Annotated in this window: 52 protein-coding genes and 1 pseudogene (2 of these 53 running past the window's edge); 32 read left to right on the top strand and 21 right to left on the bottom strand. The window is 57.3% G+C overall.

Features of this window, described 5'->3' with window-relative positions; genetic code table 11:
• From rsxC to ydgT, 5 genes are all read right to left on the bottom strand, one after another.
• Positions 1–356, bottom strand: partial view of an electron transport complex subunit RsxC gene (gene rsxC / locus QSK07_RS14910; RefSeq protein ID WP_285721849.1) — the 5' portion only. It extends 2,350 nt beyond the left edge of the window; 356 of the gene's 2,706 nt are visible here — the first part of the coding sequence; it begins with the start codon at positions 354–356; the stop codon falls past the left edge of the window.
• A complete protein-coding gene (gene rsxB / locus QSK07_RS14905; protein ID WP_010245386.1) occupies positions 349–927 on the bottom strand; it encodes an electron transport complex subunit RsxB in 579 nt (192 codons plus the stop codon). Before rsxB ends, rsxC begins: the two co-directional genes overlap by 8 nt.
• Positions 927–1,508, bottom strand: coding sequence for an electron transport complex subunit RsxA (gene rsxA / locus QSK07_RS14900; RefSeq protein WP_003853423.1), 582 nt, complete (start codon positions 1,506–1,508; stop codon positions 927–929). Before rsxA ends, rsxB begins: the two co-directional genes overlap by 1 nt.
• Positions 1,509–1,631: 123 nt before the next feature.
• A complete protein-coding gene (locus QSK07_RS14895) occupies positions 1,632–2,075 on the bottom strand; it encodes a DUF2569 domain-containing protein (protein WP_013357773.1) in 444 nt (147 codons plus the stop codon).
• A 110-nt stretch (positions 2,076–2,185) separates the two neighbouring features.
• Positions 2,186–2,401, bottom strand: a complete 216-nt coding sequence (gene ydgT / locus QSK07_RS14890) for a transcription modulator YdgT (RefSeq protein ID WP_033782999.1) — start codon at positions 2,399–2,401, stop codon at positions 2,186–2,188.
• Between the two features lie 685 nt (positions 2,402–3,086).
• Here ydgT and ytfQ point away from each other — a divergent pair.
• The 4 genes from ytfQ (at position 3,087) to yjfF (ending at position 7,632) form a co-directional block, all read left to right on the top strand.
• Complete coding sequence (gene ytfQ / locus QSK07_RS14885; protein ID WP_013357775.1) at positions 3,087–4,043, top strand: galactofuranose ABC transporter, galactofuranose-binding protein YtfQ; 957 nt, start codon at positions 3,087–3,089, stop codon at positions 4,041–4,043.
• A gap of 76 nt (positions 4,044–4,119) precedes the next feature.
• Positions 4,120–5,640, top strand: a complete 1,521-nt coding sequence (locus QSK07_RS14880) for a sugar ABC transporter ATP-binding protein (protein ID WP_285721848.1) — start codon at positions 4,120–4,122, stop codon at positions 5,638–5,640.
• Positions 5,633–6,649: a galactofuranose ABC transporter, ATP-binding protein YtfT gene (gene ytfT, locus QSK07_RS14875; RefSeq protein ID WP_098050655.1), complete on the top strand. Its 1,017-nt coding sequence runs from the start codon at positions 5,633–5,635 to the stop codon at positions 6,647–6,649. The genes QSK07_RS14880 and ytfT overlap by 8 nt, the downstream gene beginning before the upstream one ends.
• Positions 6,646–7,632 carry a galactofuranose ABC transporter, permease protein YjfF gene (gene yjfF / locus QSK07_RS14870; protein ID WP_098050653.1) on the top strand — a complete coding sequence of 329 codons (987 nt, stop codon included), beginning with the start codon at positions 6,646–6,648 and terminating at the stop codon, positions 7,630–7,632. Before ytfT ends, yjfF begins: the two co-directional genes overlap by 4 nt.
• Before the next feature lie 95 nt (positions 7,633–7,727).
• On the opposite strand, the gene QSK07_RS14865 is transcribed toward yjfF, so the two are convergent.
• The 4 genes from QSK07_RS14865 to QSK07_RS14850 form a co-directional block, all read right to left on the bottom strand.
• Positions 7,728–8,135, bottom strand: a complete 408-nt coding sequence (locus tag QSK07_RS14865) for a GNAT family N-acetyltransferase (RefSeq protein ID WP_502921720.1) — start codon at positions 8,133–8,135, stop codon at positions 7,728–7,730.
• Between the two features lie 147 nt (positions 8,136–8,282).
• Positions 8,283–8,642, bottom strand: coding sequence for a hypothetical protein (locus tag QSK07_RS14860; RefSeq protein ID WP_285721847.1), 360 nt, complete (start codon positions 8,640–8,642; stop codon positions 8,283–8,285).
• 187 nt (positions 8,643–8,829) lie between these two features.
• A complete protein-coding gene (gene araA / locus QSK07_RS14855) occupies positions 8,830–10,329 on the bottom strand; it encodes an L-arabinose isomerase (RefSeq protein WP_285721846.1) in 1,500 nt (499 codons plus the stop codon).
• 138 nt (positions 10,330–10,467) lie between these two features.
• The gene (locus QSK07_RS14850; RefSeq protein ID WP_275219506.1) at positions 10,468–12,171 is read right to left on the bottom strand and encodes a ribulokinase; all 1,704 of its coding nucleotides are present in this window, start codon (positions 12,169–12,171) and stop codon (positions 10,468–10,470) included.
• Between the two features lie 365 nt (positions 12,172–12,536).
• On the opposite strand from QSK07_RS14850, the gene QSK07_RS14845 reads away from it, so the two are divergent.
• The 5 genes from QSK07_RS14845 to QSK07_RS14825 all read left to right on the top strand — a co-directional run bounded on the left by QSK07_RS14845 (position 12,537) and on the right by QSK07_RS14825 (position 18,278).
• On the top strand, positions 12,537–13,520 hold the full coding sequence (locus QSK07_RS14845; protein ID WP_013357782.1) for an arabinose ABC transporter substrate-binding protein: 984 nt from the start codon (positions 12,537–12,539) through the stop codon (positions 13,518–13,520).
• A 99-nt stretch (positions 13,521–13,619) separates the two neighbouring features.
• Positions 13,620–15,140, top strand: coding sequence for an L-arabinose ABC transporter ATP-binding protein AraG (gene araG / locus QSK07_RS14840; protein WP_033783010.1), 1,521 nt, complete (start codon positions 13,620–13,622; stop codon positions 15,138–15,140).
• 12 nt (positions 15,141–15,152) lie between these two features.
• Positions 15,153–16,136 carry an L-arabinose ABC transporter permease AraH gene (gene araH, locus QSK07_RS14835; RefSeq protein ID WP_098050644.1) on the top strand — a complete coding sequence of 328 codons (984 nt, stop codon included), beginning with the start codon at positions 15,153–15,155 and terminating at the stop codon, positions 16,134–16,136.
• 76 nt (positions 16,137–16,212) lie between these two features.
• The gene (gene araC / locus QSK07_RS14830) at positions 16,213–17,130 is read left to right on the top strand and encodes an arabinose operon transcriptional regulator AraC (protein ID WP_275219504.1); all 918 of its coding nucleotides are present in this window, start codon (positions 16,213–16,215) and stop codon (positions 17,128–17,130) included.
• Between the two features lie 101 nt (positions 17,131–17,231).
• Positions 17,232–18,278 carry an oxidoreductase gene (locus QSK07_RS14825; RefSeq protein WP_285721845.1) on the top strand — a complete coding sequence of 349 codons (1,047 nt, stop codon included), beginning with the start codon at positions 17,232–17,234 and terminating at the stop codon, positions 18,276–18,278.
• Positions 18,279–18,578: 300 nt separating this feature from the next.
• On the opposite strand, the gene add is transcribed toward QSK07_RS14825, so the two are convergent.
• From add to manA, 3 genes are all read right to left on the bottom strand, one after another.
• The gene (add, locus tag QSK07_RS14820) at positions 18,579–19,574 is read right to left on the bottom strand and encodes an adenosine deaminase (protein WP_285721844.1); all 996 of its coding nucleotides are present in this window, start codon (positions 19,572–19,574) and stop codon (positions 18,579–18,581) included.
• Between the two features lie 188 nt (positions 19,575–19,762).
• Positions 19,763–21,262 (bottom strand): YdgA family protein, encoded by a 1,500-nt coding sequence (locus tag QSK07_RS14815; protein ID WP_285721843.1) that lies wholly within the window; start codon positions 21,260–21,262, stop codon positions 19,763–19,765.
• A 123-nt stretch (positions 21,263–21,385) separates the two neighbouring features.
• Complete coding sequence (manA, locus tag QSK07_RS14810) at positions 21,386–22,570, bottom strand: mannose-6-phosphate isomerase (protein WP_285721842.1); 1,185 nt, start codon at positions 22,568–22,570, stop codon at positions 21,386–21,388.
• Between the two features lie 195 nt (positions 22,571–22,765).
• On the opposite strand from manA, the gene fumC reads away from it, so the two are divergent.
• Positions 22,766–24,163, top strand: coding sequence for a class II fumarate hydratase (gene fumC / locus QSK07_RS14805; RefSeq protein WP_098050633.1), 1,398 nt, complete (start codon positions 22,766–22,768; stop codon positions 24,161–24,163).
• Between the two features lie 40 nt (positions 24,164–24,203).
• Here fumC and tus read toward each other — a convergent pair whose 3' ends face one another.
• The gene (tus, locus tag QSK07_RS14800) at positions 24,204–25,133 is read right to left on the bottom strand and encodes a DNA replication terminus site-binding protein (RefSeq protein WP_285721841.1); all 930 of its coding nucleotides are present in this window, start codon (positions 25,131–25,133) and stop codon (positions 24,204–24,206) included.
• A gap of 185 nt (positions 25,134–25,318) precedes the next feature.
• On the opposite strand from tus, the gene QSK07_RS14795 reads away from it, so the two are divergent.
• From QSK07_RS14795 to QSK07_RS14775, 6 genes and pseudogenes are all read left to right on the top strand, one after another.
• Entirely contained in the window at positions 25,319–26,518 is a 1,200-nt protein-coding gene (locus tag QSK07_RS14795) for an MFS transporter (RefSeq protein ID WP_285721840.1), read from the top strand.
• A 208-nt stretch (positions 26,519–26,726) separates the two neighbouring features.
• On the top strand, positions 26,727–27,221 hold the full coding sequence (locus QSK07_RS14790) for an RrF2 family transcriptional regulator (RefSeq protein ID WP_013357792.1): 495 nt from the start codon (positions 26,727–26,729) through the stop codon (positions 27,219–27,221).
• Positions 27,222–27,448: 227 nt separating this feature from the next.
• Positions 27,449–27,511, top strand: a pseudogene (locus tag QSK07_RS22955) (type II toxin-antitoxin system HicB family antitoxin); the annotation flags it as partial.
• A gap of 139 nt (positions 27,512–27,650) precedes the next feature.
• Positions 27,651–28,313, top strand: a complete 663-nt coding sequence (locus tag QSK07_RS14785) for an RNase A-like domain-containing protein (RefSeq protein ID WP_352230966.1) — start codon at positions 27,651–27,653, stop codon at positions 28,311–28,313.
• An 8-nt stretch (positions 28,314–28,321) separates the two neighbouring features.
• Positions 28,322–28,615 (top strand): contact-dependent growth inhibition system immunity protein, encoded by a 294-nt coding sequence (locus QSK07_RS14780; RefSeq protein WP_285721839.1) that lies wholly within the window; start codon positions 28,322–28,324, stop codon positions 28,613–28,615.
• Positions 28,616–28,718: 103 nt separating this feature from the next.
• Positions 28,719–29,072 carry a type II toxin-antitoxin system HicB family antitoxin gene (locus tag QSK07_RS14775; RefSeq protein ID WP_285721993.1) on the top strand — a complete coding sequence of 118 codons (354 nt, stop codon included), beginning with the start codon at positions 28,719–28,721 and terminating at the stop codon, positions 29,070–29,072.
• 68 nt (positions 29,073–29,140) lie between these two features.
• Here the strand turns inward: QSK07_RS14775 and oqxB are convergent, their stop codons facing one another.
• Together oqxB and QSK07_RS14765 are read right to left on the bottom strand one after the other, a co-directional pair.
• Entirely contained in the window at positions 29,141–32,293 is a 3,153-nt protein-coding gene (oqxB, locus tag QSK07_RS14770) for a multidrug efflux RND transporter permease subunit OqxB (RefSeq protein ID WP_285721838.1), read from the bottom strand.
• 12 nt (positions 32,294–32,305) lie between these two features.
• A complete protein-coding gene (locus QSK07_RS14765) occupies positions 32,306–33,460 on the bottom strand; it encodes an efflux RND transporter periplasmic adaptor subunit (RefSeq protein ID WP_285721837.1) in 1,155 nt (384 codons plus the stop codon).
• 301 nt (positions 33,461–33,761) lie between these two features.
• Here QSK07_RS14765 and QSK07_RS14760 point away from each other — a divergent pair, with 301 nt between their 5' ends.
• From QSK07_RS14760 to QSK07_RS14750, 3 genes are all read left to right on the top strand, one after another.
• On the top strand, positions 33,762–34,103 hold the full coding sequence (locus tag QSK07_RS14760) for a helix-turn-helix domain-containing protein (protein WP_098050628.1): 342 nt from the start codon (positions 33,762–33,764) through the stop codon (positions 34,101–34,103).
• Positions 34,104–34,189: 86 nt separating this feature from the next.
• Entirely contained in the window at positions 34,190–34,624 is a 435-nt protein-coding gene (locus QSK07_RS14755; RefSeq protein WP_285721836.1) for a ribonuclease domain-containing protein, read from the top strand.
• Positions 34,625–34,626: 2 nt separating this feature from the next.
• Positions 34,627–34,890: a barstar family protein gene (locus tag QSK07_RS14750; RefSeq protein ID WP_013357798.1), complete on the top strand. Its 264-nt coding sequence runs from the start codon at positions 34,627–34,629 to the stop codon at positions 34,888–34,890.
• Here QSK07_RS14750 and QSK07_RS14745 read toward each other — a convergent pair.
• The 4 genes from QSK07_RS14745 to QSK07_RS14730 form a co-directional block, all read right to left on the bottom strand.
• Positions 34,887–37,253: a virulence factor SrfC family protein gene (locus QSK07_RS14745; RefSeq protein WP_285721835.1), complete on the bottom strand. Its 2,367-nt coding sequence runs from the start codon at positions 37,251–37,253 to the stop codon at positions 34,887–34,889. The genes QSK07_RS14750 and QSK07_RS14745 overlap by 4 nt on opposite strands.
• Entirely contained in the window at positions 37,250–40,213 is a 2,964-nt protein-coding gene (locus QSK07_RS14740) for a virulence factor SrfB (protein WP_285721834.1), read from the bottom strand. The genes QSK07_RS14745 and QSK07_RS14740 overlap by 4 nt, the downstream gene beginning before the upstream one ends.
• A gap of 2 nt (positions 40,214–40,215) precedes the next feature.
• Positions 40,216–41,610, bottom strand: coding sequence for an SrfA family protein (locus QSK07_RS14735; RefSeq protein ID WP_285721833.1), 1,395 nt, complete (start codon positions 41,608–41,610; stop codon positions 40,216–40,218).
• A 153-nt stretch (positions 41,611–41,763) separates the two neighbouring features.
• On the bottom strand, positions 41,764–42,954 hold the full coding sequence (locus tag QSK07_RS14730; protein WP_285721832.1) for a benzoate/H(+) symporter BenE family transporter: 1,191 nt from the start codon (positions 42,952–42,954) through the stop codon (positions 41,764–41,766).
• 122 nt (positions 42,955–43,076) lie between these two features.
• Between QSK07_RS14730 and QSK07_RS14725 the strand changes: the two genes are divergently transcribed.
• The 3 genes from QSK07_RS14725 to QSK07_RS14715 all read left to right on the top strand — a co-directional run bounded on the left by QSK07_RS14725 (position 43,077) and on the right by QSK07_RS14715 (position 44,702).
• A complete protein-coding gene (locus tag QSK07_RS14725; protein WP_285721831.1) occupies positions 43,077–43,634 on the top strand; it encodes a helix-turn-helix domain-containing protein in 558 nt (185 codons plus the stop codon).
• 66 nt (positions 43,635–43,700) lie between these two features.
• Entirely contained in the window at positions 43,701–44,126 is a 426-nt protein-coding gene (locus tag QSK07_RS14720) for a MarR family winged helix-turn-helix transcriptional regulator (RefSeq protein WP_013357804.1), read from the top strand.
• 15 nt (positions 44,127–44,141) lie between these two features.
• Complete coding sequence (locus QSK07_RS14715) at positions 44,142–44,702, top strand: isochorismatase family protein (RefSeq protein WP_285721830.1); 561 nt, start codon at positions 44,142–44,144, stop codon at positions 44,700–44,702.
• Positions 44,703–44,743: 41 nt separating this feature from the next.
• Here the strand turns inward: QSK07_RS14715 and pqqU are convergent, their stop codons facing one another.
• The gene (pqqU, locus tag QSK07_RS14710) at positions 44,744–46,864 is read right to left on the bottom strand and encodes a TonB-dependent receptor PqqU (protein WP_275219489.1); all 2,121 of its coding nucleotides are present in this window, start codon (positions 46,862–46,864) and stop codon (positions 44,744–44,746) included.
• A gap of 181 nt (positions 46,865–47,045) precedes the next feature.
• Between pqqU and QSK07_RS14705 the strand changes: the two genes are divergently transcribed.
• Entirely contained in the window at positions 47,046–47,918 is an 873-nt protein-coding gene (locus QSK07_RS14705; RefSeq protein ID WP_098050565.1) for an NAD(P)-dependent oxidoreductase, read from the top strand.
• On the top strand, positions 47,915–48,694 hold the full coding sequence (locus tag QSK07_RS14700; RefSeq protein WP_098050564.1) for an AraC family transcriptional regulator: 780 nt from the start codon (positions 47,915–47,917) through the stop codon (positions 48,692–48,694). Before QSK07_RS14705 ends, QSK07_RS14700 begins: the two co-directional genes overlap by 4 nt.
• Here QSK07_RS14700 and leuA read toward each other — a convergent pair.
• Positions 48,615–50,330 (bottom strand): 2-isopropylmalate synthase, encoded by a 1,716-nt coding sequence (gene leuA, locus QSK07_RS14695; RefSeq protein WP_285721829.1) that lies wholly within the window; start codon positions 50,328–50,330, stop codon positions 48,615–48,617. The genes QSK07_RS14700 and leuA overlap by 80 nt on opposite strands.
• Before the next feature lie 166 nt (positions 50,331–50,496).
• Here leuA and QSK07_RS14690 point away from each other — a divergent pair, with 166 nt between their 5' ends.
• The 8 genes from QSK07_RS14690 to QSK07_RS14655 form a co-directional block, all read left to right on the top strand.
• A complete protein-coding gene (locus QSK07_RS14690) occupies positions 50,497–51,513 on the top strand; it encodes a dipeptidase (protein WP_275219486.1) in 1,017 nt (338 codons plus the stop codon).
• A 143-nt stretch (positions 51,514–51,656) separates the two neighbouring features.
• On the top strand, positions 51,657–51,728 hold the full coding sequence (pqqA, locus tag QSK07_RS14685) for a pyrroloquinoline quinone precursor peptide PqqA (protein WP_010245082.1): 72 nt from the start codon (positions 51,657–51,659) through the stop codon (positions 51,726–51,728).
• A gap of 53 nt (positions 51,729–51,781) precedes the next feature.
• Complete coding sequence (gene pqqB, locus QSK07_RS14680) at positions 51,782–52,699, top strand: pyrroloquinoline quinone biosynthesis protein PqqB (RefSeq protein WP_285721828.1); 918 nt, start codon at positions 51,782–51,784, stop codon at positions 52,697–52,699.
• A gap of 3 nt (positions 52,700–52,702) precedes the next feature.
• On the top strand, positions 52,703–53,458 hold the full coding sequence (gene pqqC / locus QSK07_RS14675) for a pyrroloquinoline-quinone synthase PqqC (RefSeq protein ID WP_061062433.1): 756 nt from the start codon (positions 52,703–52,705) through the stop codon (positions 53,456–53,458).
• Positions 53,459–53,461: 3 nt separating this feature from the next.
• A complete protein-coding gene (gene pqqD, locus QSK07_RS14670) occupies positions 53,462–53,740 on the top strand; it encodes a pyrroloquinoline quinone biosynthesis peptide chaperone PqqD (RefSeq protein ID WP_098050560.1) in 279 nt (92 codons plus the stop codon).
• A complete protein-coding gene (pqqE, locus tag QSK07_RS14665; RefSeq protein ID WP_419721521.1) occupies positions 53,703–54,869 on the top strand; it encodes a pyrroloquinoline quinone biosynthesis protein PqqE in 1,167 nt (388 codons plus the stop codon). The genes pqqD and pqqE overlap by 38 nt, the downstream gene beginning before the upstream one ends.
• On the top strand, positions 54,869–57,142 hold the full coding sequence (gene pqqF, locus QSK07_RS14660) for a pyrroloquinoline quinone biosynthesis protein PqqF (RefSeq protein ID WP_285721827.1): 2,274 nt from the start codon (positions 54,869–54,871) through the stop codon (positions 57,140–57,142). Before pqqE ends, pqqF begins: the two co-directional genes overlap by 1 nt.
• Positions 57,143–57,257: 115 nt before the next feature.
• Positions 57,258–57,285, top strand: the 5' end (the start) of a protein-coding gene (locus QSK07_RS14655; protein ID WP_285721826.1) for a YceI family protein. 557 nt of this gene lie beyond the right edge of the window; the window shows 28 of its 585 coding nt (coding positions 1–28); it begins with the start codon at positions 57,258–57,260; its stop codon lies off the right edge, out of view.

Below are 57,285 nucleotides of genomic sequence, written 5' to 3'. Positions count from 1 at the left end.
ACCCAGCTGTCTTCACCATCGGGCGTCAGGAAGATGCAAAGTTCGGACAGACCAGAAGGGTGCGCGGTCATATGCTGACCGATATCCTCAATCACGCCAGAAGTGGGCGCATGGACCGGCAGCATGCGGCCGGTACCAAAGGTCAGGGGCTGACCGCGCAGCACTTTCTCGCCGGGCGCAACGCAGATCTCACCTTCATGGCCGATATGCTGTTTCAGCGGGATAATAAAACGGTGCGGCAGCGGCAGTTCGCTGAGCGGCGTGCCATTGGACTGTGTTTTCATTTCCGGCGGATGAATACCGCCCTGAAAATCCCAGACCTTCTCTTTTTTCAGGAAGTTAAACAGGTTAAGCATGAGTTTCTACCGGGATCACCCGTACAGGAATGGTATTCAAATCCCACTTCCAGTTAGCTGGCGTGGTGGCGACCGGACGCATTTCAATACAGTCAGTCGGGCAGGGCGCGACACAGAGATCGCAGCCGGTGCAGACATCGCTCAGCACGGTATGCATGGCGCGGGTTGCACCAACAATCGCATCCACCGGACAGGCCTGAATACATTTGGTGCAGCCAATGCAGTTGGCTTCATCGATAAACGCCACGGTGCGCACCGGCTCTTTTGCCGTTTCATCGCCATCAATCGGCTGCGGTTCGACGTTAAGCAGCGCAGCCAGCTTGAGCATGGTCTGTTCACCGCCCGGCGCGCATTTATTGATCGCTTCACCGTTGTTGCCCACCGCATCAGCGTAGGGACGGCAGCCAGGGTAGCCGCACTGGCCACACTGACTCTGCGGCAGAATAGCATCAATCTGCTCAACGATAGGGTCTTCTTCCACCTCAAAACGGCGCGAGGCGTAACCCAGCAGGGCGCCGAACACCAGGCTCAGGGCACTTAATACGGCAACAGCAATCCAGATCGCGGTCATCAGAATTTCACCAGACCGCTGAAGCCCATGAACGCCAGCGCCATCAGGCCCGCGGTAATCAGGGCAATGGAGTTGCCTTTAAACGGGGCAGGCACGTTGGCCAGTACCAGACGCTCACGCATCCCGGCGAACAGCACCATTACCAGCGAGAAGCCGATAGAGGCACTGAAACCATACAGCGCGGCCTGCATAAAGGTGTGGTTGAGGTTAACGCTCAGCAGAGGTACGCCCAGCACCGCACAGTTGGTGGTGATCAGCGGCAGGAAGATACCCAGTAAACGATAGAGTGACGGACTGGTTTTACGCACCACCATTTCGGTGAACTGTACGACGACAGCGATCACCAGGATATAAGCCATGGTGCGCAGATAGACCAGATCCAGCGGCAGCAGGATCAGATGGTTGACCAGCCACGCGCAGATAGAGGCCAGCGTAATCACGAATGTCGTGGCGAGGCCCATACCAATCGCCGTTTCCAGTTTTTTGGAAACGCCCATAAAAGGACAGAGGCCGAGAAACTTCACTAATACGAAGTTATTCACCAGCACGGTGCCAACAAAGAGAAGCAGATAATCGGTCATTTTTTCGCCTGGGAGCCGGAAAGCGGCTTATTATCATTGATAGCGCGGCGTATCTCAACACCCGCGCCTCCCGCAAGGCGGCAGACCGCACTCAGAATTAAATTCCTGACATAACTCACAGCGTTACGGCGCGATAAAGGTGGTTTTTACCCGCTTTGAACGTTTGAAATAGGGCGCAAATATCGCCGCCGCGAGCAGTGACAGCAATAATGTCTGGAGAGCACGGCTATCGGCAACCGGCGTAAAGGCAAAGGTTTTCAGCGCCAGCAGCACGGTTATCAGCAGCCAGAGCAGATAGTGACGCGGCAAACGGCGCGAACGCTTAAAGAAAAGCCAGCTGATCCAGAGGCTGTAGGCCCAGACTGCCACGGCCGTAAGCAGCGAGATGGCCCAGTAAGAGAGCAGGGTACTGCCGTGTGAAAACAGCGCCACACGCCATTCCGGATTAAAAAGGGGGGTCAGATACATCGCCAGCACCAGAACGGTGGTTAACAGGGTCATTATCAGCCAGGCCAGCGGCAGCAAAAGCCAGCCACCAATACGCGGCGCAGCAACCTGTTCATTCATCGTGGTTATTCCTGTCTCGGGAAGTCGAAGCGCAGCAGAATAACATGTCCAGAGGGGCTCGCCCATCCGGACAAGGTCAGAGGTAAAGAGAGCGATTAATCAGCCGGAAATCAGACCACGTAGCGCCACACCGTTTTAGGGACACAGCCAAGATCATATAACCGTCCGCCAGAAACCAGTTCTGCACGACGATGATCGGCAGCCCGATACATATTGATGATTTCCATATCATTTGTAAGGGAGTAGTTAAGGTGATCGAAAAGCTTTTCCAGACTGTCTGAATTATTTACTTTACGGAATTTAAGCAGGTAATCGTGCGCAGTCATCATTGCCATAACAGATAGAAGTACAAAGGAGTGCTCAGTATAGGGGGCAAGCCAGGGCTGTCCAGATCGGGCCGGTTAAAAAAAGCGAAAATCAGACTATGGCACCTTATTAGCCGCTAAAAGTTCAAATCTGTTATTTTCAATAGCTGTCTTTGCCAGCCTGCCCGCACGATGCTTTTAAACAGGTTGTCAGCTTACAGACAACCCTGCCGGAATGCAGCGTTAAATGCGCATCGTAAATATCATTTTCCGTCCCTTCATGCCAGTTGCCACGTCAATGCCCTCTTTGCGACAATTTCAGGGCAGAAAAATTAATTCTTTTAACGCTACACGCATAGAAACGTTTCGCGCCCAATCAGCACGCGAGAACGACTGTGCGGCCAATCACAAAACCTATTTTTTGTTCATCGCATACCGGATAACCCATTTTGTACGCCTGTCTGTAATCGTTTCCAGTGACGTTAAGCATAAGCGATTCTGTTTATTACAATTATTTAACGGACATTGTTTTATTACTCAGCCGTTTTATCCATAACGCTGTGACCAGCACACCCGTCCGGCTGCACGTAACTCCTTTAAATTGCTCTATTTTGTGAAGTGTGTCGCCATTATGCACGCTTTTTTAGTCCAGTCTAAGCAGGCTCTCTACCCTAAACAGCAAACGCCTTTCAGAGGATTAAAAACTATGTGGAAACGTTTACTTCTGACCACGCTGGTCAGCGCCGCGTTAACCGGCCCGGTGCTCGCTGCAGATATGACGGTCGGCTTCTCGCAGGTAGGTTCGGAATCTGGCTGGCGTTCGGCTGAGACCAGCGTGGCGAAAAGCGAAGCCAAAAAACGCGGAATCACCCTGAAAATCGCCGACGGGCAGCAGAAACAAGAGAATCAGATTAAGGCAGTACGTTCATTTATTGCCCAGGGCGTTGATGCCATTTTCATCGCGCCCGTCGTGCAGACCGGCTGGGAGCCGGTGCTGGAAGAAGCCAAAGACGCCAAAATCCCGGTTTACCTGCTGGACCGCGCTATCGTGGTGAAAGACAAATCACTCTATCAGGCCGTGGTGACGGCGGACAATGTACTGGAGGGCAAACTGATTGGCGACTGGCTGGTGAAAACCGTGGGCGACAAGCAGTGTAACGTGGTGGAACTGCAGGGCACCGTCGGGGCCAGCGTGGCAATCGATCGTAAGAAAGGCTTTGCTGAAGCGATCAGCAACCATCCAAACATCAAAGTGATCCGCTCGCAGTCCGGTGACTTTACCCGCAGCAAGGGTAAAGAGGTGATGGAGAGCTTTATCAAGGCTGAGAACAACGGCAAAAACATCTGCATGGTTTACGCACATAACGATGATATGGCGATCGGTGCCATTCAGGCGATTAAAGAAGCTGGCCTGAAACCGGGCAAAGATATTCTGACCGGCTCAATTGATGGTGTGCCGGATATCTACAAAGCGATGCTGGCAGGTGAAGCCAACGCCAACGTGGAGCTGACACCAAACATGGCTGGCCCGGCGTTTGATGCCCTTGAGAAATTCAAAAAAGATGGCACGCTGCCGCCTAAAGTCATCAAGACCGAGTCGAAGCTGTTCCTGCCTGCTGACGCGCAGACGGAGCTGGATAAGAAAAAGGGTATGGGTTACTGATCCACAGACCCGCCCCAGACCTGCCGCAGACCGCCCCTCGGGGCGGTTTTTCATGACGTAAGGCGGAGTGAGCAGAATGACGATACAAAATGAAACACCGCTGTTATCCATCAGCGGCGTCAGCAAAGGGTTTCCCGGCGTTAAAGCGCTGAGCAATGTTTCCTTTGATATCCGCAAAGGGGAGATTATGGCGCTACTGGGGGAAAATGGTGCTGGCAAATCGACCCTGATTAAGGTGCTGACCGGCGTTTACAGCCGTGATGCCGGCACGATTACCCTGAATGGTGCGCCGATTACCCCGCACAACACTGCACAGGCGCAGGAGATGGGTATCGGGACCGTTTATCAGGAAGTGAATATGCTGCCGAACATGTCGGTGGCAGATAACCTCTATATTGGTCGTGAGCCGCGTCGCTTTGGCATGATCGACCGTCGCCGCATGGTGCGTGATGCCGATGCGCTGATGCGGAACTACGGGTTTTCCCTCGACGTGACACGTCCGCTGGGTCACTACTCAGTGGCGATGCAGCAGATTGTTGCCATCTGCCGCGCGGTCGATCTTTCGGCCCAGGTGCTGATCCTCGATGAGCCGACAGCCAGCCTGGATGCCAGCGAAGTCGAAATGCTGTTTACCCTGATGGCGCAGTTGAAAGCCAAAGGGATGAGCCTGATTTTTGTGACCCACTTTCTCGACCAGGTGTACCGCATTACTGACCGGATTACCGTGCTGCGTAACGGGCAGTTTATCGCTACTCGCGATACCGCCACGCTGCCGCAGATTGAACTGATTAAGCTGATGCTGGGTCGTGAACTGCTGGAGACTGCATTACAGCGTCAGGGCAGCACGCTGCGCAGTAATCAGCCAGTGGTGTCGTTTGAAGATTACGGCAGGAAGGGCACCATCGAACCTTTTAACCTTACGGTGCGTCCCGGTGAAGTCGTCGGCCTGGCCGGTCTGCTGGGTTCTGGCCGGACAGAGACCGCTGAAGTGCTGTTTGGTATTCGTCGGGCCGATCGCGGGACCGCAAAAATTAAAGGAAAAGTGCAGAAGATTACCAACCCGGCGAGAGCCTCACAGCTCGGCATGGGGTTTTGCCCGGAGGATCGGAAGACGGATGGGATTATCGGTGCGGCCTCCGTTCGCGAAAATATTATTCTGGCGTTGCAGGCGCAGCGCGGCTGGTTACGGCCAATTAAGAAGCGCGAGCAGCAGGCGATTGCCGATCGTTTTATCAAGAGTCTGGGTATTCGCACGCCGCACGCCGAGCAGCCGGTAGAGCTGTTATCGGGCGGTAACCAGCAGAAGGTGCTGCTGTCGCGCTGGCTGGTGACTAAACCGCAGTTTTTAATCCTCGACGAACCGACGCGCGGCATTGATGTGGGCGCACACGCCGAGATTATCCGTTTAATTGAATCCCTGTGCGCCGATGGTCTGGCGCTGCTGGTGATCTCGTCTGAACTCGAAGAGCTGGTCGGTTATGCCGATCGGGTGCTGATCATGCGCGATCTGAAGCAGGTGGCAGAAATTCCGCTGGAGCAGCTTTCGGTGGCGTCGATCGTCAATGCTATCGCGGACGGAGGGGCAAAACATGCTTGAGTCTCCTGTGACATCTGAAAAACCACCACGTCGTAAGCTGAAGTTCCCGCGAGGGATGCCGCAAATCGCCGCGCTGGTGCTGGTGCTGCTGATCGACAGTCTGGTAGCCAACAACTTTTTTGCCGTGCACCTGCAGGATGGGCGTCTGTTCGGCAGCCCGATTGATATTCTTAACCGTGCGGCCCCGGTTGCCCTGCTGGCGATTGGCATGACACTGGTGATCGCTACCGGCGGCATCGATCTTTCCGTCGGGGCGGTGATGGCGATAGCGGGCGCGACGGCCGCGACACTGACCGTCGCCGGACACGGTGTGCCGTTCATTATTCTCTGTACGCTGGGAACCGGTTTAGCCTGTGGATTATGGAATGGGGTGCTGGTAGCGCTGCTGCGTATTCAGCCGTTTGTTGCCACGCTGATTCTGATGGTCGCCGGGCGCGGTATCGCTCAGCTGATTACGCAGGGGCAGATTGTGACGTTTGACAGTGACAGTCTCGGCTGGTTTGGTAACGGCTCGCTGTGGATGTTGCCGGTGCCGGTCTGGATCACGCTGATGGTGGCGCTGGCCGTCTGGCTGCTGACGCGCAGGACCGCACTGGGTCTGTTTATCGAAGCGGTGGGGATTAACCTGCGTGCGGCCCGCAACGCGGGGGTGACCGGCTGGCTGGTGGTGATGTCGACTTATGCGATCAGTGGCGTCTGTGCCGCTGTGGCCGGACTGATTGTCGCGGCGGATATTCGCGGTGCTGATGCTAATAATGCCGGTTTATGGCTGGAGCTGGATGCGATTCTCGCCGTGGTGATTGGTGGTGCATCGCTGATGGGTGGCCGCTTTAATCTGGTGTTGTCGCTGATTGGCGCGCTAATTATTCAGTCGATGAATACCGGGATTCTGCTCTCCGGCTTCCCGCCGGAGCTGAATCAGGTGGTGAAAGCGGTGGTGGTGATGTGTGTGCTGTTGCTGCAGTCACCGCGGTTTATTGCGATGTTGAAACGGAGACGCCCGACATGATTAAACGTCATCTTCCGCTGATGATCACCTTACTGGTGTTTGTGGCGGGTTACCTGTTTTGTCTGAGTCAGTTTCCGGGTTTTGCTTCCACCCGGGTGATCTGCAATATCCTGACCGATAACGCCTTCCTCGGCATTATCGCCGTCGGGATGACCTTTGTGATTTTATCAGGCGGTATCGATCTGTCGGTCGGCGCGGTGATTGCCTTTACCGGCGTGTTTCTGGCGCGGGCGATTGGCGATTTCCATGTCGATCCCTTGCTGGCGTTTGCGCTGATTCTGTCACTGGGTGCGCTGTTCGGCGCCATGATGGGCTGGCTAATCGATGCGCTGAAGATCCCGGCCTTTATCATTACCCTGGCGGGGATGTTTTTCCTGCGCGGCTGTTCTTATCTGGTGTCAGAGAACTCGATTCCTATCGATCATCCGTTTTACACCCTGCTTTCCAGTCTGGCGTGGAAAGTGCCGGGCGGAGGGCGTCTCAGTCTGCTGGCGGTGATTATGCTGGTGGTGGTGTTGGGCGGGATTATTCTGGCGCACCGTACGCGGTTTGGTAATCGCGTTTACGCCATCGGCGGCAATATGATGTCGGCTCAGCTGATGGGCGTTTCGACCCGTGCGACTACCATCAGGATTTATATGCTTTCCACCACGCTGGCGACGCTGGCTGGCATCGTGTTCTCGATCTATACCTCGGCAGGTTATGCGCTGGCCGGGCTGGGTGTGGAGCTGGATGCGATTGCATCAGTGGTGATCGGTGGCACGCTGTTGTCGGGTGGTGTCGGAACGGTGCTGGGCACGCTGTTTGGTGTGTTGATTCAGGGGCTGATCCAGACCTGGATTAATTTCGATGGCACGCTGAGTTCGTGGTGGACTAAGATCGCCATCGGGATCCTGCTGTTTGCGTTTATCGCGCTGCAGCGGTTGCTGACGGTGATCTGGGATCGTCAGCAGAACGCGCCGGTTAAGCGAATCCCTGGCTGAGTAAACGGGTAAATGGCGGCTCTCAGGAGCCGCGATTTATTGTGCCAGATGCAGCATCATCACCGTGACGTTTTCATCCGCTACCTGCCGCTGTTCTACCGCCCGCCATCCTGACGCTGATAGTACGCCTGTTGATCGGGTGTATAGAGCCAGAGCTCGCCAATCTGCTGGTGTTTTGCCCGGGCAATCGCCTGCTGGATTAGGGCTTTCGCCACGCCCTGGCCCCTGAATTTCCTATCCGTAACCACTTCGCCAATCCAGTATTCCCTTGCCGCGATGTCGCCCAGTTCATAACGGATGACGCTACAGGTCGCGATAACCGTTTCGCCATTCGGCGACGCGATAAGGGTAAATTCTGCAGAGGTAGTCTGGTTTCGTTGTGTTAAACGCTTAAGGATAGTGGGCTGATGCGACCATGCAGGAAGATGTGACCATTCGGAGTGCAGCAGTTGTGCGGTTTGTGAGGCGTAGTCGGGATGCTGGTTCAGATCGGCAATTTGCATGGCGCTTTTACCTTGTTTTATCAGGTATGTAGAAATACAGGCTGGTGGAGTAAAGTGCAAGATGATGAAAGAGTAGGGTTATAGCAAAGACTAAAACGCTCTTTTGTATGTCCGTAAAAACAATCGCTATGGGATTTGGGTGCAAGGTCAGGAAAGGTATGCCTGATCGCAAAGAATTCCCGCATCCATGCGGATCGGCCGCGCCATCCCTGCGTGGACGCTTTGCTCTTCAGGCATACCATTTCTTCCCGGTTGGGTTTGATCATGGCTTTTAACAACTTGCACTGAGCTATCAAAAAGGAAGGAATCGTAGGCGGTTGAGTGAAACATCTGACGCATGAAGTTATTGCTAATACGCTTGATGCTCTGAGCTTTGAAATATTCGCTCAGACTCAACAAAAAGGAGGAAATGGCGGGCAGTGGAGTAAAGCGTCCGCCGCATGGACAAAACGCCGGGAGCGTTTTTGAACAACGCGAAGCGTTGGCCCGCTTGCGGGCGAGCCTCATGGATGAGGCGAGTAGTCCGGCGGCCGAGCCTACAGGGATGTATTTACGGCGACTTTACGTAACGCCCGTCATTCCCGACTGAATAGCACAGTTTTTATCAAAACCGACGCGGAATTAATTCCTGCGTCGGTCTTTTTTAATCACTTAAGCACGCTACCAATCAAAGAAAGGCAGCACCAATCACCTATTAACGTTTCAACCGGTAATACGCTTCATTCCAGCGCAGTGCATCTTTAAACGCAGGCAGATTGGTGTGCTCATCAATCACCAGCACTTCGATATCATTCATCTCACCATACAGATACATATCGTCGAGCGTCAGCGCCTGACTGAACACCGTATGGTGCGCGCCGCCTCCCAGAATCCACGCTTCGGAAGCGGTGGCCAGTGATGGCTGCGCTTTCCACAGTGCGCGGGCAACCGGCAACTTCGGCAGCGGTTTCGGCTGCCCGATAGCATCCACCACGTTAACCAGCAGACGGAAACGATCACCCATATCAATCACACTGGCGTTAACCGCACGACCCGCTGGCGTGGAGAAAATCATGCGCGCCGGATCGGCTTTATCGCCAATGCCGAGGAACTGCACATCGATCAACGGTTTATCTTCAATGGCGATCGACGGACAGACTTCCAGCATGTGCGAGCCCAGCACCAGATCGTTGCCCGGTGAGAAGTGATAGGTGTAATCCTCCATAAATGAGGTGCCACCTTTGCGATCGCCAGCCAGCACTTTGAAAATGCGCAGCAGCGCAGCGGTTTTCCAGTCACCTTCGCCGGCGAATCCATAACCCTGACCCATCAGACGCTGAACCGCCAGACCGGGCAACTGCGTCATGCCGTGCAGCGTCTGGAAGTTGGTGGTAAAAGCGTGGCAGCCCTCCGCTTCCAGGAAACGCCTCAGACCCAGCTCAATACACGCGGCATCAAGCACGTTCTGACGTTTTTCGCCACCAGATGCAGCAACATTGGTAAAGCGATAGAGGCTTTCGTACTCGTCGATCAACGCATTCACGTCACCATCGCTGACGCCATTGATTACTTCAACCAGATCACCTACGCCCCAGCCATTTACGGAATAGCCGAACTGAATCTGTGCGGCGACCTTATCGCCTTCGGTCACGGCCACTTCACGCATGTTGTCGCCAAAACGGGCGACTTTCAGCTGCTGGCTGGCCTGTTTTGCCAGCGCTGCACGCATCCAGTTCCCCAGACGCTGCTGACTGGCGCTATCTTTCCAGTGACCGGTCACTACGTTGTGCTGCAGGCCCATGCGCGCGCCAATAAAACCGAACTCACGGCCGCCGTGTGCGGTCTGGTTCAGGTTCATAAAGTCCATGTCCATGCTGTCCCACGGGATCTCTGCATTGAACTGGGTATGGAATTGCAGCAGCGGCTTATTCAGCACGCTCAGGCCGCCGATCCACATTTTGGCCGGAGAGAAAGTGTGCAGCCAGGTAATGATCCCGGCGCACTGCTTGTCATAGTTTGCGTCGCGACACAGGGCCAGCGCTTCATCCGGTGACTTCACCAGCGGTTTCAGTTCCAGACGCAGTGGTAAACCGGCCTGATTCAACCCCTCAACGACCTGACGCGCATTCTGTTCAACCTGGCGTAACGTCTCCGCCCCGTAGAGGTGCTGCGTGCCGATGACAAACCACACGCTGTAACTGTTTGACTGTTCCATAAAACCACTCCTTCACTTTGCGCCTACCCAATAGGCTATTTTATTTGTCATTCTGAACCTGGGCAGTGCTCACAATCCTCACGTACTCCGCGTACGCTGGCTGTTTCGCGCTGTCCGTGTCCAGACTGCCTGAAACAATTACGCCTGTTGGGCCAGGCTCGTAGCGGAAGCGGGGCGAGCGGCGAATTGAGGTTCTGCCGTCTCGCACCATTGTTGATAGCGATGATAAAGTTGTTGATAGCGGGCGACGCGCGCCGGGTCGGGCTGCAGCGTGACGGCAATCGGGCTGGCCATGACCTGCTGTGCATCAGGGACGCTGGCGTGAACACCGGCGGCGACGGCGGCGAAAATGGCCGCACCCAGCGCACAGCACTCGTCAGAGGCGACGATATCCAGTGGCCGGTTCATCACATCGCAGCAGGCCTGCATAATCGCCGGTGATTTACGTGCGATGCCACCAAGGGTCAGAATGCTCTCAACCGGGATCTGCTGCTGCTCGAAGCACTCCATAATGGCGCGTGCGCCAAACGCGGTTGCCGCCACCAGACCGCCAAACAGCGCGGGCGCATCGGTGCCCAGATTCAGGTCGGTAATTACCCCTTTCAGACGCTGATTAGCATTCGGTGTGCGGCGACCGTTAAACCAGTCCAGCACCACCGGCAGATGGTCGAGCTGCGGATTGGCGGCCCAGGCTTCGGTCAGATCCTTAATCAGGCTCTTTTGCATCTCCGCCAGCTGTGGCTTCAGCTCCGGATGCTGCTGCGCTGCCAGCTGTAACGGCCAGCCCAGTAAACGGCTGAACCAGGCGTAGATATCACCAAAGGCAGACTGACCGGCCTCCAGCCCGATAGCGCCGGGCACAACGCTGCCATCGACCTGACCACAGATGCCTTTAATATCGCGATCGCCAACTTTATCCGCGTCCGCAATCAGGATGTCGCAGGTTGAAGTGCCGATCACTTTCACCAGCGTATAAGGTCTGGCACCGCCACCGACTGCGCCCATATGGCAGTCAAATGCGCCACCGGAAAGCGTGACGGTCTGCGTCAGTCCCAGACGCTGCGCCCACTCGGGGCTGAGCGTGCCGACCGGCAGATCCGCGGTCCAGGTATCGGTAAACAGCGGAGAGTCGAGCTGCTGGGTTAACAGCGGGTCGAGTGCATTAAGGAAATCGACATCGGGCAGGCCATTCCAGTCGCCGTGCCACAGCGCTTTGTGCCCGGCCGCACAGCGACCACGGCGCAGCTTATCTGGCGCGGTCGTCCCGCTTAACAGGGCAGGTACCCAGTCGCACAGCTCGACCCAGGAAACGGCGGCCTCACGCACGGCTGCATCTTCACGCGACACGTGCAGAATCTTCGCCCAGAACCACTCCGAGGAGTAAATGCCGCCAATATAGCGGCTGTAATCCTGAAAGCGGCCGCTGTGGCACAGCTGATTAATCTCTTCTGCTTCTTCTATCGCCGTGTGATCTTTCCACAACACAAACATCGCGTTAGGGTTCTCCGCGAACTCCGGGCGCAGCGCCAGCACGTTGCCGTCGCGGTCGATGGGCGCCGGGGTTGAACCGGTGCTGTCAACGCCAATGCCGGCCACGGCGGCGCGTTGATCGTCGCTCAGTGCATTCAGCACGCCGAGCAACGCCTGCTCCATCGCGTCGATGTAATCCTGTGGATGGTGACGAAAACGGTTAGTGTGCGGATCGCTATATAAGCCCTGCTGCCAGCGCGGGTAGCTGCACACCGCACTCTGCAGCTCTTTGCCGCTCTGACAATCTACGGCCAGCGCACGCACCGAATCACTACCAAAGTCCAGCCCAAGGGTGATGGCTCCAGCACGCATCGGAATCTCCTGTAGTTAGTTAACTCCTGTATCCTGGATTCGGCGCGCCGGAACAGTTAGTCATCGCTGGCTGACAATATGCACTTTTCTGTCATCGGCAGTGATTTTGTGATCCATTGCAAAAGTTAAGCTCAGGTTAAATTTGCTGAATGTATGGATCATTTTGTCGTGATTTTAATGTGTGATACCGCTCTACATTTTTCTTCGCTAATACCGCTAAAACTAGCCCAGCGTCTGGACAGTCTGTCAGCACATGCCAGCCTAACGCACTGATTTAAGGCTGTACCCTCATAAGAAAATTAACTGGTAGCGTTTACACCGATTCGTTATTAGCAGCGAAAAATAACCTGGTACCGGAGAGCATCATGCATAAATTCACTAAAGCATTCGCGGCCATCGGCCTGGCAGCGGTTATGTCACAATCCGCTATCGCCGAGACCATGAAGCTGGGTTTTTTAGTCAAGCAACCAGAGGAACCCTGGTTCCAGACTGAATGGAAATTCGCCGACAAAGCGGGCAAAGATCTTGGCTTTGATGTCATCAAAATTGCTGTGCCGGATGGTGAAAAAACCCTGAATGCCATCGACAGCCTGGCGGCGAATGGCGCCAAAGGTTTTGTTATCTGTACCCCCGATCCTAAACTCGGCTCCGCCATCATGGCGAAGGCACGCGGCTACGGTCTGAAAGTCATCGCCGTGGATGACCAGTTCGTCACCGCCAAAGGCAAGCCAATGGACACCGTGCCGCTGGTGATGATGGCGGCCACCAAAATTGGTGAGCGTCAGGGGCAGGAGCTCTATAAAGAGATGCAGAAACGCGGCTGGGATGTGAAAACCACCGGCGTGATGGCGATTACCGCGAACGAACTCGATACCGCACGTCGTCGTACCGGCGGCTCAATGGACGCGATCAAAGCCGCAGGCTTCCCGGCAGCCCAGATCTACCAGGTTCCCACCAAATCTAACGATATCCCTGGCGCATTTGACGCCGGTAATTCCTTGCTGGTGCAGCATCCTGAAGTTAAACACTGGCTGGTTGTCGGCATGAACGACAACACCGTGCTAGGCGGCGTGCGTGCCACCGAAGGACAGGGCTTTAAAGCGGCTGACGTCATCGGTATCGGCATCAACGGCGTCGATGCCATCAGTGAACTGTCGAAAGACAAGGCGACCGGCTTCTACGGTTCGCTGCTGCCAAGCCCGGATATCCACGGCTACAAAAGTAGCCAGATGCTCTACAACTGGGTCAGCAAGGGTGAAGAGCCACCGAAGTTCACCGAAGTTACCGATGTGGTGCTGATCACCCGTGACAACTTCAAAACTGAACTGGCGAAAAAAGGACTGATGTAACCCTGAGCCTGTCGGGCTGTCTGCAGCCCGGCCTCCTTAATAGCCGATTTCGCGCCGCCCGCCCTGACAGGCCGGTGGCGCGAAAGAGTGAGGACCAGCATGAACACTGATTCAGCATTTCTGTCGTTTCATGGCATCAGTAAAACCTTCCCTGGCGTGAAAGCGTTGCAGGATATCTCCTTCGACTGCCGGGGCGGTGAAGTCCATGCGCTGATGGGCGAGAACGGCGCAGGCAAATCAACGCTGTTAAAAATACTCAGCGGCAGTTATCAGCCGAGCGGCGGTGAGATTCGCATTAAAGGCAAGCCGATGAGCTTTCAACGCACCACAGATGCGCTGGACGCGGGCGTCGCCATTATTTACCAGGAACTGCATCTGGTGCCGGAAATGAGTGTGGCGGAGAACATCTACCTCGGTCAGATTCCGCACAAACATGGGCTGGTCAATCGTAAGCTGATGCGATTTGAGGCGGGCCTGCAGCTGAAAAATCTCGGCATGGATATCGATCCCGATATGCCGCTGAAATATCTGTCGCTGGGGCAGTGGCAGATGGTGGAGATTGCCAAAGCGCTGGCGCGCAACGCGCGCATTATCGCCTTTGATGAGCCAACCAGTTCGCTGTCGGCGCGTGAAATTGACAACCTGTTCCGCGTTATCCGTCAGCTCCGCGAGGAGGGCCGGGTGGTGCTCTATGTTTCACACCGCATGGAAGAGATCTTCGCCCTCAGTGACGCCATCACCGTCTTCAAAGATGGCCGCTACGTGCGGACCTTTACTGACATGGCTAACACCCATCACGACGATCTGGTGCAGGCGATGGTGGGACGTAATCTGGGTGATATCTATGGCTACTCACCACGCGCTAAAGGCGACGTGCGGCTTGAGCTGGACAAGGTGGAAGCGAAAGGCGTGCGTACGCCGATTTCGCTGAAAGTTCATGCCGGTGAAATCGTGGGGCTGTTTGGCCTGGTGGGAGCCGGACGCAGTGAACTGCTGAAAGGGTTATTTGGCGGCACGCGTTTGCGTGGCGGTCAGGTGATCCTGGACGGAAAACCGCTGCCGCTGCGCGAACCCATCGACGCTATCCGTGCGGGCATCATGCTTTGTCCGGAAGACCGCAAAGCCGAGGGCATTATTCCGGTGCACTCGGTGCGCGACAACATCAACATCAGCGCCCGTCGTCATAATCTTACCGCTGGGTGCCTGATTAAAAACGGCTGGGAAAATAAAAACGCCGACAGCCATATCCGCTCGCTGAACATCAAAACGCCCAGCGCCGATCAGCTGATCATGAACCTCTCCGGCGGTAACCAGCAGAAGGCGATTCTGGGACGCTGGCTCTCTGAGGATATGAAAGTGATCCTGCTGGATGAGCCTACGCGCGGCATCGATGTCGGTGCCAAACATGAAATTTATAACCTGATTTATCAGCTGGCGAACCGGGGCATTGCGGTGCTGTTCGCCTCCAGCGATTTACCGGAAGTGATGGGCCTGGCCGATCGCATCGTGGTGATGCGCGAGGGTGCCATTGCCGGTGAACTGCTGCACGACGACGCCACGGAGCAGCAGACGCTGAGCCTGGCGATGCCCAAAACTACTCAAGCGGCCGCCGTGGCCTGACAGGAGATCATCATGGCTTCATCCACGACCTCAAATACGCCGCAGCCCGCTTCACGCGGCGGCCTGCAGTTAGGTCGCATCTGGGACAACTTCGGCATGCTGGTTGTCTTTGCGCTGCTGTTTATTGTCTGTGCGATTTTTGTACCGAACTTTGGCTCGTTTATCAATATGAAAGGCTTAGGACTGGCGATGTCGATGTCCGGCATGGTCGCCTGCGGCATGCTGTTCTGTCTGGCCTCCGGGGATTTTGACCTGTCTGTCGCGTCCGTTATCGCCTGTGCGGGTGTTGTGACCGCCGTGGTGATCAACATGACTGAAAGCCTGTGGATTGGCGTGGCAGCCGGTCTGGTGCTCGGCATGATCACCGGTTTTATCAACGGCTTTGTGATTGCCCGACTCAGGATCAATGCGCTGATCACCACGCTGGCGACCATGCAGATCGTGCGTGGCCTGGCTTACATCTTCTCGGATGGTAAAGCAGTCGGGATTGAAGATGAGCGCTTCTTTGAGCTGGGCTTTGCCAACTGGCTTGGCGTGCCTGCGCCCATCTGGCTGACCCTGGCGACCATGCTGATCTTCGGCTTCCTGCTCAACAAAACCACTTTTGGCCGTAATACTCTGGCGATTGGCGGCAATGAAGAGGCCGCGCGACTGGCCGGTGTGCCGGTGGTGCGTACCCGCATCATCATCTTCATTCTTTCCGGTCTGGTTTCGGCGGCGGCGGGCATCATCCTGGCGTCACGTATGACCAGCGGTCAGCCCATGACCTCCATCGGCTATGAGCTGGTGGTGATTTCTGCCTGCGTACTGGGCGGCGTGTCGCTGAAGGGCGGCATCGGCAAGATTTCCTACGTGGTGGCAGGGGTATTAATTCTCGGCACCGTCGAGAATGCGATGAATTTATTGAATATCTCGCCATTCTCACAGTATGTGGTGCGCGGTCTGATACTGTTAGCGGCGGTAATTTTTGACCGTTACAAACAGAAAAAAGCCTGACTGATCGAGCCGTTGGCCCGCAGAAGCAGACGCCTCTGCGGGCTATCCGAACACAAACAGACTGAGTGAGGTCGCTATGTATCACCGCGAATTACCGGCCGGGCAGCAAAACCCCTTGTTGCCGGGCTATTCATTCAATGCCTGGCTGGTGGCGGGGCTGACGCCCATCACCGCTGATGGTCCTCTCGATTTCTTTATCGATCGCCCGCACGGCATGAAAGGTTACATTCTGAACCTCACCATTAAAGGCAAAGGGCGGGTATTCGACGGCGAGCGGGCATTTGACTGCGAACCGGGCGAAATGCTGCTGTTTCAGCCAAAAACCGCTCACTACTACGGCCGCGCGCCGGACAGCCCGCAGTGGTTCCACCGCTGGGTCTATTTCCGTCCGCGCGCCTACTGGCACGACTGGCTGCGCTGGCAGGATGAGCAGGAGGGCGTGGGACGACTGCTGCTGCCAGAATCGCTGCGCGGCGAGTTCGACCGCCTGTTTGCCAGTATCGAACAGACCCACAACTCAGGCCGCCGCTTTGCGGAGGAACTGGCAATGAACCTGCTGGAACGACTGCTGCTGCGTGCCGTTGAAGAAGATCCGCGCAGCCATCAGTTGATCCGCGACCCGCGCGTCATCGAAGCCTGTCAGTATGTTACCAACCATCTCGCCAGCGAGGTCAAGATCGAAGAGGTGGCGCGCCACGTCTGCCTGTCACCGTCGCGACTGGCGCACCTGTTCCGCGAGCAGATGGGTGTCAACCTGCTGCGCTGGCGTGAGGATCAGCGCGTTATCCGCGCCAAACTGCTGCTGCAGACCACCCAGGAACCCATCGCCTCGGTAGGGCGTGAAGTGGGTTACGACGACCAGCTCTATTTCTCACGGGTATTCCGCAAGCGTGTTGGCGTCAGTCCCAGCGACTTCCGCCGCCGCAATCAGGACGCGCACGACAGCCTGGCGGCGCAGACGGCCTGGCCCCTGGCCCGGAGTGCTATCTCTTAGTTTTTTCGGGGGATTCCGCCTTGTCCTCACCTGGTTAATAGTCTTAAATCAATCAGGTTATCAACTAAGAGTTTGCAAGGCAGGCTCTGAGAGGAATCCAAATGAGCGATAAATTACGTGTTGGTCTGATCGGCTACGGCTTTGCCAGTAAAACGTTTCATGCTCCGCTGATTGCGGGGACGCCGGACGTCGAACTGGCCGCCATTTCCAGTAGCGACGCCAGCAAAGTCCACGCCGACTGGCCCGCCGTGAAGGTGGTGGCCGATCCTCAGGGGCTGCTGGACGACCCGACTCTGCAATTGATTGTCATTCCTACCCCCAACGATACGCACTTCCCGCTGGCTAAAGCGGCGCTGAATGCCGGTAAACATGTGGTGGTCGATAAGCCGTTTACCGTGACGTTGTCACAGGCCCGCGAACTCGATGCGCTGGCGAAAGCTAAAGGGCTGCTGCTGTCGGTATTCCATAACCGCCGCTGGGACAGCGATTTCCTGACACTGAAATCCCTGCTTGAAGCGGGCTCACTGGGTGAAGTGCGTTACTTCGAATCGCATTTTGACCGTTTCCGTCTGGAAGTGCGCAATCGCTGGCGTGAAATGAAGGGCGCAGGCAGCGGAATCTGGTATGACCTGGGGCCGCATCTGCTGGACCAGGCGCTTCAGCTGTTTGGCCCGCCGGTCGCCATCAATGTTGATTTGGCCGAAATGCGTCCGGGCGCGCAGACTACCGACTACTTCCACGCCACGCTGACTTATCCGCAGCGCCGCGTCGTGCTGCACGCCAGTATGCTGGTGGCAGCAGAATCCGCCCGTTACACCGTCCACGGCACGCGCGGCAGTTACGTTAAATATGGTCTGGATCCGCAGGAAGATCGTCTGAAGTCGGGTGACTTCCCGCCGCAGGAGGACTGGGGCTATGACATGCGCGACGGCACGCTGACGCTGGTTGATGGCGACTCCCTCACCGAAAACACGCAGCTGACCCAGCCGGGCAACTATCCGGCTTACTACGCAGGCATCCGTGATGCGATCGCCGGACGCGGTAACAATCCGGTGACGGCGGAAGAGGCGATTCAGGTGATGGAGCTGATCGAGCTGGGTCTGCAATCCGCCGAGAAACGCCAGACGCTGTCGCTGAAGCGCGTTTAGTGGGTGAGTGTAATACTGGTCGTTTAATACTTCGGGCAGACGACTGACAAGCTCAAAAGCGGGCAAGTCCTTCAGCAATAAATTTGCTTAACATTCAGGGAACCGGGTCAGAAGAGGAAAGCGTCCCGCGCCAGGACGGCATGGGCAGAGCATGCCAGGGATGGCGGCTTTTGCGTCTTTCCGATCTGATCCGGTTCCCTGTGTAAGCCCGTTCTTAAAACTACCTGTCCTTGAGCATTTCCTCACATAAAAAACGGGCCAATTATCCGGCCCGTTTTCTTTTTGGCTGACTCCAGCAGCTTACCGCATGCGAGCGCGAATAGCCGCTTTCTCAGCCTCGCTGAGGAAGGCAATCGTCAGCCCATTCTCCTGCGCCTGACGGATCTGCGTGGCACTCAGACCGGCAGCCGGTGCGGCATGATGGTATTCATGCGCCAGCTCGATGCCCTGAACCGCAGGATCATCGGTATTGATGGTCGCCAGAATGCCATGCTCAAGGAAGGTTTTCAGCGGATGCTGCGCCAGTGAGGGCACGGTGCTGGTCTGGATATTGGAGGTCAGGCAGGATTCAATACCAATATGGTGCTCCGCCAGGAAATCCATCAGCGCGCGATCTTCAATCGCTTTCACGCCGTGACCGATACGCTCAGCGCCGAGCTCACGAATCGCCTGCCAGATGCTTTCCGGACCAGCCGCTTCGCCCGCATGCACGGTAACGCGGAAACCGGCATCGCGCGCCTGGGTAAAGTGACTCAGGAACTCGCTGCCCGGGAAGCCCAGCTCATCACCCGCCAGATCGACAGCCGTAATGTGATCGCGATGGGCCAGTAAACCTTCCAGTTCGGCAAGGCAGGCATCTTCGCCAAAGGTACGGCTCATAATGCCAATCAGACGCACGTCGATATCATGCTGCTGACGGCCAGCGCGTACGCCGTCAATCACCGCTTCAACCACACCGGCAATGGGCAGGTTGTGGGTCATCGCCATATAACCGGGCGAAAAACGCAGTTCAGCATAATGAATGCCCGCGCGCGCGGCATCTTCAACATTTTCCTGCGCAATGCGGCGGCAGGCATCCAGATCGCCCAGCACTTTCACGCCCCAGTCGAGTTTTTGCAGAAAGCTCACCAGATCAGGTTCATTCTGGCCAACCTGCACATGCGGACGCAGCGTCTCCAGCGTTGAGGCGGGCAGGGCGAGATTAAACTGGCGGCCTAAATCGAGAATGGTTTGTGCACGAATGTTGCCATCAAGGTGGCGGTGAATATCAGTCAGAGGAATTTTAGAATCGATCATGGCGCACTCGCTGAGTTGTCGGTGAAGTGCAGAGCATTATAAAAATATCTTGCGCAACAGCGCCAGCTATTTGCGCAACAGCCGCGCCGGATGCTGCTTAATTACTCATAACCGGCGGAAAAATCATTTCCGCAGCGTTCAGACATAAAAAAGGCGACCCGGAGGTCGCCTTCAAAAAAAGACAGCGGTTACTGCGGCATACCTTCGCTGGTCGGCATACCCAGCATATAGCGGGACATAAACTGTTCCAGCGTCATCTTGTCGCCGTTCATGTTCACCTGACCGTTGGTGTACTGCAGGCTGGTCACGATGTTGTTATCCTGCTGCTGAGTCAGGCGGAACATCTGGCCCATCGCTGCCAGACCTTTCACCTGCTGATCCGCCAGCTTCTGGGCGTCATCAGCCTGATAACCCTCTGCCAGACCCACTTTGTGCATGGTTTCGGTTGCCATCGGCATATTGATCACCAGTTTGCTGTCCAGGCTTTTCAGTACCCGGTCAACCATAGCGCTCAGAGTCTGTGCTTCACCGGTGACGGCAGAAGGATCGTTGAAGCTGGCCGTCAGATTAAAGGTACTTTCACCTTTGTCATTCTTCCAGCTCAGCGGAGCAATGCTGATGGATGGCGAGCCTTTCAGCAGCATCGGCAGATTAGCCATCAGAATCTGATGCACGCCTGCCTGATAGCGGATAGGATCTTCCGCAACGCCAGGCTGTGTCAGCAGCGCCTGCATCTGCGCGTTGTAACGATCCGAGAAGGCTTTGACCGCCTGCGCATCAAACTGTGACAGCTTCATCTTCAGCGCAGCCTGACCGAAGTCCTGCTTCTGCAGCTGAACGCCTTCAACTTTGTAATCAATATCGCCGCCAATTTTACCGGCGCTGTTATCGAAAGAGGAGGTGCCTTTCATTTTATGCAGCGTCAGGGCGTCCTGACCATTGATGCTGGCATTCACCTTCTCAATGTCCACCGACTGATCGCCGATACGCACGCCTTCCGGGCTGAGATGCGTGTTACCGTTCAGCTTCAGACCATTAACAGTAAACAGTACCGGCTGGCCCATCTCATTTTTACTGGTCAGCGCGAAGCTATCCACATCGCTGTCCAGCGACACTTTATCGCCTTTATTATCGGCGCTGACGTTGAATGTGCCACCATTGGTGGCAAAACGCTCGCCGGTTTGCGCATTCTGATAATCAACCGGCAGGACACGCAGCGCGGTATCGGTAGCGCCGCTGTAACCAATGCGGGTATCTGCGTTAATCAGCGACTTATTGCCGGCCAGCTCGAATAGCTTCTTCACCGCATCGGTGTTAGCCAGCTCGGTATGAACGGATGCCATGCTCGGGATCAGGTTGAAATGCTTCAGCTGCGCAAACGGGAAAGGGCCATGATCGATAGTCTCATTCAGGATGATGCTCTGACCCGGCTTCAGCAGCGGATTATCTTCCGTCTGCGAATTGGCCTGAACCACCAGATTCACTTTGCTGCTGAACACGCCGCGCTGATAGTCCTGATAGCTGATCTTCAGTCGGCTATTAGGGGCATAAGCGTTCAGCTGTACATTGGCGTTCTGCACCAGCTCATCCCTGTGGCTTTCAATTTGCTTGCCGGTGAACCACGCTGCGCCAGTCCAGACTACGCCCAGTGCGATGATGACACCTACGGCAACATTCGTCTTTTTCATTGCTGATTCGTCCTTATCCTTGAGTCCGCTTATGCCGCAGGTTTATCCCAGCGACCGAAGAAAAACGCCCGCAGGCGTTTAAAAGCTAATAGGTTGAAATAATAGCAGTTAACAGAGATTACGTCAGCCGCTCTGGCCTAAGTCGTTAAATACCCGCGCCAGCCTGCCCGTACCGGCGACCGTTACTGGCGATTCGCTGGCGGCAATGAAGCAGGATTCACCCGGTTTCAGCGTCAGTTGCTGATCACCTTTGGCGATAACCGCCTGGCCTTCGATGCAGAACAGCAGGGCGGCGCTCTGCTGCGCCAGCGATTGCGGTTCTGCGTTCAGGCTATGGATAGCAAAGGCAAAATCTTCCACCGGAATCGGGAAGCGCAGCGCATGACCCTGTTGTTCTGGCTCCGTCAGCAGCGAGCTGGCAGGTTTTTCATCAAACTTCAGGTTGGCCATCAGCTCGTCGATATCGATAAATTTTGGGGTTAAACCGGCCCGCAATACGTTATCCGAGTTGGCCATCACCTCCAGCGCCACGCCTTTCAGATACGCGTGCGGGGTTTCCGCGTAGAGGAACATCGCCTCGCCGGGCTGCAGGGTGATGACATTCAGCAGCAGCGGTGAAAACAGGCCGCTGTCGTCAGGATATTCAGCCGCAATCATGCGAATGGTTTCCCACGGCTCACCCTGCTGCGCATCAAGCGCGGATTTGAGTACGCCCAGCGCCAGCGATTTCGCCTCATCCTCCAGTGACAGCAGGGTGGAGAACAGCGCAGCAAGCGTCTCCTGATCGGGATGTTGCAAAAAATGAGCAATCTGTGGATGTGCACCTGCAACCGGCTCCAGCAGGGAAACCATCTGCGTCAGCGTGCGAAAGCCATTCATTGCCTGGAACGGCGTCAGCGCATAGACCAGCTCCGGCTTGTGGTTTGCATCTTTATAGTTGCGCTCCGCGGCCGTCAGCAGAATCCCAGCCGCATTCTCACGAGCAAAGCCCACTTCGGCTGCACGTTTGCTGGGATGGACCTGAATCGACAGTGGCTGATCGGCACACAGTACTTTGAACAGGAACGGCAATTCACCAAAGCGCTGTGCTACCGCGTCACCCAGCATCGCGGCGGGCGCCGCATCAATCACGTCACGTAACGAACGCTCGCTGCCCTGATCCATCACGGTAGAGGGACTTTTCGGATGTGCACCCATCCACAGCTCTGCCATCGGCAGGCCCTCGGGATTGGCAATACCATAAAGCTCAGTCAACGCCGTTTTGCTGCCCCACGCGTAATTTTGCAGCGAATTGTTCATTTTTTGCATTGTATAACCCTTTATCACGGGAAATTATTGCGGCTATTAAAGCAGAAACTACCGGTAAAAATACATATCCAGCGCAAAAGGACGCTAAGTTCTGATAATGTTAAATTATTGTGTATTACTATCCTGGCTGCCTGACAGTTGATTGCAACGAGCAGGCGGTCATTCTTTTAAAAACAAGGTGAAGGAGACGTATTCATGGCAGGCAACCGCATTGAGAAAGATTCAATGGGCCCCATCGATGTACCGGCAGACAAACTGTGGGGCGCGCAGACGCAGCGCTCGCTGGAACACTTCCGTATCTCAACCGAAAAAATGCCGACCGCACTGGTGCATGCGCTGGCGCTGACCAAGCGCGCCGCGGCCAGCGTTAACCGCGATCTTGGACTGCTGCCCACTGACCGCGCAGATGCGATTGTCAGCGCGGCGGATGAAGTACTGGCGGATAAGCACGCGGATGAGTTCCCGCTGGCGATCTGGCAGACCGGTTCCGGCACTCAGACCAACATGAACATGAATGAGGTGCTGGCAAACCGCGCGAGTGAAATTCTTGGCGGGGAGCGCGGGATGTCGCGCCTCGTCCATCCTAACGACGATGTCAACAAGAGCCAGAGCTCCAACGACGTCTTCCCGACGGCGATGCATGTTGCCGCCGTCATCGCGCTGCGCGAACAGCTGATCCCACAGATTCAGGTTCTGAAAAAGACGCTGAGCCAGAAGTCTGACGCGTTCAAAGACATCGTTAAGATTGGCCGTACCCATTTGCAGGATGCGACGCCGCTGACGCTGGGCCAGGAGATTTCCGGTTGGGTGGCGATGCTGGAGCACAACCTGAAGCATATCGAACAGAGCATTCCACACGTGGCGGAGCTGGCGCTGGGCGGAACCGCGGTGGGCACCGGTCTGAACACTCATCCGGAATATGCGGTGCGCGTGGCGAAGGCGCTGGCCGATCTGACGCAGCAGCCATTTGTCACCGCGCCAAACAAGTTTGAGGCACTGGCAACCTGTGATGCGCTGGTGCATGCGCATGGCGCGCTGAAAGGGCTGTCCGCTTCACTGATGAAAATCGCCAACGATGTGCGCTGGCTCTCTTCAGGCCCGCGCTGCGGCATTGGCGAAATCGCCATTCCGGAAAACGAACCTGGCAGCTCCATTATGCCGGGCAAAGTTAACCCTACGCAGTGCGAAGCGATGACCATGCTCTGCTGTCAGGTGATGGGTAACGACGTGGCGATCAACATGGGCGGCGCGTCGGGTAATTTTGAATTGAACGTGTTCCGTCCGATGGTGATCCATAACTTCCTGCAATCGATTCGCCTGCTGGCGGATGGTATGGACAGCTTTAATCATCATTGCGCTGTCGGCATTGAGCCGGTGCGCGAGCGCATCAATCAACTGCTGAACGAATCACTGATGCTGGTGACGGCGCTGAACACCCACATCGGCTATGACAAAGCGGCTGAAATTGCCAAAAAGGCGCATAAAGAGGGGCTGACGCTGAAGGGCTCGGCGCTGAAACTGGGTTATCTCACTGAAGAAGAGTTTGATGCCTGGGTCCGTCCGGAAGAGATGGTCGGCAGCATGAAGTCATAAAGTCAGAGAGGCGTCAGAGGCCAGCATCCGCTGGCCTTTTTTATATCGGGCAATCGACCCACAGATGCAGTCGGGGTATCAACAGATTCAGCGGTTCAGCGGCGGGCTTATGTCGATGCGTAATGTTATCGGCGTCGTAATTAAGCAGCTCACCCAGCACCGGAACCTGACTGCGATCGCGGCAGATCACCAGAATCGGTGACGGGCAGGCCAGCTGGGTCTGTTTTTTTTCTTCCGCGCGCCAGACGCGTGCGACCGGCTGGACTTTCACCGGACGCTTGATTTTCAGCCGTGCCGAAGCGGGCAGGGCGCGCACGCTCGCCAGCTCTTCCTGCACTTTTTCCGCCCACTGTTCACGTGACCACGGTGCCTGCGCGCGTCCCGCCTTCAGGCTTTTTTCCAGCTGGGCGATCACCTCTTCGCGCTTAAGATTCTTGATAATGTGCTTGTTGGCCCAGCCGAAACGCAGGCTGTCAGGGGCGCTGAGCAGGGTGATCGTGCGATAGGCATTCAGCGTAATCAGGCCGCGCAGGTGCTGGTGGACGAACTCAAAACGTGCTTCGCTTGGCAGGCCCGAGTCCACCGTAATCAGCTGCTCCAGTCGTGCCTTCAGCTGATTAATGAGGTCAATCAGCGAACCGATCTCCGCTTCGCGCTGTTCATCACATTCGATACAGAGAGCCCCAGGTAAGCGCACAGCAGCCTTGGTGCTCAGTTGTTCAGACTGATGCTGCATAAACAGACGGCAGTAGTGGTCCAGCGCCATTTTTAACGCGCTGTCGCCCAGATGCTGCTCGACGGCGATCTGCGTAATCGCTTCATGTTCGCGGCCTTTCACCACCGGCGGCAGGCTGAAGACCCGGGCGATGAGCAAAGGCTGCGCCTCAATCTGCTGGCGCAGCTCACCCAGCGCCAGTTCCAGGTCGTTTACACACTGATGCATATCAGCCACTAAGTCGTAGCGCGTCATATTGTGCCTCCATAGTTACAACGTTCACAATGTGGCAGATGCCTGACAGGGATGCAAGCGCTTTATAGTTACAACATACTATATTATTTCTTCAAAAACGTGCGACCTGACGAGTTATCCAGAGAAAAGCGCGTCCCGCATTCTGGCTTCTGGCAGAAAATGTTATAAAAACGGTTCGCCTGCTAATGAAGAGATCGCCTGTGAGTCAGAACAACAAACCCGGTATCGCCGCCATTTTCACCCTGGGCCTGGTGCAGATTCTCTCCTGGGGCGGGTCGTTCTATCTGATGGCGGTGATGGCGAACCCGATTGCAGCTGAGACAGGCTGGTCGCAGCAGTGGATCTACGGTGCGCTCTCGACGGGGATACTGGTGTCAGGCCTGCTGTCACCGCGGGCCGGCAGAATTATCGCCCGTACCGGCGGTCGTCTGCTGCTGGCACTGAGCGGCATCGTAATGGCGGTGGGGCTGGTGATGATGGCGGTCAGCGATTGGCTGCCGCTGTTTCTGTTTGCCTGGATCATTATCGGCGTTGGTATGGCGATGGGCCTTTATGATGCTCTGTTTGCCACACTCGGCACCTGTTATGGCAGTCAGGCGCGTTCAGCAATCACCGGTATTACGCTGATTTCAGGCTTCTGCACCACGCTGGTCTGGCCGGGAACGGCGTTGCTGATTCATGGATTTGGCTGGCGGGATGCGTCACTGATTATTGCGACAATGATGGTCGTATGCGTGCTGCCTGCCTATCTGTTTGCCTTACCGGCGAGTCATGCTAAGCCGCCTGCGAAAAGGGTGGTCAGACAGTCTGCTACGCCGGAAATTGAACCTGCGGTGTTCTGGCTGCTGTGCGCCATTTTTACTCTCGCCTCGGTGATCATGACGGCGATTTCCGTGCAGCTTATCGCCCTGTTGCAGGCGAGTGGCCATACGCTGACGTCAGCGCTGGCGATCAGCGCTGTGCTCGGCCCGTGTCAGGTAGGTTCGCGCATTGTTGATATCATTTTCAAACGTAGTCATCCGATCCGCACCACCTTTTTTTCCGTCGGGCTGGTGGCGCTGGGTCTGCTACTACTGGCACTTTTTCCGCAGATGGCGCTGCTGAGCATGGTGCTGTATGGCGCAGGAAATGGCTTACGCGCCATCGTGCGTGGAACTTTACCGCTGGCGATGGTCAAACCAGAGTCTTACGCGATTGTGGTGGGGAAAATGGCCCGCCCGGCGCTAATGGGACAGGCACTGACGCCGCTGATTGGTGGATATGTGTTTGAAAAGATGGGGGCATCGGCGACGCTGTGGTTGCTTTACGCTTTAGCAGTCTTTAACGTGTTGCTGGTTATGGCGCTGAAGCAGCGATTACCGGCGGCGTCGGTCACCACCGCATGACCGAACTGCTCACCGTGTCCAGCAGGATAAGGATGAGGAGCAGGGTAAGCACCTTGTGCTATCAGGCCTCCGCCTTTGGTGAATACGTGCCTTGTCATTGCCGGTTTGCTTCAAAAAAGCAACAGTGTTTGTTATATTTATTGCTCATTGATTGTTCACTTATGCGGCAATAAAACAAGTAAGATGCACCGCAACTCAGGATAAAGAAATGCTTGATTACCGCTTCCCGACAGCTTTGCAAATGGTTCTGAGCGTAGCGATGGCGGAGCAAATGGGTAAACGCTCTACCAGCGCGATTCTGGCCTATGGGCTGGAAGCAAATCCCAGTTTCATTCGAAAATTAATGGTCCCGCTGACCCGTGATGGCATTATCGTCTCCACGCTGGGACGTACCGGTTCGATTCATCTCGGCCGTCCTGCTGCGGACATTACCCTGCGCGATATCTATGTCTCCGTGATCGAAGACAAAAAAATCTGGGCCGCGCGTCCTGATGTCGCGCCGCGCTGTCTGGTCAGTGCCAATCTCTGCTGGTACTTCAAGTCGATAGCCGACGAAGCCGAGCAGGCGTCGCTGGATGTACTGGCAAAACGCACCGTAGCCGACGCGCTAAACGAGCTCAAGAAACGCGACACCAGCAACTGCACTGCCGTACCTGAACCGGAACCCGAAGAGAGTGAAGAACTCTGCAAAAAGAGCCGCTGATGAGCGGCTTTTTTTATGCGTGCTGATCAGTATCGTCCTGCCTCAAATCCGCCATGAATAAATACCCACCCTTATGATTTTGTTGTTCATTTTTGAACAGCAATAAGAATTAAGTTACGCGCAGAAAAAATTTTAAAAAGATCGAGGACTGTGAGCCCGATTAGAGAGGTAACCCTGGGTTTAATTATGCTGTTAGCTTAACTCATGACGCCAGAACCGATAACTATGAGGTCTCGTGTCGTGATTTGCCGTTACTGCATTCCGTCGGCGCTACCGTAGAGATGGCTTAAAAATCATGATGTCCCCGGTCCAGCTAACTGCTGCTATCTCAGATAAAACGCTAACTGAGCGAGAAACACTAAGTAACCGATTATATGGTGGGCTAAATCTTGCACCAGGTACGCTTGAATTAACCGGAGCAACTGCGCTGTGCATCGCGCCAGATCAATCGGATTGACAAAAGCGGCATGTGTTATCGTTGGCGCTCATAGCCTGGATAGCATTAACGCGGCTGCTAATCAGGTACTGACGGGCAGAAATACGCGTACAGCATTTTTTCAGGTGGCATCTGCGACGGCTCAAAAGCTTGGTGCTGATGATAAGACCGCAATAAATATAGCTTTAACTGTAGATATTTCTGTTCCTATGGCATTTGCGTTTGCTGCCGGATCGGTACGCGTCGTCTCTGTCCGATTTGGTAAGTTAAAGCTGGCTGAGCATGAAGCCGTCAGAGGTATTAAAGCTGGCGGACATACTATTGCTAAGCATATAAATATTTCCGAAGCAGATTTACTCGCGCGTCTTGCACGAAGTCCAAAGATGCCTCTTGCGAGTTCGTTTGTTAATATAAAGCAGGCAGAGCAATTTATCAGCGCCGGATTGAAAGCTAACCGCTGGAAGATCATCTATAGGGCTGCTGCCAAAAGCGAAAGCCTACTTGAATTAACCTGGCAGGCCCGTACCGTTGTCGGTTATGGTTTCAGGCAAGGCAGCACAACCCGCATTGAAGCTTATGCTGTCAGGATTGTTTTGCACCGTAAAATGTTTAACGGTAAACCCTATTATCTACTGACTTCATATCCTTCTTTCTGAGGCCATCAATGAATAAAAACTATAAAAATATTGGAACCCTTATTCGGGTATTTTTTGGTCAGGATTATGATTTGTTCGGGGAAACGGTTGAAGAAGTACTGAACAGTTATTTAGAAACTGAGAACCCAAAAACGGCCGAGAAAGTATGTCATGAGGCAGAGTATTTACTGTCTTTGAATGATCAAGAACTTATTGAGGCTTTTCAATCCATCAGCCAGGGCGAGTTCAATCCTGAACCCTGGGGAGAAACAGTAAGAACTTTTCTGGAAAAGATAAAAAATCATCTACGAATCAGACTTTAACTTTAATAATTAAAGGATATGCGGTTTATGATTGTGAGTAGATATTAATTATTTATAAAATCCGTTCCTGATATTCAGGTAATCAGAATGCAGGAGGTCAAAGATTGATGATCATTTAAATCTGGCTGATTTCGCCGGGCAACCCGCAGTCATCACCTACGTTCCCGAAATCAACCTGTTCCGTGAACGCTTTACCGGCCTGTCAGGCTACTGTGATTTTGTCTCTGATAGCGTACAGGGTTTGCATAAAGAAGGGGAAATTTCGCTGCGCGAATACCTGGAAGATTGCGCTGCCACCGGCATTAATCCTTATGCGGAGCAGGAAAAAATTAAAACCTTCACGCTGCGCTACCCTGAATCGCTGGGTGTGCGGCTGTCGCAGGCTGCGGCCCAAAATGAAACCTCGCTGAATGCCTTTATCATTGAAACGCTTAATGAAAAATTAAAGCAGCGTTAACCGGCATGCTATCAATCACAGACAAAAAAAGGGGCGATCACCCGATCGCCCCTGTCAACGTTTACGGTTTACGCCGTCACTGATTCCGCATTACCTGACCGGCGCGTCACCAGCTTGCGCAGGGCGACGTAGAACACCGGTGTCAGAAACAGGCCGAAGAGTGTCACGCCGAGCATGCCGGAGAAGACGGTAATACCGGTCACGCCGCGCACTTCTGCACCCGCACCTTCACCCAGAATCAACGGGATGGTACCGGCGATAAAGGCGATTGAGGTCATCACAATCGGACGCAGACGCAGGCGACACGCTTCCAGCGCCGCTTCGATAATCCCTTTGCCCTGGATCTCCAGCTCACGCGCAAATTCCACGATAAGAATCGCGTTCTTACAGGCGAGGCCCATCAGCACCACCAGTCCAACCTGCACGAAGACGTTGTTATCACCGCCGGTCAGCCAGACGCCAAACAGTGCAGAGAGCATGGTCATCGGCACAATCAGGATCACCGCCAGCGGCAGCGTCCAGCTCTCATACAGCGCCGCCAGCACCAGGAACGCCAGCAGGACGGCCATCGGGAAGACAATCAACGCGGTATTGCCCTGTGTTGACTGCTGATAACTCAGGTCGGTCCACTCAATGTTCATACCGTTAGGCAACAGCTGACCGGACATCGCTTCCAGCTGACGCATCGCCTGCGCCGAAGAGAGCACGCGTGGATCGGCATCACCAATTAAATCCGCCGCCGGATAGCCGTTATAGCGAATCACCGGATCGGGGCCGTATGTGGTGGTGATGTTAACCATGCTGCCAATTGGCACCATCTCACCGCGGTCATTGCGGGTACGCAGGTTCGCAATATCCTCGACGCTGTCGCGGAACTCCCCATCCGCCTGAGCCATGACGCGCCAGGTGCGCCCAAAGCGGTTAAAGTCATTCACGTACGACGAGCCGAGATAGGTCTGCAGCGTGCTGAACAATGCGGTCAGCGACACGCCCTGAGCTTTGGCTTTATCCCGGTCAACCTGCACATCAAGCTGTGGAACGTTGGCCTGATAGGAGGAGATAGGGAAGTGCATGCCTGGCGTCTGCATGATGCTGCCTGAGAGCGTATTAATCGCCGTCTGCAATGCGCCATAGCCCAGACCGGCACGATCCTGTACATAGAGCGAATAGCCCGAACCCTGACCCAGCCCCAGAATCGGCGGCGGCATAATCGAGAAGCCAAAGCCCTGCTGGATCTGCGCGATTTTCGCGTTGATCTCTGCGTTAATCTCCGCTGCTGTGTGCTTGCGCTCATTAAACGGCTTCAGGCCGAAGAACACCGTTCCGCTGTTCGGGGTGTTGGTGAACTGCAGCGCATTCAGGCCAGGGAAGGCCACCGCATAGGCGACGCCATCGGTCTGCATACCGATTTCGCTCATCTTACGAATCACTTCATCGGTGCGCGCCAGCGAGGAGCCTTCCGGCATCTTCACGCCGCCAATCAGATAGAGCTTATCCTGGGTCGGGATAAAGCCACCCGGCACGGTGTGGAACATAAAGCCGGCACCGGCCAGCAGCAGGATATAGACGCCAAATACCGCGCCACGGCGACGCAGCGTGCGGCCGACCAGCGACTCATAGCCGTGCGCACTGCGCTGGAAGAAGCGGTTAAACGGACGGAACAGCCAGCCAAACAGCGCATCAATAATCCGCGTCAGCCGATCTTTCGGCGCATCATGTCCTTTCAGCAGCATCGCCGCCAGCGCAGGCGAAAGCGTCAGCGAGTTAATCGCCGATATCACCGTAGAGATCGCGATCGTGGTGGCGAACTGCTTGTAGAACTGCCCGGTCACGCCAGAGAGAAACGCCATTGGCACAAACACCGCGCACAGCACCAGCGCAATAGCGATGATCGGCCCGGAGACCTCGCGCATCGCCTGATGCGCTGCGGCGCGCGGCGAGAGGCCCATCTCGATGTTACGTTCGACGTTCTCCACCACCACAATGGCGTCATCCACCACGATACCGATCGCCAGCACCAGCCCGAACAGGCTCAGCGTGTTAAGCGAGAAGCTAAGCAGATAGAGCACGCTAAAGGTACCCACCACCGAAACCGGCACCGCCAGCAGCGGAATGATGGAGGCGCGCCAGGTCTGCAGGAACAGAATCACCACCAGCACCACCAGAATCACTGCCTCCAGCAGTGTCTGCACTACCGCTTTAATGGAGTCGCGGACAAACACGGTTGGATCGTAAGGTGCAGCCCATTTCACGTCATTGGGGAAGCGGGTTGCCAGCTCATCCATTTTGGCGCGAACCGCATTAGAGAGGTCGATGGCGTTAGCGCCCGGCGCCTGGAAGATGCCGATACCGACCGCATCTTTGTTATTCAGCTGGGAGCGCAGGGCATAGCTGCCTGATCCCATCTCAATCCGCGCCACATCGCGCAGCCGCACCAGTGACCCATCTTCAGAGGTTTTCAGGATGATATCGCCAAACTGCTGCTCGCTCTCCAGTCGTCCCTGGGTGTTGATCGACAGCAGGAAGTCACTCTGCTTTTTCAGCGGCTCCGCGCCCAGCTGACCGGCAGAGACCTGCACGTTCTGCTCCTGCATCGCCGTCACCACATCAGAGGCCGTCAGGCCACGCGCGGCGACTTTGTTGGGATCAAGCCAGACGCGCATCGCATATTCACCTGCGCCAAAAATCTGGATCTGACCGACACCCGGCAGGCGCGCCAGCTCATCTTTGACCTTGAGCGTGGCGTAGTTACGCAGATAGAGCGAATCATAGGTATTGTTCGGTGAGAACATATGAACGACCAGTGTCAGGGTCGGCGACATCTTCTGAGTCGTGACCCCCAGCCGACGCACATCTTCCGGCAGACGGGCTTCAGCCTGTGCTACGCGGTTCTGCACCTGTACCTGTGCCTGATCGGGATCGGTGCCTGGACGGAAAGTCACGGTCGTCACCAGCACGCCGTCCGAACCGGCCACTGACTTCATGTACATCATGTTTTCGACGCCGTTGATCGCCTCTTCCAGTGGCGTCGCCACGGAATCCGCAATCACTTTCGGGTTAGCGCCAGGATACTCGGCGCGTACCTGCACGCTGGGTGGCACAACGTCGGGGTACTCACTGATTGGCAGCAGCGGGATGGCAATCATGCCGGTGACGAAAATCAGAATCGACAGCACCGCAGCAAAAATAGGCCGGTCGATAAAAAAGCGGGAAAAGTCCATAGCGGCCTCGAATTATTGAGCGGCTGCCGCACGCATGGCGACCTGCTGAGCAGTGACCGGCATGCCGGGCATAAATACTTTTTGCAGACCAGCAATGATGACTTTATCGCCGGCTTGCAGACCCGATTTAACGATACGCAGGCCATCCACCATCGCGCCGGGCTGGATATCGCGCCGCTGCGCTTTACCTTCACCGTCTACGACATAGACATATTTGCGATCCTGATCGGTCAGGACCGCTTTATCGTCAATCAGCACCGCCTCGAACTGCGCGCTACCGGGCAGACGCACACGGGCAAACAGCCCCGGCGTGAACTGACGCTGCTGATTGTCGAGCAGGGCGCGCATACGAATGGTGCCGGTACTGGCGGTCAGCTGGTTATCCATGAAGTCGATCCTGCCCTGATGCGGAAAACCCTGTTCGCCGACCAGCCCAATCTCAGCGGGCAGGGCATGGCGCTGCTGGCCCTGACGCGCCATCGCCTGATAGTTGAGGAAGGTGTTTTCATCGACATCAAAGTAGACATACATCTGCTGCTGCGACACCAGCGTGGTCAGCACACTGGCGCTGTCACCAGCGGTCACCAGGTTACCGGCGGTGATCATCGCCCGGCTGGCGCGGCCATCAATCGGCGCGATGACGCGGGTGAAATCGAGGTTCAGCTGCGCCATATCGACCGCGGCTGCGGCAGCCAGCACATCGGCCTGCGCCTGGCTGGCAGCAGAGCGACGCTGTTCCCACGCCTCGCGGGAAATCGCCTGGGTGCCAATCAGTTTCTCGCTGCGGCCCGATTCGCTGCGGGCCAGGCTGGCCTGACTGCGCGCCCGCGCCAGTTCCGCTTTAGCCTGCTCCAGCGCCGCGCGGTAGCTCCGGTCATCAATGGTAAACAGCACCTGACCTTTTCTGACCTCATCGCCTTCGCGATAGTTAACGGCGTCGATATAGCCCGAGACGCGCGGCCGCAGCTGAACGCTCTGTACCGCTTCCACCCGGCCATTGAAATTGTCCCACTGGCTGACCGGCTTGATCAGCACCGGCGCGGCACTCACCTCAGGCGGTGGCGGTGGGGCGTTTTGCGCCACACCTTTATCGCAGCCGCTCAGTTGCGTGATGAGCAGTACCATCCCTAAGAGGGTTAAACCCTGACGAACCCGGTTCGTAATCATTGTTGTTATTCCGCGATAGATATAAAAGATGACCTGCAGGCCAATATTTGCAACTTTTAATATTGCAATTAATCGCAGGGAGTGTAGGCTTGCGTCGCGGGCAACTGCAAGAATAACAGATACACTTTATGTGCGGTTTTGGGCAGAGCGTTGAAAGCCTGAATAGTTGCGCTAAAACCCTACAAACGGTGCGGCATTTAATGTACCAATAAAACTTGCATTAAATGGCATAGTCAGCCACCCTTAAGTGTAACTGCAACTGATACTAATACTTTTCGCTACAGCGACGGGAGAGACTGGAATGATGAGTAACGCCTTTATTCACGATTTAATCGACTGGATTGATAACAACATTGAAGCACGTCTGGACCTGGATACGGTTTCAGAACGCGCCGGTTACTCCAAATGGCACCTGCAGCGTATGTTCAAAGAACATACCGGCTACCCACTGGGTGAATACATCCGGGTTAAGAAGCTGAAGAAATCAGCCGATCGTCTGACCAGCACCGATGAACCGATTCTCAATGTGGCGATCTCGTTAGGTTTCGACTCCCAGCAATCTTTTAACCGCAGCTTTAAACGTCAGTATGGTGTCGCGCCGGGTGCATGGCGTCGTCACAGCGGGGAATCGCACGCCGCATAACCTCGCCAGGGCCAGCTTGTCTGGCCCGCGCTTTTCTCCGGGCGCAAAACTGGTATCATCTGCATCCTGTCGTCACGGATGCCATCATGTCAAAAAAACTCTGGATCGGACTTTTTCTAGTCTTTGCGGCCTGTTTCTACGGCCTTAAACCTTATCTGAATACTGTTTCAGCCCCTGCGCAGGCGGATATCGCCACCCTGACTGACGCCCATACCGTGGCGCGCTGGGTGCTGCAGCATCAGCAATTGCCGGACTACTACCTCACTAAAAGTGATGCGCGTAAGCGTGGCTGGAATCCGGCCACAGGTAATCTGTGCGAGGTGCTGCCGGGCAGAGCTATCGGCGGCGATCGCTTTACCAACCGTGAAAAGCGGCTGCCTGCGCGTGCGGGCCGTCAGTGGTATGAAGCGGATGTGAATTATCGCTGCGGTCACCGCGATGCCGATCGCCTGGTTTACTCCTCTGACGGGCTGGTATTCCTCTCCACCGATCACTACCGCAGCTTCAGACAGGTGCCCTGAACATGCTTAACCTGACCTTTGACCTGCGTCAGCTCACCACGCGTGCGGCCTTTTATCAGCAGTTTGCTGAGCAGAGCGGCTGCCCGCAGAGCTTCGGACATAATCTGGATGCATTGTGGGACTGGCTGACGGGCGGGATGGCGCTGCCTGCTACGATGTGGCTGCAGCACTATGCTGCGCATCAGGCCGATCTAGCGCCGGTGCTGGCGCTGCTGGAAGAGGCGGCGCAGTCGCTTGAGGGCGAACTGCGCCTGATTATCGATTAAGTGCGCAGGGGCTTAAGGAGCGCAATCAGCGCTTCGCGGGCCGCCAGCGGCAGATCGCCACCGCCGGTATAACCATTGTTCTCAATGATCACCTGATTCAGCCCCACCAGCCAGTCGTAGATATAGTAGGCGGTGTGGTTGGCCGGCGCAGCAGAGAGTCTGGTCAGGCGCTGACCGGCACTGAAGCTGACACTGGGCGCCGGCGGACGTGAGAAAATCACCTGACCCCGGTTAACCCGGCTGGCAGGGCGTTCCGATTCAGGCCGCTGTAAAAAGCCGAGCCAGGCCACAAAATCCCCCAGCACCGTCATCGCGCGCGTTACCTGACGATCGGCGCGGGATTCATGGCTGACGCTCTGGGTATCCGGCTCATGCAGCGTCTGCTGCAGTTTCTGCGCGATATCGGTGCGGAATCCGGCTGTAATTAACTCTTCAACCAGCCACTCCATCGTCGCCTTGTCCACATTCAGCAACGCCAGCAGGCTGCGGTTTTCCGGCAGCTGACGCAGATGATCCAGCCAAAGCAGCAGCACCTGACGCGGATACTGCTGAGTGCTCTGCAGACTCTGACGCGGCTGAACCGTCGCTTCCGCCGGACTCTCGCTGAACAGGTCAAATTCAAACCCGATACCAAACTGATTTTCCGGTGCCTGAATCGTGACCGGTTTGCTGCCCTGCAGGGCTGACTGATTGAGCCAGAGCTGGCGCAGCGCTTCACGCGGCGGCTGCAGGCGCTCCAGCAGCTCGCCATGCAGGCCGGTGCGATGCTGTAAACACTTCAGCAGCGTGTCAGCGATATTCTGTTTGCGTGCCGCCTGCTCCGGGCTGGCACCCGCCTCGGTCCAGGGCAGCAGACGTCGCTCCACCACGGTGTGCTGAATCTGCGCCAGCTGAGCCAGCAATATGTCGCGGCGGGCTTCCGGCTGCATCTCATCCAGCAACCAGCTCGCCATGCGGTCGACGCCTGCGCGATCAAGCGCCAGCATCGATCCCCAGTGCTGACCGGGCTGTCCCATCTGACGCTGAACCGCCTCATCCACATTGATCTGCTGATGACGGGCATCGAAAGGGGTAATCGCCCAGATCAGACGCGGTTTCTCTGCGGATTCCTGGGCAGGCTGGTGACGCTGCCATTCGCGCAGCGTTTCGCTGGCAAGGTCCGCATCCTGGCGCTGGCTGGCGGCAGTGCAGACCAGCAGCAGATCAATCGCCTGCCGCGCGGCGTAGAAGCCAGGCAGCAGGGCGCGTTTCTGTTCCAGTAGCTGAGCACGCAGCGGATCCTGCTGCTGCAGGCGCTGGCGATCTTCCTGCGTTGCTGCGTCACTGGACTGACCCGGCGCGGGCAGCTCCAGCATATCGGCATCATCGTAGAGCGCGGTTCGCGGAGTGGAGCTCAGCGGGACCAGCACCTCCAGGGTCAGCAGCGCCAGTAATCCCAGCGGCACGTTCTGCGCCTTGCCGATGCGATTACCGTTCATCGGGCAGACTTCCACTGGCTGCTGCTGATCCTGTTCACTGCCTGGCACAATCAGCTGCTCGGCGGGCAACAGTGACGCGTCGGTCAGCAGGCTCAGCGGCGCGAGTACCCGGCTGCTGTTACGCAGCTGATGACGCAGGTGCAGCAGGGTACGCAGCATTTCATTAAGGGCAGGCTGAGCAGGCCACAGCAATGAAAAGAGCTGTACCCGGTCATCAACGCTGAGCCAGGGCGCCAGCTCAACGGCCTGCGGCCAGAAATGGCGGTCCAGCCGCGCATCGTGGTGCGGACGGCGGCGGCTCCAGGACCAGAGGGTGACCAGTGCGTCGCCTTCCAGACCGGCCAGCGGCGTGGTAAGGCGATGACGCTGCAGGCGCTGCAGGGTGCTGTCGATCTGTGTGGTGTCGGGCGTCGACGCTCTGGCACAGGCGACCATCAGCCGCACCAGTTCCGCTTCGCTCAGCAGCGTCAGTTCAACCGGCCATTCGCCTGACAGCGGTTCGCGCTGATGGCTGAAGCGGGTGGCGGTCGCAAAATCGAGGTTGCCGGGATTGATATGCTGGAACCAGCTCAGCTGTTTATCACCCATGCGGGTCACTAACTGGCCCTGGGCATCGGCCACCATTTCGTCCAGCAGCCAGGCTTTACCCGCCTGCGACTGACCAAACAGCGCCAGCGTGACCGGACGCGCTATCTGCTGCGCCAGCGCCTGAGTCTGCACGCGCGCCTGACGCAGTTGCAGCGTCAGGGTTTCTGCTTCCAGCGCCAGACGCGGCGACTGCTCACGGGTGGTCTCAATCCAGTTCAGGCTGTTATTCAGTGCGTCCTGCAACAGGCTGAGACGTTTTGCCAGCGTTTGTGGCTGACGGGGTTTTAACGCTTTCATCGTTTACACACGCTCCCGCTGTCAATCCAGTATTGCGCATTGGCATTGCCGGTCGCCGACAGTGTATTCAGCTTCAGACTTAACTGCTCCAGCGGCACGCGGGTGCCATCGTCCAGGCGCGCATCGCTCAGCACCAGACTTTCCGGGCCAGAGGCGTCGGGACTGGCTTTGACGGCCAGACGGATGCGCAGCACGCTTTCACCGGCTACTTTACGCGCCAGCGTGGCGTCGTTCAGCGTCAGGCTGTAGAGCGGCGAGGCGGGCCAGCGTTCGTTATCCAGCTGACGGAAACCGAGACAGACGTTGCCGCGAATACGGAAACTGCTTTTTTTATCCAGCGCATAGCCGGTGTCGTCGAGGTCAATTTCGCTGTAGCAGAGGTTCTCGTCCGTCAGTGCCTGGCTTTCATCGAGCATGCCAAGGTAGCGAATGGTCGAATAGGGTTCAAAATCTCCGGCACGGAACCAGAAGCTGCTGAGCCGCAGATCCAGCGCCAGCAGGCAGAGCATCGCGCCGACCGCCGCGGTGGATTTCGGGTTATCGATGCGGCCATGTTTGTTAAACGGATACCAGTCGCTGGTGTGATAGCCTTCCAGCGACAGAATACGGCTGCCCGGCAGCGGCTGCAGATGGCGCACCAGCGCCTGAATGCCCGGGAAGCGCGACGGACGACCGGTCAGCAGCAGCACGTCGCACTGATAGAGCGACACCACTTCACACATCGAGCGCAGTGCCGGAATAATCGCCATGCGGTGTTGCATAAATTCGCCATGCAGCTGCGACAGGCTCACCACCAGCGGCACCTGCAGCAGGTCAAAGCGACTGTTACCGCCCAGTTCGCGCTGAATTTCACCGTTAACAAACGCCAGCACCGCCTCGCCCGGTGGCTGATCGACCAGCTCGCCAAACAGCGTGTTGATCTCCGCATGGCTTTCCAGCGGATCCCAGTTTTCGTAACGCTCAAGCACCGCCTGCGCCAGCGGAATAAACAGCTGTAAGGTGACCTGCTGACGCAGCGTCGCCTGACCGTCCATACGACTGTCATGACCAAACAGCTTATTCATCAGCGGTTCTGCCAGGGTCAGGCCTGCTTTCTGCAGATGCTGTTGCAGCGCCGGTAAAATCCACAGCTGAATCACATCCAGCAGAATGTCGTCGCCCGCCACTTTAAAGCCTTCACGGAACAGCAGCCGCGGCGTGATTTTGACGTTGTTGCCCTGACCATCATCCAGACGATACTGCGTGATGGCGAGGTCGGTGGTACCGCCGCCGATATCAATCGAGGCAATCCGCAGGCTTTTGCCTGGCAGTTCGTCGGCCTCGCGCGGACGATCGGGACGGACCATGCTGCTGAAAAAGTCTTCGGCGCGACCGGCAAAGTTGACCTGAGTTTCATTAAACAGCCAGACCATCTGACCACAGGTCGCTTCATCCCACTCCATCTGCACATCCGGCAACGGTTTCGGGTTATGACGTGGCAGCGAAGGTGACAGATCATCGTCGTCCGCCAGCCAGCCCTCGGCTTTCCAGACCAGCGCCAGCGCTTCCTGCATCCGGCGGCGGAAAATTTCGCGCTCCGGCTTCGGCATCGCTGACGGCAGCGTCAGGATCACATGGCGCAGCTGACGCGGCGCGTGGCTCTGCGGCATACGCTGACGCTGTGCTGCACTGTTCATCTGCATCAGCGCCTGCGCCAGCAGCTCACACAGCATAAAGGTCATCAGTGAACTGCGGCTGTAATGCGGTGAAAAGACCGGCAGACGATCGTCGGGTGCCAGCGAAGAGAGCGGCTGGCCTTCGTCGTTGAGCAGGGTGGTAAAGGGGGCGGCACAGGCCAGGGGTTCCGCCTGATCGCCAGGCGTGTTAAAACGCCAGCCTGGCTGATAGCGGGCTTCATCCCACAGGTAGCGACGCGGACTGGAGAGGCCGGTGCTGCCTTCCAGTCCCACACGCTGCAGGGCCAGACGGCTTGCTTCGCGTCCCACGCGCGTCAGGGAAGGCCACATAAAGGCCTGCTCACGACCGCTCTCCAGCGAGAAGTTCGCTTTGCCGAAACGGGTCTCAGCAAACTCCAGACGGCTGTCAAACAGCTCGTTGTAAACCTGATGCGGCTGTGAAAGATCGCGCAGCTGCAGCTCATAGGTCTGCTTCAGGCCGTTGCTCTCTTCAGGGTGATCTTCCACCAGAATGCCGCAGGTATGGGAGTTGCCAACATCCAGAATGATATCGACGTTGACCGCCGGAGTCTGCAGCGTAGCAGCCTGGATGTGGATCTCGCTGAGGTCGAGCTGCTCGCCCAGCAGCTCAAGCAGATTAAGATAGTGCGCCTGATACTCAAATTCGCGCAGGGCCTGATTAATCGCCTGTTCGCGGCGATCGGAAACGCGGTCGGTAAAGGATTCACGCAGCCACCCGTCAACCCAGGTCAGGTCAAGAAAATCACCCAGCTCGTAGTTGTGCCAGGCCAGCGCAAAGGTCACGCCGTTCTGCGCATCGGCAGCGCAGAGGCCGAGCTGTTCGCCGCCATCCTGTTCCGCGACACAGCGGGTATCAAAGGCCAGGGTAACGCGATGGGTATTGCCTGCCGCATCGGGCGCGGGCAGGGCCACCAGACGCATCCGCGCCCAGTTTTCCGGGCCGCCGATAAATCGACGGCCGCTGGCGCAGCGCAGCATCGGCAGCGGCAGCCAGCAGCCAGCCAGCAAAGTGAGCGAGTCAGCCAGGGCGATATCGGACTCCGGGCGCACCACTTCAGCAGCACCCCCATCTTCCGGGTAGAGCATAAATTTACCGCTGTTGCCATCGACGTTCAGGCGCAGCAGCGGGCCGTTAGCGGTCTGGCGCACGAACTGACGGCGCGCCTGAGTAGCTGAGAGTTGCAGGCCAAAATCCAGAAACTGCACACCGCTGTTTTCAATCAGCGAAATTTTTTGTTTGTCATCGATCAGGGGAGCCAGCATCGTTATTTACTCTCACGCTTAATCGTCATCGGGAAGACCCGGTCTTCAGCATACTGTGCTTCACACACGGCGGCGCCCATACTCGCATGACAGACCAGCAGTGGCATACGGTAGCGCGAATTGTTCTGGCACTTTGCCGTGTAGCGGCTCTCAATCACCAGGTTACCGGCGCTGGTCATAGCGGCGCTGACATCAGCTTTACAGCTGGTATTACCCTGCGCGACCTGCACGCTGCCTTTACCATTTTTGAACTGGAAGCGCATCACCGGCGGCTTACCGGTTGGCGTCGGCATCTGGTCGATAGTCACACGCCAGCGGCCATCAATCACCTGTACCTGACCTTCGCGCACGGCGTCCGGCGTGACAATCAAATCATCAGGTTTAGCCGGAACCGGCGGGGTCACCACACTGGCAAGGGTAGCAGATGAAGCGGCAGGTGCGGCTTCGGTAGCGCCAGCGCTGGCTGGTTTCTGTGGCTGCGATTCGGGTTGTTTCTCAGCTGTTGCTGTCTCCGCCGGTGTCGCCGCTGACGGTGCAGCTACGGGTGTGGCCGCCGCCGGGGCCTGACTCGCTGCAGGTGTTGGGGTGGAGACCGCGGCGGGCGCAGAAACAGCCGCAGGGGCTGCTGCTGGCTTCGTTGATGCTAACGGCGTGGCGACAGGCTCAGGACGATGCAGCAGCACGGCTACCGTTACGGCGGCAGCAATCGCCACCGGCGGTAACAGATACCAGACGCGGAAACGGCGACGAGCCGCCACGGGTGCAACCGGCTCAGGCTCAACGGCTGCCGCGACCGGCAGCGGCTCCTCTTCAGGTGCAGGTTCAGGCTCAGCAACGATGACCGGTTCAGCGGCAACAGGTGCGGCAAACAGCTCAGGCAGTGGTTCAACCAGCACCACCGGCAGATTCTCTTCCAGCGTGTCGCGCAGGCAAGCCAGCGCATCGTCGCGGCTGCGTGCCTGGGCATCGACAAAGCCCCAGAAAGTAATGACCGGTTTGCCATCAACCAGATAAACATACTGCTGATCGGGGAATTGCAGGGTTTTGCTCAGCAGCGCACCAAACAGCCGCATCGACGGGTTTTCTGCTGCGCGCGCGCGCGTGCTGAGATCCTGCATATCCTGCTGGCAGGCAGTGAGCTGCTGCAGCGCCGCCCGACGCTCATGATCGCTGGCGCCCAGCCAGGATTTCACCCGGCCGCTGAAAGGAGCATACCAGTCGAGGCGATCGCCCCGTTCATTGGCCTGTGGGATGGCCAGGCAATCTGCCAGTGCGCTCTGACGGCGCAGGCGCAGGGTTTCACGAATTTGCAGTGCCGAGGCGTAGACCGGCTGGCCATTTTCGCCTAACGCCAGAACTGCATCTAAATTACCGCTGCGCAGAAAAGTTTTTGCCACCTGTTGGGCCCTTATCGGTCGTTGTCTGAGGCAGAAAATCGCGTGTTATCGACGATTAGGTTGATTTTACGCGGGGCAATGACAAATCAAACGGCAGAAAAGGAGGTAAATCCAGTGTTTTTTTCACCGGCGGGCGGAAAAATAACCGATATTTCAGCAGCTATCACGCAATCGGGTGGTTTTACGCACCAGCAGCAGGTGAGCGATAACGCCACCGATCAGTCCCCAGAAGGCAGGGCCAATACCCAGTAAAGAGACGCCTGATGCGGTGATCAGAAACGTGATCAGGGCGCTGTCGCGTTCTGCAGGCACATCGAGTGCGCGATGCAGGCTGCCGCCAAGCGTGGCCAGCAGAGCCAGACCCGCCAGCGCCTCAATCAGCACGGCGGGCAGGGCACTGAACAGCACGGCGATCAGCGCACCGGACGCGCCTGCCAGCAGATAGAAGACCCCTGCCAGTGCTGCGGCACGCCAGCGTTGCTGCGGATTTGCGTCGACGTCATCGCTCATGCAGATCGCCGCCGTAATCGCCGCCACGCATACCGAAAAGCCGCCAAACGGCGACAATAGCAGCGCCGTGACACCGGTCCAGCTTATCAGAGAAGAGATTGGCGGACGGTAGCCGTGTGCCTGTAACGTCGCGATGCCGGGGGCATTCTGCGACGCCATGGTCACCAGGAAATAGGGCACGCCGATCCCCAGCAGCGTGGTCAGAGTAAAGTGCGGCATTACCGGCTCCGGCAGCGCCAGCATCATGGACTGAGGCGGAAAGTGGATGGCATGCTGGGTCATTGCCACGGCAATCCCCACCATCAGCGTCACCAGAATGGCATAGCGTGCCAGCCAGCGACGGGCCAGCAGCCAGGCGAGGCACATGCTGCCACACAGCACAAAGTTGTTGTGCAAATCGGCAAAGGCCTGCAGCCCGAAGCGCAGCAGAATACCCGCCAGCATCGCCGCCGCCAGCGAAGCGGGAATGTGGTTCATCAGCCGGGCAAACAGGCCGGTGACGCCGCACACCACAATCAGCAGGTTGGCGAAAACAAACACGCCAACCGCTTCATTCAGCGAAACGCCGTGAAAGCTGGTCGCCAGCAGCGCGGCACCCGGCGTGGACCAGGCAGCCAGCATCGGCATGCGGTAGCGCAGTGAAAGACCCAGAGAGACCATCCCCTGCGCAAGACCCAGCACTGACAGCCAGCCACCAATCTGTGCCGGCGAGGCGCCCGCCGCCTGAAACATCTGATAAATAATCGCGCCGCTGCTGCTGTAGCCCACCAGCACAGCAACAAAGCCGGAGACCAGCATCGGCAGGGTAAAACGGGACGGTTCGGCTCTCGTCATGGTCAGGCTCATTACAGAGTGTGCGTTATAGCGCACATGTTCGCATAGTGCGCTATAACGCACAAGTGTTACACTGTCGGCATAACGTCACCTGCCAGGGTGACAAGAATTCAGGAGAAAAAATGGCAGATTTTCAGCAACACCTGAGCGGTGCGCTCAGACAGTTGCGCCAGGCCAACGGCTGGAGCCTGACGCTGACGGCGGAGCGAACCGGCGTCAGTAAAGCGATGCTGGGGCAGATTGAGCGGGGCGAGTCCAGTCCGACGGTGGCGACGCTTTGGAAGATTGCTACCGGGTTCAACGTTCCCTTTTCCTTTTTTATCGACGGGAGCGCGTTGCCTGCCGGCACCCTACCAGGGTTCACTCAGCCCAACGCTGACATGTCGGTGCGCTCCGTGCTGCCTTATGATCCGCAACTGCGGTTTGATCTGCTGGCGGTGGAACTGGCCGCGGGCGCGCTGAGCCATTCCTCGCCACATGAAGCGGGCTGCGTGGAGCAGGTGGTGGTTATCGAGGGTGAACTGCTGCTGGGGGTCAACGATCGCTGGCGGCGTCTGCTAAAAGGCGAGGCGTTTCAGTTCAGTGCCGACGTGCCACACAGCTACCGTAACCCGCTCAGCACGCCGTTGCGCTTTCACAGCCTGATTCACTATCTGCAGCGCCCGGACGTTACAAATTGATACCGGAGCAAACTACACAGTTTACCTTCGTATCTTTATACTTTCGCTTATCGATGGAGACGGGAAATGCGCGATCTGACTGAATCTGCTGCCACGCTGCGCATGCTGGTGGGCAAGCTGGGCCGCCGGCTGCGCGAGTCGGCACCGCCTGGCGAACTCACCTGGTCGCAGGTGGCGGTGCTGGGGCATCTGGTGCGCGACGGGGCGATGACGGTGACGCAACTGGCCGCCGCCGAAGGCGTACGCACCCAGTCGATGGGGACAACCGTCGCCGGATTAGTGGCGGCAGAATTAATAACGGGCGAGCCCGATCCCCATGATGGCCGTAAAACCCGCTATCTGCCCACCGCGTCGAGTCTGGCGGTGATTACGTCGAGTCGCGCAATGCGCGATGACTGGCTGGTCCGGACGCTCGACGCGCGGCTCAGCCCGGCAGAGCAGCAGCAACTGACCGACGTTCTCCCTCTGCTGCAACGACTCACTGATTATTAAACCCGAGGATCCAACATGGCTGTAACTACACTTGATGCAAAAACTGCGCTGATTGTTATCGACCTGCAACACGGCATCGTAGCGCTGCCGCTGGTCCATGAGCCGCAGCCGGTGATCGAACGCTGTGCCGATCTGGCTGAGGCATTTCGCGCGCACGACCTGCCGGTGGTGCTGGTTAACGTGGCTGGTGGAGCACCGGGGCGTAACGAGCAGGCGCGTCACAGTGGCGACCTGCCTGCCGACTGGGCAACGCTGGTGGCGGCGATGACGCCGCAGCAGAATGATCTCACCGTCACCAAGAAAACCTGGGGCGCGTTTCACCACACGGCGCTGCATGAAGAATTGCAAAAGCGCGGCATTACTCAGGTGGTGATCTGCGGTATCGCGACCAGTATCGGCGTAGAGTCAACGGCACGTCAGGCGTATGAATTGGGTTACAACGTCACGTTAGCCACTGATGCGATGACCGATATCAATAGGGATACGCACAACAATAGTGTGAAGTTGATCTTCCCGCGCCTGGGTGAAACCGGCAGCTGTGAAGACATTGTGACGCAGCTAAAATCCTGCGCCTGATATGAGATATCCGGGCCACCGCAAGGGTGGCCCGGATAGGTCTAGCGGAAGGCATAAACCAGCGTCAAGCCCACGCTATAGTTGCGGCCCGGCGCAGATTCGAAGTAGCGACCATTGCTCTCATTCACAATCACTGAACCCACGTAATGCCGGTCAAACAGGTTATCGATCCGGCCAGACAGATCCAGCGTCCAGTTATCCACCAGCCACTTATAGCCACTATTCACCGCCGCCACGGTATAGGACGGGGTATTCACGTTGTTCTGATCTTCAGCGGCGATCTGGCTCAGATAACGCACTTCACTGCCTGCGTAAAAGCCCTGTTCCGGCAGATAGCCGAGTCCGGCGTACGCCATGTTTCGCGCGATGCCCGGAATACGGTTGCCGTCACAACTGTCGCTGCCGCAGGCGTTGCTGCGATAGCGCGCATCCAGCAGGGTATAGGCCATTTTCAGCCGCCAGTCCCAGGCAAACTGCTGGTCCAGGCTTAACTCCAGACCGCGGCGGCGGGTCTGACCGGCATTTTTATAGGTAGTCCGTCCGCCGCTGCTGGCATCCGCCACAATCTCATCGCGGGTATCGGTCTGGAACAGCGCCGCGCTGATCAGGCCATTGCCGATACGTTTTTTGCTGCCGATCTCCAGCGTGTCGCTGGTGGCCGGTTTCAGCCCCAGATTCAGGCCGGTCGCGCCATCAGAACGGTAAGAGAGCTCATTAATGGTCGGGGTTTCAAAGCCGCGTCCGGCCGAGATCCACGCGTTCCAGCTGGGATCAAAGGCGTATTTTAGCGCCGCCGCGGGCAGCCACTTGTGATAGCGCGCCTCACCGCTGTCGTCGCCGTTACCGGGCCGGACATAGAAGTCATTGGAGTCAAAGTTGACGGTGCTGAAGCGCACGCCTGCATCCAGCGACAGTTTATCGGTGAGCTGCCAGTTGGTCTGCACATAAGGATCGAGCGTCCACATCAGGTTGCGCTCGTTGCGGCGCAGATTTCCCTGTTCACCCAGTTGCGTTACGCCGTTGCTGACGGTGTAGTTTTCATAGCCCTTGCGGCGCTCGGTCATGGTTTCATAGTCGAGGCCGCCGGTCACCGCCACCGGCATCGACAGCAGCGTGTCGCGATGGGTCCAGCGGGTATCGACACCCTGATAGTGGCGGGTGAGGTCAATCACGCCACCGGGATGAGACGGATTACGCTGAACGGCGGCGGGAATGGACTGGAACTGCGTGGTTTCGCGCACGCCTGCATAGAGCATTACGCTGAGGTCATCGTTTTCACTCATCTGGCGCTGATAACGCAGGCCGCCCTGGGTCTGATCCACCGTTTTACGGGTGTTGTAGAGCGTAACGTTGCTGACCACCTGGCGCGGATTGTCACGCCACTGCGCCTCGGTTAAGCCGCCGGGATCCTGGGCGTCGATGTGCACGCTGTTAAACAGCAGCGTCAGGGTGCTGACATCGTCGATGCGTACGCCGAGCCGGGCGTTGCCGAGGTTCTTCTGCGCGGAACTGTGATCGCGATAGCCGTGGGTGGTAAAGCGGGAGGCGGAGACGGTGTAGTTCACATCCCCGGCGTGCGTGCCATCACCGGTCGCGCCACTGGCTTTGACGCTGTTGCGCCAGCTGCCGTAACTGCCGTACCAGCTGCTGGCTTCCAGCGTTGCTGGCTGCTGGCCCTGCTGGGTGGTCACATTGATCACGCCGCCCGAGGCGTTGCCGTAAAGTGCAGAAAAGGGGCCGCGCAGCACCTCGACCTGATCAATCGAGCCGATGTCAATGTTGGAGGTCTGCGCCTGACCGTCCGGCATGGTGGCCGGAATCCCGTCTACATAGATGCGCAGACCTCGCACGCCGTAGGTTGAGCGGGAGCCAAAGCCGCGCATCGACAGCTGCAGATCCTGGGCATAATTCTGGCGGTTCTGGATCTGCAGACCCGGTACGCTGCTGAGATTTTCCGACAGATTCACGCGTGGTGCCGCCTGACGTATATCGTCGCCGCTGACCACACTCAGGGCGGCGGGGGTATCAAGCTCGTTAAGGCCCGTTTCCGGCGGGGCGGCCGTTACGACCAGGGTATTGTCATTGTCTGCCGCCAGCAGCGGCAGCGGCAAAAGGGCAGGCAACATCAGCAGCGTCGCCTGACGCAGAGAGAATATTTTCATTATCAGAGGCCTGAAAAGAGAAGCGTAAATGAATCAGGTGGAACAATTGCCGCTATGGTAAGGCTTCGGGGTGCCGGGGTACATCGTTTCACGCTGGATTTTTTTGCTGTTTACCGCCAGGCTGGGAACCATATTTTGCAGTAATAAGGCATCCAGCGTTGACGGATGCAGACACAAACTTATGGGAGTCAGCATGAAACAACCTGAAGTGGCGGTTCTGGGATTAGGCGCAATGGGGCACGCATTTGCCGCCAACCTGCTGAAAAAAGGCTTTCGCGTACATGGCTGGAACCGCACCCGCGCGCGCGGCGAGGATTTGCTGGATGCCGGATTGCAGCTGGCTGATTCACCGGAAAAGGCGGTGCGGGACGCAGATGTGGTCATCGCCATGCTCTCCGATGGCGACACCACGGAGCAGGTGCTTCATCAGGCTAAAGCGGCATTTAAGCAGGGTGCGACGCTGTGCCAGATGGGCACCATCGGCGTGGAAAAAACCGACGCGCTGATCGCCTTTTTCACAGAGGAACGACCGGATCTGCTGTTCATTGACGCGCCGGTTTCCGGCACCAAAGCACCCGCAGAAAACGCACAGATTCTGGTGCTGGCCAGCGGCGATCAGAGCCGTGCCCAGGCGGCAGAAGCGGTGTTTGCTGCCATCAGTAAAGGGACAAAGTGGCTGGGCGAGGCGGGCAAAAGTACCCGGATGAAGCTGGTCATCAACAGCTGGCTGATCGGCATGATGCAGAGCCTGGCGGAGAGCACCCGGCTGGCGGAGGCGTTCGGTTTTTCAACCGACGATCTCTGGCAGGTGCTGGAGGACGGCCCGCTGGCCGCGCCGTATGCGAAGATGAAGCTCGGGATGATCGCCAGCGACGACTACACGCCGCAGATGCATCTGATCTGGGCGCTGAAAGATGCCCGCCTGGCGCTGGATGCGGCAGCAACGCCCTTACCGGCGCTGGAGAACATCGCGCAGCTCTGGCAGCAGGCGGTGGACGCCGGGCACGGTGAAGAGGATCTGGCGGTCATCTACCGCTATCTGAAGGCGCAATGAGTCAGCAGCATTTTGACTTCAGCATGCGCCCGCTGGTGCCGCTGGCGCACGATTACCTGCACGGTGCCAGTGAACCCTGGCATCATCACGCCTGTGCCCAGCTGATCCACACGCTGAGCGGCGTGGTGCGGGTCGAGACGGAGTTTGGCAGCTGGATAGTGCCGCCGAGTCGTGGCGTCTGGCTGCCCGCATTTACCCGCCATGCGCTGCAGATTACCGGCAGCGTCGCGGCGCGTACGCTGTTTATCGATCCGCTGGCGCGCGCCGATCTGCCTGCCAGTTGTCAGGTGGTGCAGATCTCGCCGCTGCTGCGTGAGTTGATCGTCACGGCGCTGAGCCTGCCGGAGCAGTACAGCGCCGGGAGCCGGGCCGAGCGGGTAATGGAGTTGATTCTGGATGAGATTCGGGTCATGGATGTGCTGCCGTTTGCGCTGCCGACGCCCGACAGCCCGCGGTTACAGTTGCTGTGTGAGCTGATCCAGCAGACGCCCGGTGAAAGCTGGACGCTGGAGCGTGCCAGCGCTCAGATGAATGTCTCGGGCCGTACGCTGGCCCGTCATTTCATGCGCGAAACCGGACTGCAGTTCAGCGACTGGGTGCGACGCGCCCGCCTGGCAATCGCCCTGACGCGACTGGCGCAGGGCGACTCCGTAATGCGGGTGGCGCTGGAACTGGGCTATGAAAGTCCCAGCGCGTTTAGTGCGATGTTTCGTCGTCTGCTGGGCGTTGCGCCCACTGACTACTTTCCGCCTGCAGAAACTGGCCTGCCGCGCTGAGCAGCGCCTGCAATGCGGCGCGGGCCGTATCGTTGTCGATACTCACTCCCCAGGCCCGTACACCCCGGGCATCCACGCAGCTGATATAGGCCACAGAACGGCTGTCGCTGTGCCGTCCCAGCGTATGCTCATGATAGTCCTCAATGGTCAGCTGCAGGTCAAACGCGCTGTGCAGGGCATTCACCGCCGCCGACAGCCAGCCGTTGCCGCTGCCGGTCAGGGCCAGCGAGCGGTCCTGAACCAGCACGCTGGCGCTGATCTGCGTCTGCCCGCCGCTATCACTCTGACTGTCAGCCCGCTGCAATGCCACCGCAGGTTGTGTCACGCCATACTGGCGGCAGAAGAGCTGCCACAGCGCGTAGTGCGTCATTTCGCCACCGTGACGGTCGGTCTCCAGCTGAACACAGCGGCTGAAATCCTGCTGCAGCGCTCGCGGCATCTGCAACCCGTGATTCTGCTCCAGCAGCCAGGCGGCACCGCTTTTTCCCGACTGACTGTTCACGCGGATCACCGCCTCATAGCTGCAGCCAATGTCGGCCGGATCCAGCGGCAGGTAGGGCATCTGCCAGGCTTTCTCCTGCTTTCCGGCACGGATGGCGAATCCTTTTTTAATCGCATCCTGATGAGAGCCGGAGAAGGCGGTGAAGACCAGTTCGCCTGCATAGGGATGACGCGGATGCACCGGCAGCTGGTTGCAGCGGGTCACGACCTCAATCACCTCATGCATCTTGCTGAAATCAAGCTGTGGCGAGACGCCCTGAGTATAGAGATTGAGCGCCAGCGTTACCAGGTCCACATTGCCGGTGCGTTCGCCGTTGCCAAACAGGCAGCCTTCGACCCGGTCAGCGCCCGCCAGCAGCGCCAGTTCTGCACAGGCGACGCCGGTGCCGCGATCGTTGTGCGGATGTACGCTGATGCAGACGGCGTCGCGGCGGCTGAAGTGGCGGCAGAAAAACTCAATCTGATCGGCATAGACGTTGGGGGTATTCACCTCCACCGTGGCAGGCAGGTTAATGATCATTGGCCGCTGCGCGTCAGGCTGCCAGACATCGGCCACCGCCTCGCAGATCTCCAGCACAAACTCCGGCTCGGTAAAGCAGAAGGTCTCAGGCGAATATTCAAAGGTCCAGTGGGTCTCCGGTTGCGCCTCGCATTCCGCGCGGATCTGCCGTGCGCCCGCCGTCGCCAGCGCCACGATTTCCGCTTTGCTCTGTTTAAACACCCGCTCACGAAACAGCGGTGCGGTGGCGTTGTAAAGATGCACAATGGCGCGCGGAACACCCTGTAATGACAAAAACGTGCGGGCAATCAGATCCTCGCGTGCCTGAGTCAGCACCTGTAACGTCACCTCCTCCGGGATGCGCTGCTGTTCAATCAGGTCACGAACGAAATCAAAATCCGTCTGCGACGCCGAGGGAAAGGCGACCTCAATCTCGCGGAACCCGCAGCGCAGCAGCAGATTCCAGAAGGCCATCTTCCGCTCCCGGTCCATCGGTTCAGCCAGCGCCTGATTGCCATCACGCAAATCGGTCGAGAGCCAGCGCGGGGCCTGCGTGAGCTGGCGCGAAGGCCACTGGCGATCGGGCAGGGAGACGATCGGGGAGGGACGATATTTATCAGCAGGTTGGGTCAGCATAGGATTCTCCTTGTGTTTTTTACCAGTCTGCCGACATGCCCTGTGGGCCGCGCGCGCAATGCTGACAACCTGACGCGCAAAAGTGACAACATCCTGCGTGCGCGCCTGTTTGATGAATCTGCCAGGCAGGGTTAGCATGGTCGCCTGTTTATCCGGGTGAACACTTATGCTGATTTTTGACGGTCATAACGATCTGTTGCTCAACCTCTGGCTGCATCATCGCGATGCACCCGCAGAGGCGTTTTATCAGGGGATTGAGCGGGGTCATCTCGACTTTCCTCGCATTCAGCAGGGCGAGATGGGCGGCGGGCTGTTTGCGATCTTTGTGCCGCCACAGGCGTATATCGCCAGCACCGTTCCGGCCCGTGCTGATGAGCCGTATCAACCGCTGGAGATCATGTGGCAACAGCTCGACATCCTTCAGCAACTGGCCGATGCGTCAGGCGGACGGGCGCGACTCTGCCGCAGCAGTGACGAGATTACTGCCTGCCGTGCGGAAGGGGTGCTGGCGATGGTGGCACATATCGAAGGGGCCGATGCGCTGGATGAGGAGGGTGAGCAACTGCACGCCTTCTGGCAGGCGGGGGTGCGCAGTATCGGGCCATTCTGGAATCTGTGTAGTCGCTTTGGAGAAGGCGTCAGCGGCAGCTTTCCCGGCACGCCCGATACCGGGCCCGGCCTGACCGCCGCCGGCGAAAAACTGATTCAGCAGGCGGGTCAGCTGAAGATGATGATCGACGTGTCGCACATGAACAGTAAGACGTTTTGGGAGACCGCCCGGCTTTCCCGTGCGCCGCTGGTCGCCAGCCACTCCAACGCACACGCGCTCTGTCCGCAGCCACGCAATCTGACCGATGACCAGCTGGTAGCGATCCGCGACAGCGGCGGTCTGGTCGGCATTAATTTTGGCAATGCGTTTCTGCGCGCTGACGGAAAACGCGATGCGGATACGCCATTAACAGAAATTGTTAAGCATTGTGATCACCTGATGAAGATAATGGGCAGCGACCATGTGGCCTTTGGCTCTGATTTCGACGGGATTACCCCTCCGGCCGCGCTGGGCGATGTCAGCGGAATGCCGCGATTGCTCGCCGCTTTTCAGGAAGCGGGCTATGATCAGAGACTGACAGAGAAGCTGGCATGGGGAAACTGGCAGCGGGTTTTACATCTGACCGGGCTGTGATAACAATTTCCTTACGTTCCGGGCTTGATCCCGACGCGCCATTGGCGCAACATCTGCCTGGAAATTGTGACGGTGCTCTCATTTAACAATCGTCACGCTGATTTCAGACAGCACATTTACTGTTAACCAAGAGGAAGTAACTCATGTGGAAAAAACCAACTTTCGTTGATATGCGTCTCGGTCTGGAAGTGACTCTTTACATCTCTAACCGTTAATCGTTCTGCCCGCCCTCTGAGCGGGCATTTTTTTCAACTTCTGGTTTTCCTCTATGTTTATCAAAATCCTCGGCTCAGCCGCGGGTGGCGGGTTTCCGCAGTGGAACTGCAACTGCGCCAACTGCCACGGCGTGCGTAATGGCACCGTTCAGGCTCAGGCACGCACGCAATCGTCGATTATTCTCAGCGATAACGGTGAAGACTGGGTGTTATGTAACGCGTCACCCGACATTGGCCAGCAGATCCTGCACACGCCAGAACTGACCCGCAAGGGCGTACTGCGCGGTACGGCGATCGGAGGGATTATCCTCACTGACAGCCAGATCGATCACACTACCGGGCTGCTGAGCCTGCGTGAGGGCTGCCCGCATCAGGTGTGGTGTACACCGGAAGTGCATGCCGACCTCAGTACCGGCTTCCCGATCTTTCCGATGCTCACCCACTGGAACGGCGGTTTACAGCACCGGCCGATTGCGCCCCTGACGCCGTTCAGCGTCGATGTCTGTACCAGTTTGCAGTTCATCGCGATTCCTATTATCAGTAATGCACCGCCTTACTCGCCCTATCGCGACCGGCCGCTGCCGGGCCATAACGTGGCGCTGTTTATTGAAAACCGGGCGAATGGCCAGACGCTGCTCTACGCGCCAGGTCTGGGCGAACCGGATGCGGTGATCCTGCCGTGGCTGCAAAAAGCGGATTGCCTGCTGATTGATGGCACCGTCTGGCAGGATGATGAGCTGCTGACCACCGGCGTGGGTCACAACACCGGTAAGGCGATGGGCCATCTGGCACTGGCAGAAGAGCAGGGGCTGATGGCGCTGCTGGCGTCGTTGCCGGCAAAACGCAAAATTCTGATCCACATTAACAACACCAATCCGATCCTTAATGAGCAGTCACCCCAGCGTCAGTTTCTGACGGAGCAGGGAATAGAGGTGAGCTGGGATGGAATGGCGATCCACCTTCAGGGCTAAAACATGCAGATTACTGACACGCTGTCACCGCAGGCTTTTGAACAGGCCCTGCGCGACAAAGGCGCTTACTACCACATTCATCACCCTTATCACATCGCGATGCATAACGGTCAGGCCACGCGGGAGCAAATTCAGGGCTGGGTGGCGAACCGCTTCTATTACCAGACCACCATTCCGCTGAAAGATGCGGCGATCATGGCTAACTGCCCGGATCCGGCCACCCGACGTAAATGGGTGCAGCGCATCCTCGACCACGACGGCAGCAACGGCGAAGAGGGCGGCATTGAGGCCTGGCTGCGGCTGGGCGAGGCGGTCGGGCTGACGCGCGAAGAATTATTGTCAGAGCAGCATGTGCTGCCGGGCGTGCGTTTTGCCGTCGATGCCTATATCAACTTCGCCCGCCGTGCCAACTGGCAGGAGGCGGCCTGCAGTTCACTCACCGAGCTGTTCGCGCCGCAGATCCACCAGTCGCGGCTCGACAGCTGGCCGCAGCACTATCCGTGGATCAAAGAAGAGGGCTATTTCTACTTCCGCAGTCGCCTGGGTCAGGCAAACCGCGATGTAGAGCATGGCCTGGCGCTGGCGCTGGCGTACTTCACCACCGCGGAAACGCAGAACCGGATGCTGGAAATTTTGCAGTTTAAGCTCGACATTTTATGGAGCATGCTGGACGCCATGACCATGGCTTATGAGCTGAAACGTCCGCCTTATCACACCGTCACAGACAAGGCGGCGTGGCACACCACCCGACTGGTATAACAGATGAATGAAAACTCGATTGCCGTGTTTCGTCGCGGCTACCGTATGCAGTGGGAAGCCGCTCAGGATACCCATGTGGTGCTCTATCCCGAAGGCATGGCGAAACTGAACGAAACCGCCGCCGCCATCCTTGAGCTGGTGGATGGCAAACAGGATATCGCCGCGATTATCGCGACGCTGGATAGCCGTTTCCCGGAGGCGGGCGGCGTGGGGCCAGACGTTTTAGAGTTCCTGCAGTCAGCCTATGAACAGAAGTGGATACAGTTCCGTGACCCCGCATAAACCTGACGTGAATCCGCCGCTCTGGCTGCTGGCCGAACTGACCTATCGCTGTCCGCTGCAATGTCCTTACTGCTCCAACCCGCTGGATTTCGCGCAGCAGGAGAAGGAGCTGACCACGGAGCAGTGGATTGAGGTCTTTCGTCAGGCGCGCGCGATGGGCAGCGTCCAGCTTGGATTCTCCGGCGGCGAACCGCTGGTGCGTAAAGATCTGCCGGAGCTGATCAAAGCGGCGCGCGATCTCGGTTTTTACACCAACCTGATCACGTCGGGCATCGGCCTGACGGAGAAGAAGCTGGATGCGTTCAGTGAGGCCGGTCTGGATCATATTCAGATCAGTTTCCAGGCGAGTGACGAAACCCTGAATGCGGCGCTGGCCGGATCGAAGAAAGCGTTCCAGCAGAAGCTGGAGATGGCGAAAGCGGTAAAAGCGCACGGCTATCCGATGGTACTGAACTTTGTGCTGCATCGCCACAACATCGACCAGATCGATAAGATCATCGACCTCTGCATTGAGCTGGACGCGGATGACGTAGAGCTGGCGACCTGTCAGTTCTACGGCTGGGCGCAGCTCAACCGCGAAGGTCTGCTGCCAACGCGTGAGCAGATCGCTCAGGCGGAAGCGGTAGTCAGCCGCTATCGTGACCGGATGAGCGCCAGCGGCAATCTCACCAACCTGTTGTTTGTGACGCCTGACTACTACGAAGAGCGACCTAAGCCCTGTATGGGCGGCTGGGGGGCGATCTTCCTGAGCGTCACACCAGAGGGCACCGCACTGCCGTGCCACAGTGCGCGCCAGCTGCCGGTCGAGTTTCCGTCGGTACTGACGCAGAGCCTGGACGATATCTGGTACAACTCGTTCGGCTTCAACCGCTATCGTGGTTTTGACTGGATGCCGGAGCCGTGCCGCTCCTGTGATGAGAAAGAGAAAGATTTTGGCGGCTGTCGCTGTCAGGCCTTTATGCTGACCGGCAATGCTGACAACACCGATCCGGTGTGCAGCAAATCACCACATCACGGTAAAATTCTTGAAGCCCGGCGGGAGGCGGACTGCAGCGACATTAAAATTGGTCAGCTGCAGTTCCGCAACCGCAGCAACTCGCAACTGATCTACAAAACACGGAACCTCTGATGAACACGCGCGCTCTGCAGATAGAGGGTCTGACGGTTGAACTGGTGCATCAGGCTGATGCCAGCCAGGCCGCCGCCCTGATTCAGGTAGGGGCCGGAAGTCACGACGAGCCGGATCGCTGGCCCGGACTGGCTCATCTGCTGGAGCATCTGCTGTTCACCGGCAGCAGCGGCTGGCCCGATGAGGGCCGGCTGATGAGCTGGATCCAGACGCAGGGCGGGAAGGTTAATGCCACCACGCTGGCCCGGCGTAGCGCGTACTTTTTTGAGGTCACGCCGTCGCTACTGGCAGATGGGCTGGCAAGACTGCAGGATATGCTGGTCTCTCCGCTGCTCGATAATCAGGCGATCGCGCAGGAAGTGGCGGTGATCGACGCGGAATATCAGCTGTTGCAGCGTCATGAGCCATCGCGCATCGAAGCAGCATTACTGCACGCCGCTGCAACCCCCGCTGAATTTCAGCGCTTTCATATCGGCAGCCGGGCGAGCTTTGGCGACGAGCTCTCTGCGCTGCAACGGGCATTGCGGCAGTTTCACCAGCGCTATTACGTTGCCAGCAATATGCGGCTCTGGCTGCAGGGACCGCAATCGCTGGATGAGCTGGAACAGCTGGCGCGTCAGTTTGCTGACGCACTGCCTGACGGTCAGTGGCGGCAGGAGCTGGCACCGCCGCAGCTTCATAGCGATACCTGCTGGCAGCTGGCGGAAACAGCCCAGGCAGCGTTATGGCGCAGCTGGCTGCTCGATAGTAGTGACGGTGTCACGTTATGGCGTGAATTTCTGCTTGATGAAGCGCCCGGCTCGCTGCTGGCTATTCTGCGTGAGCAGGGGCTGGCGGAGGCGCTGGAACTGAAATGGATTTATCAGGCTGAAGACGCGTGCTGGCTGGCGCTGGGTATCGAAACCCGTGAGCCTGCAAAGGTAAATCAACTGGTTAACGATTGCATTGCTGCACTGCGCCAGACGAATGAACAGCAGCATCAGCACTATTATCAGCTGGCCCACCAGCAATTTGTGACGTTGTCACCTATGGAGCAGTTGCGTCAGCGCGCTATCGGCTTCGCACCTGAAAAAAACCTGCCTGCACTGCAGCCGCTGCTGGAAAACCTCGCCAGTACGCCCGGCACAGTGCTGTTCTGTTCGTTGCAACCGGCAATGGAATATATCGTCTCGCAGGGCTTCACTCTGGCGCTGACAGCCTGTGAGCCAGCCCCGGCTGAGGCGCTGCCCGCGGCCCGTTTCGCCTTCTATCCGCTCGACATCACTGCGACGCCTGCGCCGCTGCCCGCTCAGGCGGTAGTATTGCCGCATCATCCATCAGATGACCCGCAGGCAACGCTGATCCTGCGACCGGAGTTCTGGTCAACCTTTACTATGGAGACGGGCGAAGCGCTGGGCCGGCGGTTGCGTCCGCTGTTTGCGGCGCTGCGTCATCAGGGCGGTCATGGCAGCTGGCAGGAAGTGGAAGGTGTGTGGCAACTGACGGTCCGGCTGACATCGGATCAGGCGGTCGCTGAGCAGGCGCTGAGCCAGATTGTCTGCGCCCTGACATTACCCGTTGAGGCAATCCGGCCCGCATTTGTGGAGAGCATCGCAATTCGTGCGTTGCTGCGACAGTTGCCTTATCAGCTGGCAGCCAACGTTACGCCAGGATGCTGGCGGGCGGCGCTGAAGGGCGGTGATGCGATGCTGCACTCAGTGATTGCCCGGCGGCTGAGCGCGTTGTCGCTCCCGGTCAATCCTGACACGCCGCCCACACGTATGACCACGCAGACCGGCATGACGCGCCTTTCGCACGCCAGTGCAGACAACGCGCTGCTGCTGATTATTCCGCTGCAGCGTCCTGAACAGCTGGCTGCATTACGCGTGCTGGCGCTCATCTACGAGCCACGCTTTTTCCAGCGCTACCGCGTTGAGCAGCCAATAGGTTACGTGGTCAGTAGCCGCTACATACGCTGCGCTGATGAAGATGGGGTGTTATTTGCGCTGCAGTCGCCCGATTACAGTGCGCTGTCACTGCTGCGCTACTGCCGTAACTTTATGAGGTCACTAAACGAGACGCTGGCGGGATGTGATCTGGTGGCCCTGAAAGCGCGACTGCTGAGCCAGCAGGCTGAGCAGCCACTGGCCCTGTTGCGCCGTGAAAATGGCCTGGCAGAACCGGACGCTGCACAGATTGCGGCGCTGACCCTTGCAGATTTACAGCAATTACACCGCACGCTGATTCAGGATCGCCGCCGCTGGCGGGTGCTGTTCACCGGCGCGAATGCGTAGTGACGGGTTTAAGGTTGCTGAATTTATTTGAAAATTACCGACAAATCTCTTCACTGTCTATTCCGGGAAAACTGGACCACACTCAATTCACTTTTGTCCGCACAAGGAATTGACCGTGAAGAATTTCAAACGTATAGCACTGC

It is taken from the genome of Pantoea sp. QMID4, from assembly GCF_030270445.1.
In the GTDB taxonomy this organism is placed as follows: Bacteria; Pseudomonadota; Gammaproteobacteria; order Enterobacterales; family Enterobacteriaceae; genus Pantoea; species Pantoea vagans.
The sequence above is the reverse complement of the archived record's forward strand: the minus strand, read 5'-3'. Positions and strand labels throughout refer to the sequence as shown.

Excerpts from the sequence above, each read along its gene's own strand:
- QSK07_RS14760 (WP_098050628.1), top strand. The coding sequence starts at position 33,762 with ATGATGAGTAACGCCTTTATTCACGATTTAATCGACTGGATTGATAAC.
- QSK07_RS14765 (WP_285721837.1), bottom strand. The coding sequence starts at position 33,460 with ATGATTACGAACCGGGTTCGTCAGGGTTTAACCCTCTTAGGGATGGTA.
- araC (WP_275219504.1), top strand. The coding sequence starts at position 16,213 with ATGTATCACCGCGAATTACCGGCCGGGCAGCAAAACCCCTTGTTGCCG.
- QSK07_RS14795 (WP_285721840.1), top strand. The coding sequence starts at position 25,319 with ATGAAGAGATCGCCTGTGAGTCAGAACAACAAACCCGGTATCGCCGCC.
- QSK07_RS14740 (WP_285721834.1), bottom strand. The coding sequence starts at position 40,213 with ATGCTGGCTCCCCTGATCGATGACAAACAAAAAATTTCGCTGATTGAA.
- QSK07_RS14720 (WP_013357804.1), top strand. The coding sequence starts at position 43,701 with ATGCGCGATCTGACTGAATCTGCTGCCACGCTGCGCATGCTGGTGGGC.
- fumC (WP_098050633.1), top strand. The coding sequence starts at position 22,766 with ATGGCAGGCAACCGCATTGAGAAAGATTCAATGGGCCCCATCGATGTA.
- QSK07_RS14825 (WP_285721845.1), top strand. The coding sequence starts at position 17,232 with ATGAGCGATAAATTACGTGTTGGTCTGATCGGCTACGGCTTTGCCAGT.
- QSK07_RS14865 (WP_502921720.1), bottom strand. The coding sequence starts at position 8,135 with ATGCAAATTGCCGATCTGAACCAGCATCCCGACTACGCCTCACAAACC.
- pqqE (WP_419721521.1), top strand. The coding sequence starts at position 53,703 with ATGAACAGAAGTGGATACAGTTCCGTGACCCCGCATAAACCTGACGTG.
- QSK07_RS14895 (WP_013357773.1), bottom strand. The coding sequence starts at position 2,075 with ATGAATGAACAGGTTGCTGCGCCGCGTATTGGTGGCTGGCTTTTGCTG.
- QSK07_RS14750 (WP_013357798.1), top strand. The coding sequence starts at position 34,627 with ATGCTTAACCTGACCTTTGACCTGCGTCAGCTCACCACGCGTGCGGCC.
- QSK07_RS14715 (WP_285721830.1), top strand. The coding sequence starts at position 44,142 with ATGGCTGTAACTACACTTGATGCAAAAACTGCGCTGATTGTTATCGAC.
- pqqU (WP_275219489.1), bottom strand. The coding sequence starts at position 46,864 with ATGAAAATATTCTCTCTGCGTCAGGCGACGCTGCTGATGTTGCCTGCC.
- QSK07_RS14700 (WP_098050564.1), top strand. The coding sequence starts at position 47,915 with ATGAGTCAGCAGCATTTTGACTTCAGCATGCGCCCGCTGGTGCCGCTG.
- add (WP_285721844.1), bottom strand. The coding sequence starts at position 19,574 with ATGATCGATTCTAAAATTCCTCTGACTGATATTCACCGCCACCTTGAT.
- leuA (WP_285721829.1), bottom strand. The coding sequence starts at position 50,330 with ATGCTGACCCAACCTGCTGATAAATATCGTCCCTCCCCGATCGTCTCC.
- QSK07_RS14755 (WP_285721836.1), top strand. The coding sequence starts at position 34,190 with ATGTCAAAAAAACTCTGGATCGGACTTTTTCTAGTCTTTGCGGCCTGT.
- araG (WP_033783010.1), top strand. The coding sequence starts at position 13,620 with ATGAACACTGATTCAGCATTTCTGTCGTTTCATGGCATCAGTAAAACC.
- QSK07_RS14880 (WP_285721848.1), top strand. The coding sequence starts at position 4,120 with ATGACGATACAAAATGAAACACCGCTGTTATCCATCAGCGGCGTCAGC.
- pqqD (WP_098050560.1), top strand. The coding sequence starts at position 53,462 with ATGAATGAAAACTCGATTGCCGTGTTTCGTCGCGGCTACCGTATGCAG.
- QSK07_RS14705 (WP_098050565.1), top strand. The coding sequence starts at position 47,046 with ATGGGAGTCAGCATGAAACAACCTGAAGTGGCGGTTCTGGGATTAGGC.
- QSK07_RS14860 (WP_285721847.1), bottom strand. The coding sequence starts at position 8,642 with ATGAGGCTCGCCCGCAAGCGGGCCAACGCTTCGCGTTGTTCAAAAACG.
- ytfQ (WP_013357775.1), top strand. The coding sequence starts at position 3,087 with ATGTGGAAACGTTTACTTCTGACCACGCTGGTCAGCGCCGCGTTAACC.
- QSK07_RS14845 (WP_013357782.1), top strand. The coding sequence starts at position 12,537 with ATGCATAAATTCACTAAAGCATTCGCGGCCATCGGCCTGGCAGCGGTT.
- ydgT (WP_033782999.1), bottom strand. The coding sequence starts at position 2,401 with ATGACTGCGCACGATTACCTGCTTAAATTCCGTAAAGTAAATAATTCA.
- QSK07_RS14730 (WP_285721832.1), bottom strand. The coding sequence starts at position 42,954 with ATGACGAGAGCCGAACCGTCCCGTTTTACCCTGCCGATGCTGGTCTCC.
- pqqF (WP_285721827.1), top strand. The coding sequence starts at position 54,869 with ATGAACACGCGCGCTCTGCAGATAGAGGGTCTGACGGTTGAACTGGTG.
- oqxB (WP_285721838.1), bottom strand. The coding sequence starts at position 32,293 with ATGGACTTTTCCCGCTTTTTTATCGACCGGCCTATTTTTGCTGCGGTG.
- rsxB (WP_010245386.1), bottom strand. The coding sequence starts at position 927 with ATGACCGCGATCTGGATTGCTGTTGCCGTATTAAGTGCCCTGAGCCTG.
- rsxA (WP_003853423.1), bottom strand. The coding sequence starts at position 1,508 with ATGACCGATTATCTGCTTCTCTTTGTTGGCACCGTGCTGGTGAATAAC.
- manA (WP_285721842.1), bottom strand. The coding sequence starts at position 22,570 with ATGCAAAAAATGAACAATTCGCTGCAAAATTACGCGTGGGGCAGCAAA.
- ytfT (WP_098050655.1), top strand. The coding sequence starts at position 5,633 with ATGCTTGAGTCTCCTGTGACATCTGAAAAACCACCACGTCGTAAGCTG.
- QSK07_RS14725 (WP_285721831.1), top strand. The coding sequence starts at position 43,077 with ATGGCAGATTTTCAGCAACACCTGAGCGGTGCGCTCAGACAGTTGCGC.
- araH (WP_098050644.1), top strand. The coding sequence starts at position 15,153 with ATGGCTTCATCCACGACCTCAAATACGCCGCAGCCCGCTTCACGCGGC.
- tus (WP_285721841.1), bottom strand. The coding sequence starts at position 25,133 with ATGACGCGCTACGACTTAGTGGCTGATATGCATCAGTGTGTAAACGAC.
- QSK07_RS14815 (WP_285721843.1), bottom strand. The coding sequence starts at position 21,262 with ATGAAAAAGACGAATGTTGCCGTAGGTGTCATCATCGCACTGGGCGTA.
- QSK07_RS14850 (WP_275219506.1), bottom strand. The coding sequence starts at position 12,171 with ATGCGTGCTGGAGCCATCACCCTTGGGCTGGACTTTGGTAGTGATTCG.
- araA (WP_285721846.1), bottom strand. The coding sequence starts at position 10,329 with ATGGAACAGTCAAACAGTTACAGCGTGTGGTTTGTCATCGGCACGCAG.
- QSK07_RS14780 (WP_285721839.1), top strand. The coding sequence starts at position 28,322 with ATGAATAAAAACTATAAAAATATTGGAACCCTTATTCGGGTATTTTTT.
- QSK07_RS14745 (WP_285721835.1), bottom strand. The coding sequence starts at position 37,253 with ATGAAAGCGTTAAAACCCCGTCAGCCACAAACGCTGGCAAAACGTCTC.
- pqqC (WP_061062433.1), top strand. The coding sequence starts at position 52,703 with ATGCAGATTACTGACACGCTGTCACCGCAGGCTTTTGAACAGGCCCTG.
- QSK07_RS14690 (WP_275219486.1), top strand. The coding sequence starts at position 50,497 with ATGCTGATTTTTGACGGTCATAACGATCTGTTGCTCAACCTCTGGCTG.
- pqqB (WP_285721828.1), top strand. The coding sequence starts at position 51,782 with ATGTTTATCAAAATCCTCGGCTCAGCCGCGGGTGGCGGGTTTCCGCAG.
- yjfF (WP_098050653.1), top strand. The coding sequence starts at position 6,646 with ATGATTAAACGTCATCTTCCGCTGATGATCACCTTACTGGTGTTTGTG.
- QSK07_RS14790 (WP_013357792.1), top strand. The coding sequence starts at position 26,727 with ATGCTTGATTACCGCTTCCCGACAGCTTTGCAAATGGTTCTGAGCGTA.